At 69.4% G+C, this 51,501-nt stretch carries 55 protein-coding genes and 2 pseudogenes (1 of these 57 cut by a window edge); 38 read left to right on the top strand and 19 right to left on the bottom strand.

Going from position 1 to position 51,501, the window contains the following annotated elements:
- Positions 1-148, top strand: a pseudogene (locus ACWDNU_RS08510) (phosphoribosylaminoimidazolesuccinocarboxamide synthase); the annotation flags it as partial.
- Between the two features lie 39 nt (positions 149-187).
- Here the strand turns inward: ACWDNU_RS08510 and ACWDNU_RS08505 are convergent.
- The 3 genes from ACWDNU_RS08505 to ACWDNU_RS08495 all read right to left on the bottom strand — a co-directional run bounded on the left by ACWDNU_RS08505 (position 188) and on the right by ACWDNU_RS08495 (position 2,942).
- The gene (locus ACWDNU_RS08505) at positions 188-2,299 is read right to left on the bottom strand and encodes a WXG100 family type VII secretion target (RefSeq protein WP_449668309.1); all 2,112 of its coding nucleotides are present in this window, start codon (positions 2,297-2,299) and stop codon (positions 188-190) included.
- On the bottom strand, positions 2,296-2,628 hold the full coding sequence (locus ACWDNU_RS08500; protein ID WP_370939475.1) for a type VII secretion target: 333 nt from the start codon (positions 2,626-2,628) through the stop codon (positions 2,296-2,298). Before ACWDNU_RS08500 ends, ACWDNU_RS08505 begins: the two co-directional genes overlap by 4 nt.
- A 137-nt stretch (positions 2,629-2,765) precedes the next feature.
- Positions 2,766-2,942 carry a hypothetical protein gene (locus ACWDNU_RS08495; protein WP_167441866.1) on the bottom strand — a complete coding sequence of 59 codons (177 nt, stop codon included), beginning with the start codon at positions 2,940-2,942 and terminating at the stop codon, positions 2,766-2,768.
- Positions 2,943-3,012: 70 nt separating this feature from the next.
- On the opposite strand from ACWDNU_RS08495, the gene ACWDNU_RS08490 reads away from it, so the two are divergent.
- From ACWDNU_RS08490 to ACWDNU_RS08480, 3 genes are read left to right on the top strand one after another with little or no spacing between them, the layout of a single operon-like run.
- On the top strand, positions 3,013-3,177 hold the full coding sequence (locus ACWDNU_RS08490) for a ribbon-helix-helix protein, CopG family (protein ID WP_449668308.1): 165 nt from the start codon (positions 3,013-3,015) through the stop codon (positions 3,175-3,177).
- A 1-nt stretch (position 3,178) separates the two neighbouring features.
- Complete coding sequence (locus tag ACWDNU_RS08485) at positions 3,179-3,505, top strand: VOC family protein (RefSeq protein WP_370939473.1); 327 nt, start codon at positions 3,179-3,181, stop codon at positions 3,503-3,505.
- Complete coding sequence (locus ACWDNU_RS08480; protein WP_449668307.1) at positions 3,502-4,323, top strand: class I SAM-dependent methyltransferase; 822 nt, start codon at positions 3,502-3,504, stop codon at positions 4,321-4,323. Before ACWDNU_RS08485 ends, ACWDNU_RS08480 begins: the two co-directional genes overlap by 4 nt.
- On the opposite strand, the gene ACWDNU_RS08475 is transcribed toward ACWDNU_RS08480, so the two are convergent.
- Genes ACWDNU_RS08475 through ACWDNU_RS08460 form a run of 4 tightly spaced genes read right to left on the bottom strand, consistent with a single transcriptional unit; the run spans position 4,316 to position 7,484 of the window.
- Positions 4,316-4,810 carry a DUF6228 family protein gene (locus ACWDNU_RS08475; protein WP_449668306.1) on the bottom strand — a complete coding sequence of 165 codons (495 nt, stop codon included), beginning with the start codon at positions 4,808-4,810 and terminating at the stop codon, positions 4,316-4,318. The two genes, ACWDNU_RS08480 and ACWDNU_RS08475, sit on opposite strands and share 8 nt — an antisense overlap.
- Positions 4,811-4,840: 30 nt before the next feature.
- Positions 4,841-5,317 (bottom strand): CoA-binding protein, encoded by a 477-nt coding sequence (locus ACWDNU_RS08470; protein ID WP_344285995.1) that lies wholly within the window; start codon positions 5,315-5,317, stop codon positions 4,841-4,843.
- On the bottom strand, positions 5,314-6,600 hold the full coding sequence (locus ACWDNU_RS08465; RefSeq protein WP_449668305.1) for an O-acetylhomoserine aminocarboxypropyltransferase/cysteine synthase family protein: 1,287 nt from the start codon (positions 6,598-6,600) through the stop codon (positions 5,314-5,316). The genes ACWDNU_RS08470 and ACWDNU_RS08465 overlap by 4 nt, the downstream gene beginning before the upstream one ends.
- A gap of 11 nt (positions 6,601-6,611) precedes the next feature.
- Positions 6,612-7,484, bottom strand: a complete 873-nt coding sequence (locus ACWDNU_RS08460; protein ID WP_449668304.1) for a putative RNA methyltransferase — start codon at positions 7,482-7,484, stop codon at positions 6,612-6,614.
- A gap of 174 nt (positions 7,485-7,658) precedes the next feature.
- On the opposite strand from ACWDNU_RS08460, the gene ACWDNU_RS08455 reads away from it, so the two are divergent.
- The 4 genes from ACWDNU_RS08455 to ACWDNU_RS08440 all read left to right on the top strand — a co-directional run bounded on the left by ACWDNU_RS08455 (position 7,659) and on the right by ACWDNU_RS08440 (position 12,237).
- Positions 7,659-9,026 (top strand): ammonium transporter, encoded by a 1,368-nt coding sequence (locus ACWDNU_RS08455; RefSeq protein WP_370939466.1) that lies wholly within the window; start codon positions 7,659-7,661, stop codon positions 9,024-9,026.
- Positions 9,023-9,361, top strand: coding sequence for a P-II family nitrogen regulator (locus ACWDNU_RS08450; RefSeq protein WP_043827775.1), 339 nt, complete (start codon positions 9,023-9,025; stop codon positions 9,359-9,361). Before ACWDNU_RS08455 ends, ACWDNU_RS08450 begins: the two co-directional genes overlap by 4 nt.
- 3 nt (positions 9,362-9,364) lie before the next feature.
- Positions 9,365-11,674, top strand: coding sequence for a [protein-PII] uridylyltransferase (locus ACWDNU_RS08445; protein WP_449668303.1), 2,310 nt, complete (start codon positions 9,365-9,367; stop codon positions 11,672-11,674).
- A 185-nt stretch (positions 11,675-11,859) separates the two neighbouring features.
- Entirely contained in the window at positions 11,860-12,237 is a 378-nt protein-coding gene (locus tag ACWDNU_RS08440) for a hypothetical protein (RefSeq protein ID WP_378399112.1), read from the top strand.
- Between the two features lie 199 nt (positions 12,238-12,436).
- Here ACWDNU_RS08440 and ACWDNU_RS08435 read toward each other — a convergent pair whose 3' ends face one another.
- A complete protein-coding gene (locus tag ACWDNU_RS08435) occupies positions 12,437-12,889 on the bottom strand; it encodes a MarR family winged helix-turn-helix transcriptional regulator (protein WP_449668302.1) in 453 nt (150 codons plus the stop codon).
- Between the two features lie 9 nt (positions 12,890-12,898).
- Positions 12,899-14,692 carry an ABC transporter ATP-binding protein gene (locus ACWDNU_RS08430; RefSeq protein WP_449668301.1) on the bottom strand — a complete coding sequence of 598 codons (1,794 nt, stop codon included), beginning with the start codon at positions 14,690-14,692 and terminating at the stop codon, positions 12,899-12,901.
- Between the two features lie 208 nt (positions 14,693-14,900).
- Between ACWDNU_RS08430 and ffh the strand changes: the two genes are divergently transcribed.
- From ffh to ACWDNU_RS08335, 19 genes are all read left to right on the top strand, one after another.
- The gene (gene ffh, locus ACWDNU_RS08425) at positions 14,901-16,442 is read left to right on the top strand and encodes a signal recognition particle protein (protein ID WP_449668313.1); all 1,542 of its coding nucleotides are present in this window, start codon (positions 14,901-14,903) and stop codon (positions 16,440-16,442) included.
- Positions 16,439-17,512: an amidohydrolase family protein gene (locus ACWDNU_RS08420; RefSeq protein WP_449668300.1), complete on the top strand. Its 1,074-nt coding sequence runs from the start codon at positions 16,439-16,441 to the stop codon at positions 17,510-17,512. Before ffh ends, ACWDNU_RS08420 begins: the two co-directional genes overlap by 4 nt.
- A 97-nt stretch (positions 17,513-17,609) precedes the next feature.
- On the top strand, positions 17,610-18,332 hold the full coding sequence (locus ACWDNU_RS08415) for a CPBP family intramembrane glutamic endopeptidase (RefSeq protein WP_449668299.1): 723 nt from the start codon (positions 17,610-17,612) through the stop codon (positions 18,330-18,332).
- A gap of 104 nt (positions 18,333-18,436) precedes the next feature.
- Positions 18,437-19,228, top strand: coding sequence for a CPBP family intramembrane glutamic endopeptidase (locus ACWDNU_RS08410; RefSeq protein WP_449668298.1), 792 nt, complete (start codon positions 18,437-18,439; stop codon positions 19,226-19,228).
- A 190-nt stretch (positions 19,229-19,418) separates the two neighbouring features.
- Positions 19,419-19,862: a 30S ribosomal protein S16 gene (gene rpsP / locus ACWDNU_RS08405; RefSeq protein WP_116205654.1), complete on the top strand. Its 444-nt coding sequence runs from the start codon at positions 19,419-19,421 to the stop codon at positions 19,860-19,862.
- Positions 19,859-20,098: an RNA-binding protein gene (locus ACWDNU_RS08400; RefSeq protein WP_003103110.1), complete on the top strand. Its 240-nt coding sequence runs from the start codon at positions 19,859-19,861 to the stop codon at positions 20,096-20,098. The genes rpsP and ACWDNU_RS08400 overlap by 4 nt, the downstream gene beginning before the upstream one ends.
- A 27-nt stretch (positions 20,099-20,125) precedes the next feature.
- The gene (gene rimM, locus ACWDNU_RS08395; protein ID WP_344286008.1) at positions 20,126-20,641 is read left to right on the top strand and encodes a ribosome maturation factor RimM; all 516 of its coding nucleotides are present in this window, start codon (positions 20,126-20,128) and stop codon (positions 20,639-20,641) included.
- 10 nt (positions 20,642-20,651) lie between these two features.
- Positions 20,652-21,359, top strand: a complete 708-nt coding sequence (locus ACWDNU_RS08390; RefSeq protein ID WP_449668297.1) for a hypothetical protein — start codon at positions 20,652-20,654, stop codon at positions 21,357-21,359.
- A gap of 4 nt (positions 21,360-21,363) precedes the next feature.
- Positions 21,364-22,110, top strand: coding sequence for a tRNA (guanosine(37)-N1)-methyltransferase TrmD (gene trmD, locus ACWDNU_RS08385; RefSeq protein WP_370939452.1), 747 nt, complete (start codon positions 21,364-21,366; stop codon positions 22,108-22,110).
- Between the two features lie 195 nt (positions 22,111-22,305).
- Positions 22,306-22,674, top strand: a complete 369-nt coding sequence (gene rplS / locus ACWDNU_RS08380) for a 50S ribosomal protein L19 (RefSeq protein ID WP_370939451.1) — start codon at positions 22,306-22,308, stop codon at positions 22,672-22,674.
- Between the two features lie 31 nt (positions 22,675-22,705).
- A complete protein-coding gene (lepB, locus tag ACWDNU_RS08375) occupies positions 22,706-23,632 on the top strand; it encodes a signal peptidase I (protein ID WP_370939450.1) in 927 nt (308 codons plus the stop codon).
- Between the two features lie 92 nt (positions 23,633-23,724).
- A complete protein-coding gene (locus ACWDNU_RS08370) occupies positions 23,725-24,513 on the top strand; it encodes a ribonuclease HII (protein WP_116205648.1) in 789 nt (262 codons plus the stop codon).
- Entirely contained in the window at positions 24,510-24,833 is a 324-nt protein-coding gene (locus tag ACWDNU_RS08365) for a DUF2469 domain-containing protein (protein WP_003096226.1), read from the top strand. Before ACWDNU_RS08370 ends, ACWDNU_RS08365 begins: the two co-directional genes overlap by 4 nt.
- Positions 24,834-25,074: 241 nt before the next feature.
- On the top strand, positions 25,075-25,455 hold the full coding sequence (locus tag ACWDNU_RS08360) for a YraN family protein (protein ID WP_449668312.1): 381 nt from the start codon (positions 25,075-25,077) through the stop codon (positions 25,453-25,455).
- The gene (locus tag ACWDNU_RS08355) at positions 25,455-26,966 is read left to right on the top strand and encodes a YifB family Mg chelatase-like AAA ATPase (RefSeq protein ID WP_449668296.1); all 1,512 of its coding nucleotides are present in this window, start codon (positions 25,455-25,457) and stop codon (positions 26,964-26,966) included. Before ACWDNU_RS08360 ends, ACWDNU_RS08355 begins: the two co-directional genes overlap by 1 nt.
- Positions 26,967-27,313: 347 nt before the next feature.
- Entirely contained in the window at positions 27,314-27,529 is a 216-nt protein-coding gene (locus tag ACWDNU_RS08350) for a hypothetical protein (RefSeq protein ID WP_449668295.1), read from the top strand.
- On the top strand, positions 27,526-28,695 hold the full coding sequence (gene dprA / locus ACWDNU_RS08345) for a DNA-processing protein DprA (protein WP_449668294.1): 1,170 nt from the start codon (positions 27,526-27,528) through the stop codon (positions 28,693-28,695). The genes ACWDNU_RS08350 and dprA overlap by 4 nt, the downstream gene beginning before the upstream one ends.
- A gap of 51 nt (positions 28,696-28,746) precedes the next feature.
- Positions 28,747-29,766, top strand: coding sequence for a tyrosine recombinase XerC (locus ACWDNU_RS08340; RefSeq protein ID WP_449668293.1), 1,020 nt, complete (start codon positions 28,747-28,749; stop codon positions 29,764-29,766).
- Positions 29,741-30,724, top strand: coding sequence for a FliA/WhiG family RNA polymerase sigma factor (locus ACWDNU_RS08335; RefSeq protein ID WP_449668292.1), 984 nt, complete (start codon positions 29,741-29,743; stop codon positions 30,722-30,724). Before ACWDNU_RS08340 ends, ACWDNU_RS08335 begins: the two co-directional genes overlap by 26 nt.
- 665 nt (positions 30,725-31,389) lie before the next feature.
- On the opposite strand, the gene ACWDNU_RS08330 is transcribed toward ACWDNU_RS08335, so the two are convergent.
- Positions 31,390-32,481: a peptidoglycan DD-metalloendopeptidase family protein gene (locus ACWDNU_RS08330; RefSeq protein ID WP_449668291.1), complete on the bottom strand. Its 1,092-nt coding sequence runs from the start codon at positions 32,479-32,481 to the stop codon at positions 31,390-31,392.
- Positions 32,482-32,886: 405 nt separating this feature from the next.
- Here ACWDNU_RS08330 and rpsB point away from each other — a divergent pair, with 405 nt between their 5' ends.
- From rpsB to ACWDNU_RS08305, 5 genes and pseudogenes are all read left to right on the top strand, one after another.
- On the top strand, positions 32,887-33,768 hold the full coding sequence (gene rpsB / locus ACWDNU_RS08325; RefSeq protein ID WP_370939444.1) for a 30S ribosomal protein S2: 882 nt from the start codon (positions 32,887-32,889) through the stop codon (positions 33,766-33,768).
- 82 nt (positions 33,769-33,850) lie between these two features.
- A complete protein-coding gene (tsf, locus tag ACWDNU_RS08320; RefSeq protein ID WP_370939442.1) occupies positions 33,851-34,666 on the top strand; it encodes a translation elongation factor Ts in 816 nt (271 codons plus the stop codon).
- A gap of 96 nt (positions 34,667-34,762) precedes the next feature.
- Entirely contained in the window at positions 34,763-35,509 is a 747-nt protein-coding gene (gene pyrH, locus ACWDNU_RS08315; RefSeq protein ID WP_037810316.1) for a UMP kinase, read from the top strand.
- Between the two features lie 49 nt (positions 35,510-35,558).
- Positions 35,559-36,116 carry a ribosome recycling factor gene (frr, locus tag ACWDNU_RS08310; protein WP_370939441.1) on the top strand — a complete coding sequence of 186 codons (558 nt, stop codon included), beginning with the start codon at positions 35,559-35,561 and terminating at the stop codon, positions 36,114-36,116.
- Between the two features lie 365 nt (positions 36,117-36,481).
- Positions 36,482-37,315 (top strand): annotated as a pseudogene (locus ACWDNU_RS08305) (phosphatidate cytidylyltransferase); the annotation flags it as partial.
- Positions 37,316-37,319: 4 nt separating this feature from the next.
- Here ACWDNU_RS08305 and ACWDNU_RS08300 read toward each other — a convergent pair.
- On the bottom strand, positions 37,320-38,162 hold the full coding sequence (locus tag ACWDNU_RS08300) for a VOC family protein (RefSeq protein ID WP_370939439.1): 843 nt from the start codon (positions 38,160-38,162) through the stop codon (positions 37,320-37,322).
- A gap of 102 nt (positions 38,163-38,264) precedes the next feature.
- Here ACWDNU_RS08300 and ACWDNU_RS08295 point away from each other — a divergent pair, with 102 nt between their 5' ends.
- Entirely contained in the window at positions 38,265-39,089 is an 825-nt protein-coding gene (locus ACWDNU_RS08295; protein WP_449668290.1) for a class I SAM-dependent methyltransferase, read from the top strand.
- On the opposite strand, the gene ACWDNU_RS08290 is transcribed toward ACWDNU_RS08295, so the two are convergent.
- Positions 39,023-39,676, bottom strand: coding sequence for a PadR family transcriptional regulator (locus tag ACWDNU_RS08290; RefSeq protein ID WP_449668289.1), 654 nt, complete (start codon positions 39,674-39,676; stop codon positions 39,023-39,025). The two genes, ACWDNU_RS08295 and ACWDNU_RS08290, sit on opposite strands and share 67 nt — an antisense overlap.
- A gap of 171 nt (positions 39,677-39,847) precedes the next feature.
- On the opposite strand from ACWDNU_RS08290, the gene ACWDNU_RS08285 reads away from it, so the two are divergent.
- Positions 39,848-41,500, top strand: a complete 1,653-nt coding sequence (locus ACWDNU_RS08285; RefSeq protein ID WP_449668288.1) for a glutamate--tRNA ligase — start codon at positions 39,848-39,850, stop codon at positions 41,498-41,500.
- A 43-nt stretch (positions 41,501-41,543) separates the two neighbouring features.
- Here the strand turns inward: ACWDNU_RS08285 and ACWDNU_RS08280 are convergent, their stop codons facing one another.
- Positions 41,544-42,188 carry a response regulator transcription factor gene (locus tag ACWDNU_RS08280; RefSeq protein ID WP_344286024.1) on the bottom strand — a complete coding sequence of 215 codons (645 nt, stop codon included), beginning with the start codon at positions 42,186-42,188 and terminating at the stop codon, positions 41,544-41,546.
- Positions 42,173-43,417: a sensor histidine kinase gene (locus ACWDNU_RS08275; RefSeq protein WP_449668287.1), complete on the bottom strand. Its 1,245-nt coding sequence runs from the start codon at positions 43,415-43,417 to the stop codon at positions 42,173-42,175. The genes ACWDNU_RS08280 and ACWDNU_RS08275 overlap by 16 nt, the downstream gene beginning before the upstream one ends.
- Positions 43,418-43,599: 182 nt before the next feature.
- Here ACWDNU_RS08275 and ACWDNU_RS08270 point away from each other — a divergent pair, with 182 nt between their 5' ends.
- Positions 43,600-44,007 carry a hypothetical protein gene (locus ACWDNU_RS08270; protein WP_449668286.1) on the top strand — a complete coding sequence of 136 codons (408 nt, stop codon included), beginning with the start codon at positions 43,600-43,602 and terminating at the stop codon, positions 44,005-44,007.
- Here ACWDNU_RS08270 and ACWDNU_RS08265 read toward each other — a convergent pair.
- Positions 43,991-46,342 (bottom strand): penicillin acylase family protein, encoded by a 2,352-nt coding sequence (locus ACWDNU_RS08265; protein ID WP_449668285.1) that lies wholly within the window; start codon positions 46,340-46,342, stop codon positions 43,991-43,993. The genes ACWDNU_RS08270 and ACWDNU_RS08265 overlap by 17 nt on opposite strands.
- A gap of 144 nt (positions 46,343-46,486) precedes the next feature.
- Between ACWDNU_RS08265 and ACWDNU_RS08260 the strand changes: the two genes are divergently transcribed.
- Positions 46,487-46,984, top strand: coding sequence for a DUF3558 family protein (locus ACWDNU_RS08260; RefSeq protein WP_449668284.1), 498 nt, complete (start codon positions 46,487-46,489; stop codon positions 46,982-46,984).
- 1 nt (position 46,985) lies between these two features.
- Here the strand turns inward: ACWDNU_RS08260 and ACWDNU_RS08255 are convergent, their stop codons facing one another.
- The gene (locus ACWDNU_RS08255; protein ID WP_449668283.1) at positions 46,986-48,242 is read right to left on the bottom strand and encodes an aspartate aminotransferase family protein; all 1,257 of its coding nucleotides are present in this window, start codon (positions 48,240-48,242) and stop codon (positions 46,986-46,988) included.
- An 87-nt stretch (positions 48,243-48,329) separates the two neighbouring features.
- Here ACWDNU_RS08255 and ACWDNU_RS08250 point away from each other — a divergent pair, with 87 nt between their 5' ends.
- Positions 48,330-49,232, top strand: a complete 903-nt coding sequence (locus tag ACWDNU_RS08250) for a LysR family transcriptional regulator (protein WP_449668282.1) — start codon at positions 48,330-48,332, stop codon at positions 49,230-49,232.
- Here the strand turns inward: ACWDNU_RS08250 and ACWDNU_RS08245 are convergent.
- Positions 49,229-50,182 carry an NAD(P)H-dependent flavin oxidoreductase gene (locus tag ACWDNU_RS08245; RefSeq protein ID WP_449668281.1) on the bottom strand — a complete coding sequence of 318 codons (954 nt, stop codon included), beginning with the start codon at positions 50,180-50,182 and terminating at the stop codon, positions 49,229-49,231. The two genes, ACWDNU_RS08250 and ACWDNU_RS08245, sit on opposite strands and share 4 nt — an antisense overlap.
- 47 nt (positions 50,183-50,229) lie before the next feature.
- On the opposite strand from ACWDNU_RS08245, the gene ACWDNU_RS08240 reads away from it, so the two are divergent.
- On the top strand, positions 50,230-50,565 hold the full coding sequence (locus ACWDNU_RS08240; RefSeq protein WP_449668280.1) for a winged helix-turn-helix transcriptional regulator: 336 nt from the start codon (positions 50,230-50,232) through the stop codon (positions 50,563-50,565).
- A gap of 40 nt (positions 50,566-50,605) precedes the next feature.
- Here ACWDNU_RS08240 and ACWDNU_RS08235 read toward each other — a convergent pair whose 3' ends face one another.
- Both ACWDNU_RS08235 and ACWDNU_RS08230 read right to left on the bottom strand, forming a co-directional pair.
- Positions 50,606-51,373, bottom strand: coding sequence for an LPXTG cell wall anchor domain-containing protein (locus tag ACWDNU_RS08235; RefSeq protein WP_449668279.1), 768 nt, complete (start codon positions 51,371-51,373; stop codon positions 50,606-50,608).
- 4 nt (positions 51,374-51,377) lie between these two features.
- Positions 51,378-51,501: the 3' end of a papain-like cysteine protease family protein gene (locus ACWDNU_RS08230; protein ID WP_449668278.1), read on the bottom strand. 446 nt of this gene lie beyond the right edge of the window; only the last 124 of its 570 coding nucleotides appear in the window; the start codon falls outside the window, past its right edge; the stop codon is at positions 51,378-51,380.

Here is a 51,501-nt window from a genome sequence, read left to right as displayed (position 1 = left end):
GGACGGTGACGTGCTCACCCTCGGCGACGAGGTGCTGACCTCCGATTCCTCGCGCTTCTGGCCCGCCGACGAATGGGAGCCGGGCCGTGCCCAGCGCTCCTTCGACAAGCAGTTCGTGCGCGACTGGTCGACCTCCACCGGCTGGAACTGATTCCCTCAGGGTGGCCCTCACGGCTTTTGGCCGGGGTTACTCCGCGCCGCTGCCTTCAGCGGCGGGGTCCGGGTGCTCCTTGCGCCACTCCTCGTCGGAGGCCTTCCAGGATTCCTCGGCCTGCATGTGGATGTCGGTGATCGCCTTGTCGAAGTTGACGGCGTCCTTGCCCATCCAGCCTACGAAGTTCTTGCTGCTCTTCGCGTCGGCCAGCCCCTTCATGAAGGGGTATAGGTTCGGGTGCGTCTTGAAGTAGTCGTCCGGAGCCTTGACGATGTCTTTCCAGACGTTCTTGCCCCCGGTGTACTTCTGGACCTCGGGACGGTTGCACAGGTTTTCCAGCCAGCCTTCGTGCTTCTTCATCCAGCTGAAGTCGTGCACCTTGAACGGCGACTGCGGTCCGGAGGGCCGCCCGGTCCCGCCTTGGTTGCCCTGAGTGTTCCCGTGCTCGCCGCCGCCCTGGTTGCCTTCCTGGTGGTTGCCGCCCTGGTTGCCTTCTTGGTGGTTGCCGCCCGCGTTGTTGTCGTGGCCGGTGTTGCCCGCGTTGTCCTCGTGGTTCGTGTTGTTGCCCGGCTGGTCGTCGTGATGGTTGTTGCCGCCAGGCGTGTCTTCGTGCGGGGTGTTGTTGCCGCCGGGGGTGTCCTCGTGGTGGTTGTTGCCACCCGGGGTGTTGTCGTGGCCGGTGTTGCCCGGCGTGTTTTCGTGGTTGCCACTCCCGCCGGGGGCGTCCTCGTGGTTGTTCCCGCCGGGAGTGTTGTCGTGGCCGCTGCCGCCCGGCGTGTTCTCATGGTTGCCCCCGCCACCGGGGGTGTCCTCGTGATGATTGTTTCCGCCCGGGGTGTCGTGCGGGCGGTTGGGCGGCGGGTTGAAGTGCTGGTCCGCGGCCAGCCAGGTGTCGAACGGATCGTCCTCGTGCGGCTGGTTGTTCGGCCGCTCCTCGTGCGGGTTGTTGTTCCCGCCCGGCGCATCTTCGTGATGGTTGTTCCCGCCGGGAGTGTCTTCGTGGTGGTTGTTCCCGCCGGGGGTGTCTTCGTGCGGAGTGTTGCTGCCGCCGGGAGTGTCCTCGTGATGATTGTTCCCGCCCGGCGGATCCTCGTGGTGGTTGTTGCCACCCGGGGTGTCCTCGTGCGGGTTGTTGTTGCCTGGCGTGTCGTCATGCGGAGTGTTGTTCCCGCCGGCGTTGTCGTCGTGATGGTTGTTCCCGCCCGGCGCATCTTCGTGATGGTTGTTGCCGCCAGGCGTGTCCTCGTGCGGAGTGTTGTTCCCGCCGTGACCGCCCTGGCCGCCCTGCCCACCGCCGCCCCCGCCGCCGTGGCCTCCGGAACCGCCGGGGTTGAGGTCGGTCATCTCGTGGTTGTTGCCCCCGCCATGCGTACCGCCGCCGCCGCGCGAAGGCTTGACCTTCTCCGCCAGCTGGGCCAGCCTGCTCGCGGTCCGGCCGCCGAGCCCGACCACCCGGGCGATCTTGGACGCCATCGTCAGCGCCAGCGAGATCCCCGACCGGATCACGTTGCCCACCCCGACGACGATCGACGCGCCGAACGTGAACGCCGCCATCGCGAGCGCGATCAGCATCGTCGCGATGACGTCGCCGAGGAACGTCGTGATCAGGTCACGGATCAGCGACCGCACCACGGAGACCAGAGCCATCGTCGTCTTGACCACATAGCCCGCGGCGTCGACCGCCTCTCCGGCGCTGTCGATCTGGCCGCGCCGGTCGGCGATGTTCTTCTTGAACGCCTCGGCTCCGTCGCCCTGCCAGTTGGCGACCGTCTTCTGCAACGTGGCGTCCAGGTCCTTCGCCGCGTTGCGCAGGTTCTCGGCGGTCTTGTGCAGTTCCTCGGCCATCTTGTTGATCGCCGCGGGGTCGCCCGCCAGCTTGTCGAGGCCCTCCTTGAGGAACGAGATGTGCTCGATCAGCCAGCCGAGCCCGGCCGCGATCAGCTTGCCGAACGGGTCGAGGACGAACGCCGCGGTGTCCGCGACCGCGCCGACGATCGAAACGCCGATCTCGACCCCTACCGCGGCCGCGTCGCCGCCGTGCAGGTGCTGGATCTCCTGGATCGACGAGACGACGCTGTGCCAGCTGTCCGCGACACCCGCGCCGGTGGTGCTGTTCGAGTCGGTGATGGGAACGACCGCGCTCATTTCACCTGCTCCGGCTTGAACTTGTCGAACGCCTTCGCGAGGTCCTGGTCGCCCTTGCTGTACTGCTCGCTGGCCTGGCGGGTCTTGTCCGCGCTGTCGGTCACGTCTTTCGCGACGCCGTGCAGATTGTCGGAGACGACCTTCAGCGCGATCCGCGCGGGAATGGCGAGCACCTGTGCCAGCACGACGCCGAACGCGTCGATGTCCCCGCCGTTGGCGTCGTCGACCGCCTTCGCGGAGTCGTTCACCGTCGGCACGGTGGTCTTGTCCAGGTATTCGCTGAATTTGTGCAACTCGTCCGTGTGGACGGTGAAGCCGTTCCCTGCCACCAACACTCCTTCGCCTGCCGCGATCGGGCCGCGCCGAGTAGAGCAGCGGCGGCTGAACCGCAGGCGACGTCCGTGCGGAGGAAGGGTGAACGAGAGGGCTTCCTGCCCGAGCGTCCGGGCCGGATTGCCCCGGCGGGTCAGCCCCGGGCGCTCGGCCGGTTCAGGTAGGCGGAGAAGGAGGACAGCAGCGCCGCGACGCCGACGATCGCGGTGACCCACCACGGGCCGCCGGTCACCAGGTTGAACACGAACGCGGCAGCCATCAGGACGGCGGCGATGATGTTCCTGATCTGCAGCCCGGAGGGTTTCGCCATGCCTCCACCTTCTCATGGCGGCCGCGGCCGGGACTTGTCCGCCGCTGGCTAGATTGCTAGCATCCTAGACATGGCCGGTGAAGAGGTCAAACAATTCAACGTCTACCTGCCGGTCGAGCTGATCAAGCAGGTGAAGTACCGGGCGATCGAGAACGAGCAGTCGCTGTCCGCGCTGGTCACGGCGGCTTTGCGGGCTTACCTCGACACCCCTTCCGACGAGCGAGAGGACGGCTGACATGAGCGACGGCATCACCATGCTTTTCCTGGAGACGCACAACTGGGGCAAGACCGCGAAGTTCCTGCAGCGCGTGGGGTTCAGCCTCGACTTCGAGACCGACCACAACTCGGGCCAGCTGTCGAACGGCGACGGCGTGCCGGTGTTCGTCGCCGAGGTCCCGGAAAGCCAGGAGCCGCGCACGAGCGTGGTCGTGGCGGTGCCGGACGAGTCGGTCGACGCGGGGCTCGACGTCGTCACCCCCTTCGAGGACACCCACTACGGCACGCGCGAGATGACCGTGCGGGACCCGGACGGCCGAGCCTGGATCCTGCGAGCCCCCAAGTGAGCGAGCCGGACCACACCGCGGTGCGCGTCGCGTTGTGGCGCGCGCTGCACGTGCTTGCCGATCCGCCGCCGCACGCGCTCGTCGACGAGATCGGTCTCCGGCTGGCGGACCCCGGCCCGGACTGGCGGTCCCGGCCGGACATGGACCTGGACTTCACCCAGCGGTTCCGCGCGGGGATCGCGCTGCGCAGCCGATTCGTCGAGGATCTGGTGCGCGAACGCGGGGTCTCGCAGTACGTCCTGCTCGGCGCCGGGCTGGACACGTTCGCGCAGCGGGAGCCGGAGCTGGGCGTGCGGGTGTTCGAGATCGACCAGCCGGGCACACAGGAGTGGAAGCGGCAACGGCTGGCCGCGCTGGGCCTGCCCGCGCCGTACCGGTTCGTGCCGGTCGACTTCGAATCCGGCGAGCAATGGCCGGACCGCTTGGCCGCCAACGGTTTCGACCTTGCGAAGCCTGCCGTGGTGGCGTCCACGGGCGTCAGCATGTACCTGAGTCGCGAGGCCAACGCCGCGACGTTGCGCGCGCTCGCCGGGTTCGCGCCGGGCACCGCGGTGGCGATGACGTTCCAGATGCCGGAGGAGTACCTGGACGGGCCCGACCGCGCGGCCCGGGCAGCGGCGATGCAGGGCGCGAAGGCGGCCGGGACGCCCTTCGTGAGCTTCTTCGCGCCGGACGAGATGCTGGATTTCGCGCGGGAATGCGGTTTTCAGGACGTCCAGCACGTCAGTGCGGTTGCGCTGAACAAGCGGTATCTGTCGGGTCGGTCGGACGGGCTGGAGACGGCGGGGGAGGAGTTTCTGGTCGCGACGGTCAGCTGAACTCGGCTTCGCTGTATTCGACCGGAAACCCTTCGGCGGTAAGGAAAGCGTGCATCTGGGCGGCCAGGTCGTCCTTCTCCGCGCCAGCCTCCATCGAAGTCGTGACAGTGGCTTGCCACTGGCCGTAGACGGAGTGCCGCCAGGGCCGGATCGTCCACGCAAGTTCGACGCGGCCACCGGAGTGGTAGGTCGCGGAGACGAGCAGGTCCCGGTCGGCGTTGACCCAGCGTCGCTCGCCGTCCCAGCCGCGGAAGTCGAGACCGTCGAGGAAGCGGGCGAGGCCGCGGCCCGTCACGAAGTTGGTGACGCCCTCCAGTCGGGCGTCGAGCCCAGGCGCCTGGACGCGCACGCTGAAGAACAGCCGCCGGTCGAGATGGTGGGTCGCCGCATGCCGTTCGCCGAAGCGCACCGAGACCGACTCACCGGCGAATACGACCTCGAGGTCGTCCAGACGGGTCATCTCGACCTCGGGGCGGTTCACGTTCACTCGCCAACCGTACCCAGGTCAGCACCCGGTTTACGGTGCCGTTTGCCGCCGGGAACTGATCACCCCGGTGTTGAACCCAGCCAGATGCAACCCGCCGGCGAACCGCGCGTGCTCGATCTTCACGCAACGGTTCATCACCACGTCCAGCCCAGCCTCGCGCGCCCGATCCGCAGCTGGTTCGTGCCACAACCCGAGCTGAAGCCACAACGTCCGCGCTCCGGCGTCGATGACCTCCTCGGCCACCCCGGGGAGGTCATCGTGCTTGCGGAACACGCTCACCAGATCCAGCTCGCCCGGCACGTCCGCCAGCGACGGATACACCGGCCGCCCCAGCAACGTGTCGAGCCGCGGGTTCACGAAGTTGACCTCGTACCGCGTCGAAGACAGCAGATACGTCGCCACGAAGTAGCTCGGCCGCGCGGGATTCGCCGACGCGCCCACGACCGTCACCGATTTCGTGCGCCCGAGAAGCCGCCGCCGTTCGACCGCTCCGACGTCGTAGCTCATGCGGTCACCGCCTTGTCGAGGGCCTGGTCGAGGTCCCACAGCAGATCCTCGACGTCCTCCAGCCCGACCGACAGCCGGATCAAGTCCGCGCCGACGCCAGCCGCGGCGAGCTGGTCCTCGGACAGTTGCGCGTGCGTCGTCGAGGCGGGATGGATCACCAACGTCCGCGCGTCGCCGACGTTCGCCAGATGCGACAACAGTTCCACCGACTCCACGAACTTCTCGCCCGCCGCGCGTCCGCCCTTCACGCCGAACGAAAACACCGCCCCCGGCCCGGCAGGCAAGTACCGCGCGGCCCGCTCGTGATCCGGATGATCCGGCAATCCCGCGTAGGACACCCACGCGACTCGCGGGTCCGCGTTCAGGTACTCGGCGATCGCCCGCGCGTTGACGACGTGCGCGTCCATCCGCTGCGGCAACGTTTCCACGCCCTGCAGCAGCAAAAACGCCGAATGCGGCGACAACACCGCGCCGATGTCGCGCAACTGCTCCGCGCGCAGCCGCGTGCAAAACGCGTACTCGCCGAAGTTCTCCCAGTACTTGAGCCCGCCGTAACTGTCGACGGTCTCGGTCATCCGGGGGAAGTTTCCGTTGCCCCAGTTGAAAGTCCCGGCCTCGACGACGACTCCGCCGAGCGTCGTGCCGTGCCCGCCGAGGAACTTCGTGGCCGAGTGCAGGACGATGTCCGCGCCGTGCTCGATCGGGCGGCAGAGGTACGGCGTGGCGAGCGTCGCGTCGACCACGAGCGGGATGTCGTGCGCATGCGCGAGATCGGCCAGCCCGGCGAGGTCCGCGATCGCGCCGCTCGGATTGCCGATCACCTCGGTGTAGATCAGTTTCGTGCGGTCGGTGACCGCTTTGGCGTACTCCTCGGTGTCGCCGTGCACGAACGTCGTCTCGACGCCGAACCGCGCGAGCGTCCCGGTGAGCTGCGTGACCGTCCCGCCGTACAGCCCGGCGGCCGACACGATGTGGTCACCGGACTCCGCGAGCGCCGAGAAGGTGAGGAACTCCGCCGCCTGCCCGCTGGCCGTCGCGACCCCGCCGATGGCCCCTTCGAGACTCGCGATGCGCTCCTCGAACGCCGCGACGGTCGGGTTGCCGATCCGGCTGTAGACGTTCCCGTACTTCTGCAGCGCGAACAGATTGGCGGCGTCGGCCGCGTCCTCGAACACGAAGCTGGTCGTCTGGTAGATCGGCACCGCGCGGGCCCCGGTGGTGGGGTCGGGAGTGCCGCCGGCGTGCAGGGCGCGGGTGCGGAAGCCCCAGGTACGTTCGCTCATCGACCGCCACGCTACCCAGCACCTCCGCCGCTGACCAAGCCTCCCGAGGAGTGGTCCGGCCCTTCGGCACGCCGCCACACGCTTACCGAGACTGCCAGCGTCACGTCTCGCCCTGACGCAGCGTCGAGCCGCTCGCGCCGCCCGTCCCGGTCCAGATGGAACCCCGCGGGCCCCATCGCCACGACATCCCGCACCTGCTCCGCGCTGAACGGCTGAGTCCGCACCACCTCGACCCCGGACTCCCGCACGAACAACCCGCCCAGCGCCGCTTCGAGCCGTTCTTCCTTCCGGGCGTCCACCGCGAGCACCAGATCGCCCAGCTCCGCGAGATGTCCCGGCAACGGCGACGCCACCACGAGCTTCCCGCCCGGCGCGAGCACCCGGTGGAACTCGGCGGCATTCCGCGGCGAGAACACGTCCAGCACCACCGACGCCACCCCGTCGCCCACCGGCCACGGCTCCCACAGATTCCACACCGCCGCGCCGAGCCGCGCATGCGCCCGCGCGGCCCGCCGCAACGCGATCGCCGACACGTCCAGCGCGAGCCCGACCGCGTCCGGCGCGGCGTCCAGCACTCGCGAGAGGTAATAGCCGGGCCCGGCTCCGGCGTCGATGATCAATCCAGGAGCAGCACCAGCGGCAGCGACCGCGTCGGCCAGCGATGCGTAAGCCCCGGAAGACAAGAACGCCGCCCGCGCGTCCACCATCGGCGCGGTGTCGGCTGTCCCCGCCGGGATGCGCGCGTGCAGGAGGTTGACGTACCCCTGCCGGGCCAAATCGAACGAATGCCGCCGCTCGCAGCGCAGCGTCCGGCCGGTCAGCGAGACCGGCTCCGCGCACACCGAACAGCGCAGCGCTTCGATCACCCGGTTAGGTAATGACATAGCGTAATTCGACCATGACGTTGCCTAACCGGACACTTCGCCCCCGCTCCCCGGAAACGTCCCCGTAACAACCACCACGCCGGAGTTCACGAGGGGGAAACGTGAATCGAAGGCCGGCGAAACACCCGGGGCCAACACTTCCTCTGCAGTTGCCCACGGCACGGGAGGACGATTGTGCTGAACGCCGGAGACACCGCCTGGGTGCTGATCAGCGCCGCGCTGGTCATGCTCATGACCCCGGGCCTCGCGTTCTTTTACGGCGGCATGGTCCGCGCGAAGAGCGTTTTGAACATGTTGATGATGAACTTCATCGCACTCGCGATAGTCGGAGTCCTGTGGGTGCTCTTCGGGTTCTCGCTGTCCTTCGGCAACGACGCTTTCGGCGGCCTGGTCGGGAACTTCGACTACGCCGGCCTGTCGGACGCGTTCGGCAAGCTCGTCGGCCTGGCAAGCGTTGGCCCGCCCGCGGTTCCGTGGCCGGGTCCCGACGCATTGCCCTTGCTCGCGTTCTGCATGTTCCAATTGATGTTCGCGATCATCACCCCGGCACTGATTTCCGGTGCCATCGCTGATCGCGCGAAGTTCTGGGGCTGGACGCTTTTCGTGACAATCTGGGTGATTGTCGTGTATTTCCCGGTCGCGCACTGGGTGTTCTCGTTCGACGGTTTCACCGGCAAGGACGCGGTGGGCGGCTGGATCGCCAACCAGCTCAAGGCGCTCGACTTCGCGGGCGGCACGGCGGTGCACATCAACGCGGGCGCCGCGGGTCTCGCCCTCGCGCTGGTGCTCGGCAAGCGCAAGGGCTGGCCGAAGGACACCGGCCGTCCGCACAACGTCCCGTTCGTCCTGCTCGGCGCGTCGCTGCTGTGGTTCGGCTGGTACGGCTTCAACGCCGGTTCGGCCCTCGGCGCGAACGACCTCGCGGGCGTCGCGTTCACCAACACCACCGTCGCGACCGCGGCCGCCGTGCTCGGCTGGCTGGTCGTGGAACAGCTGAAGTTCGGCAAGCCGACCACGCTCGGCGCGGCTTCCGGCGCGGTCGCGGGTCTGGTCGCCATCACCCCCGCCTGCGGTTTCGTGAGCCCGCTCGGCTCGATCGCGATCGGCCTGATCGCCGGGGTGCTGTGCGCGCTGGCCATCTCGCTGAAGTTCCGCTTCGGCTTCGACGACTCCCTCGACGTCGTCGGCGTGCACCTCGTCGGCGGTCTCGTCGGCACCATCCTGATCGGGTTCTTCGCCACCAAGAGCGTGAACTCGGCCGGCGCGGACGGCCTGTTCTACGGCGGCGGCTTCAAGCAGCTGGGCATCCAGGTGGTCGCCGCGCTTGCGGTATTGGGCTACTCGTTCATCATGACCTTGATCATCGGCTTCGCGATCAAGAAGGCGGGCGGGTTCCGCGTCAGCACCGAGCACGAGGTCAGCGGCATCGACGAGGGCCAGCACGCGGAGAGCGCCTACGACTTCACCGGCATGGGCGGCCTCGGCCACTCGGCGACGTTCCCGGTCAAGCCCGTCACGAAACTCGAGGAGACCAAGGCATGAAGCTCATCACCGCGATCGTCAAGCCGTTCACGCTCGACGACGTCCGCTCCTCGCTGGAGCAGCTGGGCGTGCTCGGGATGACGGTGAGCGAGGTCCAGGGCTACGGCAGGCAGAAGGGCCACACGGAGGTCTACCGGGGGGCCGAGTACTCGGTGGATTTCGTGGCCAAGCTGAAGATCGAGGTCGTGGTGGACGACGTCGTCGTCGAGAAGGTCCTCGACGCGGTCACCACCGCCGCGCACACCGGCAAAATCGGCGACGGGAAGGTCTGGGTGACGCCGGTGGAGACGGTGATCCGCGTCCGCACCGGTGAACGCGGCACGGACGCGCTGTAGCCGATGACCGACGGGGGAGAACTCGCCCGAGCCACTGCGCTGCTGCTCGAAGGACGGCACGGAGCACCCGCACTGCGGGCGTCACTGGTCGATCTCTACGAGTTCTGGCTCGGGAAAGGAGCGACGGCGGCCGGCGTCGACACCGCGGACCCAGGTGTCGCGCTGGTCGCCGTAGGGGGTTTGGGACGGCGCGAACTGGTGCCGTACTCCGATCTCGATCTACTGTTGCTGCACAACGGAAACGCTGAGATCGGAAAGATCGCCGACGCCTTGTGGTACCCGCTGTGGGACGCACGGGTCGGCCTCGACCACTCCGTCCGAACCCCAGGCGAGGCCCTCAAAGTCGCCGCCGAAGACCTGCGCACCGCGCTAGGCCTCCTCGATGCCCGGCACCTGGCAGGCGACCCGGGTCTCACCGAACGCCTGGCTTCCGCCGCCCGCGACCAGTGGCGGCGCACCGCCCGCAAACGCTTGCCCGACCTCGCCGAATCCGTCCACACCCGGTGGCGGCGCAGCGGCGAGATCGCCCAATCCGCCGAGCCAGACCTGAAACACGGCCGCGGCGGACTGCGCGACTTCGGCGTCCTGGAAGCCCTCGCCGCCGGACAGCTCACCGCCCGCCCCGGAGAGGAACTGTTGGCAGCCAAGCAACTTCTGCTGGACGTCCGCACCGAACTCCGCCGCGAGTCACGTCGCGAACGAGACATCCTCGGTGCCGCCGATGCCGACGTCGTCGCACACGAACTGGAACTCGGCGACCGATTCACCCTGGCCCGCAAGCTTTCCGGCGCGGGACGGACCATCGCCTACGCCGTCGACGTCGCCCTACGGTCCACTGTGGAACAACCACGCCCACGTTTCGGCCGACGCCCAGTCCGCCGCCCGCTGGCCGAGGGCGTCGTGCTGCACGGCGACGAGGTCGCACTGGCCCGAGACGCGCTCCCGGCCCGAGACCCAGCCCTCCTGCTTCGCGCCGCGGCCGCCTCTGCCCGCACCCGAAAACCCATCTCGCCAGGCACTTTGCGCACCCTCGCCGAATCGGCACCCGAACTGCGCGAACCCTGGCCAGACGACGCCCGCAACGCGCTCGTCGAGTTGCTGGGTGCGGGGGAGGGCCTGGTCGACGCGGTCGAAGCCCTAGACCGCACCGGCTTATGGTCCCGGCTGTTCCCCGAATGGGGTGCCGTACGCGACCTGCCGCCGCGCTCGCCGGTACACCAGTGGACAGTCGACCGGCACCTAGTCCAAGCGTGCGTCGAAGCAGCGAAACTGACCACCACCGTGTCGCGACCAGACCTGCTCCTGATCGGCGCGCTGCTCCACGACATCGGCAAGGGCCGCGACGCCGACCACTCGGAACTGGGCGCGAAAATCTCCGCCTCAGTAGCGCAACGACTGGGCCTGCCGCCCGCAGACGTCGCGACGGTCTCTGCCATGGTCCGCCACCACCTGCTGCTCCCGCACACCGCGACGAGACGCGACATCGGCGACCCCGCGACCATCTCGCGCGTGGTGAAAACCCTGGACCGCGACGTCGTCCTGCTGGAACTCCTGCACGCCCTGACCCGCGCCGACTCGCTCGCCACCGGCCCCGGCGTCTGGACCGACTGGAAGGACCGCCTGCTGGCCGAACTGGTCAGCGGCTGCGAGGAAGCCGTGCACGGCAAGGGTTTCACGCCGCCCGAGCCGTTGGACGACGACCAACGCGAACTAGTCGCCGAGGCCGCTCGCACGGGTGTCGGCCAAATCCGGATCTCCGCACACGGCAAGGTCGTCACCGTGCTACTGGCTGTGCCCGCGGACCGCGAACTGCTGGCCCCCGCAGCCGGAGTCCTGGCCCTGAACTCGTTGGAGGTCCACTCCGCCGTCCTGCGCGAACATTCCGGCCGCGGCCGAGCAGGCGTCTTCACCGCGTCACCGAAGTTCGGCTCCCTGCCAGATCCCGCACTGCTGCGGGAACAGTTCGCTCGCGCAGTCGCCGGAACGATGCCTTTGACCCAACGCTTGGCCGCGAAGGAACGCGACTACGCCACCTCGTCCCCCGTCGTGGTCAAGCCAGTAGTCAGATGGTTCGACGACGAAACAAGCGGCCCCGACGCGGTCGTACTGGAACTACGCGCCGCCGACCGCATCGGCCTGCTGTTCCGCGTAGCCAGTGCTCTGCGCCGTGCCGAAGCCGACGTCCACTGGGCAAAAGCCGCCACCCTAGGCGGCGCAGTAGTGGACTCTTTCGCCCTCTCGCCCCGTTCCGGTCACGTCACTCCACAGTGGCGAACCACCATCACCGACGCCGTCCTCGCCGCCGTCTCCTGAACGTACGTGAGGGGAACCCTGAGGGAATCAGATTCCCTCAGGGTTCCCCTCACGTACAACTGGCCAGGGCAAGCAGACCCGGCCGGATTGCGCCATCCGGGCTCACCCATCCGGGGTGTCGGAAGCGACAAAGCCGATTCCGGTGGCAGGATGGCAGGTCCGACCGAGGGGGCGAGGTGAGCGCGGTGCGAGGTCACGAGAACCTGCCCGAGCTTTCGCTGCCCCCGACAGTCGTGGCCGGACACCTCCGCACCTGCGCCGAAGAACTCTCCGCCCTCCTCCGCGGCGACGGATCCGCAGCCACCCTCGGCGAACTCTCCGAAGTGGTCACCCAGCTGGTCGCAGGCCAGCACGCCCTCTCCCACGCCCTGGCCGGTCTCGCCGGACGCATGGACGTCCGCAACCCCGCGCTAGCGACCGTCTCGCCGTCCGAAGTAGAGGTCCTCACCGAGGTCCTCCAAGCCGCCGCCTGCGCGGTCAGCTGCTCCGCCGAGGAACTCGCCGACGCCGAACCGCTTTTCGAGTTCACGAGCGACTCCGCGGGACCCGACACCCGCGTTTGAGTAGGACTACTCAGCCCGGATTGAGGGACTTCACGCTGCCGCGCGCCCGCCCCCGGACGGCAGACTTCTCCTCAACGCCGGGTGGTCGAGGGGGAACCGCTCCGCGTGCCTGCGGCGGAAGGCCTCCTGGGGAGGTGAGCTCTTCCGCCACAGTTCCGGGGACGGCCGTGGGGAGCGGCCGCCCCGGAACTCCCAGGCCTCAGGAATCCGCGATCCGCGCCAGCAGCCCGGCCGCGAGCCGGAGCAGCTCCTGTTCGGTGGGGCTCAGCGTCCGTTCGAGGGCCGCGGCCAGCCACGTCTCGCGCGCGATCGAGTAGTCGCGCAGCTCCCGCAGCCCGGCCGGGGTGAGGTCGATCAGCGACCGCCGCCCGTCCGCCGGATCCGGGGTGCGCGTGATCAGCTCGCGTTCGGCCAGCGAGGCCAGGATCCGCGTCAGCGACTGCGGATGGATCCGCTCGGCCTCGGCCAGCTCGCCCGGCGTGTGCGTGCCGCCCCGGTACAGCCGCGAAAGCACCGCCAGCACGGCCGGTCCCGGAGCGGGCGAACCCGCCTCGGAGCGCATCCGCCAGTTCAGCCGCCCGACGCCCTCGCGCACCGACCGGGCCAGCGTCGCCAGCTCGTCGGCTCGGTGCGTGTCGGGTTCGGTCTCCATAGGCCCAGATTAGGCGGTTTCCCCGCGCACCAACGCGGCATACCTCCCGTCCGCGGCCAGCAACTCCGCGTGCGTCCCCCGCTCGACGATCCGCCCCGCGTCCAGCACCGCGATCTGATCCGCATGCTCCACAGTGGACAGCCGATGCGCGATCGCGATCGTCGTGCGCCCGGCGGCGAGCCGGTCCAGCTCCGCCTGCACCGCCCGCTCCGTGCGGTTGTCCAGCGAACTCGTCGCCTCGTCCAGGATCAGCACGGGCGGATTGCGCAACAGGATCCGCGCGATCGCCATCCGCTGCTTCTCCCCGCCGGAAAACCGGTACCCGCGTTCCCCGACCACGGTGTCGTACCCCTCCGGCAGCGCGGCCAGCGTGTCGTGAATGTGCGCGGCCTTCGCGGCGTTCTCCAGCTCCTCGTCGGTAGCGTCCGGCTTCGCGAACCGCAGGTTCTCCCGCACCGACGCGTGGAACAGATACGTCTCCTGCGACACCAGCCCGACCCCGGCGGCCAGCGACGCGAGCGTCACGTCCCGGACATCTGTCCCGTCCACGCACACCTTCCCCTCGGTCACCTCATACAACCGAGCGACCAGATAGGCGAGCGTGGTCTTCCCCGAACCCGTCGACCCGACCAACGCCGTCGTGGTCCCGGCAGGCACGTCGAGATCGATGTCGCGCAACGTCCACGGACCCTCGTCGTCGTAGCGGAACGAGACCCCGCGCATCGAAACCGCTCCGCCGCTCAGGGCCAGCTCACGCGCGCCCGGCCGGTCGCCGATCTCCACCGGCAGGTCGAGCACCTCGAAGATCCGCCCGAACAACGCCTTCGCTGACGCGACGTTCTGGCCCACGGTCTGCATCGCCGTCGCAGGCGCGAGCAGCCGGTTCAACATGCTGGTGAACGCGACGACCGTGCCCAGCGAGATCGGCGCCGCCCCGCCCGCGAGTTCGAGCCCGGCCGCCCAGTAGACCAGCGCCGGGACGATCGTCAGGCTCATCGACCGCGCCGCCCGCTGCCACCGTCCGGCCAGCGCGGCACTGCGCTCCAGCGCCGCGACCTCGCGCGATTCCTCGGCGAACCGGTCGCGCATGAGCTTCGCGTTGCCCATCGTCTTGGCCAGCAGCACGCCGGTGACCGACAGCGATTCCTCGACGATCGTGGTCAGCCGAGCCATCCGCCGGGTCCGGCCGCGGGCGAGCTTCCGCTGCTTGCCGCCGAGCCGCAGGGTGAACAGCAGGAACAACGGCACGACGACCAGTGACAGCAGCGCCAGCTGCCAGTCCATGATCAGAATCGCCACCGCGATCGCCAGCGCGGTGGTGCCGTTCTGCACGATCGACGCGGCGGTCCCGGTCACGACGTTGTCCACGCCGCCGATGTCGTTGAAGACCCGCGACAGCACCTCGCCGGTCTTGGTCCGGGTGTAGAAGCCCAGCGACATCCGCTGCAGATGGCTGTACACGGACACCCGCAGCTCGTTCATCACCCGCTGGCCGATGGTGTTGGACAGCCCGGTGGTCCGCACGCTCAGCGCCCCGGACCCGAGCGCGGCGGCGATCATCCCCATCGCCAGCAGGCTCACCAGCAGGGCGTCGCGGTGCGGCAGCGCGGTGTCCAGCATCTCCCGCAGCAGGAACGGCGAGGCGACGCCCAGCCCGGCCTGCACGACCAGCAGCACGCACAGCCCGGCCAGCGCCCGCCAGTGCGGCCGGAACAGGCCCGCGATGCGGCGGAACGGCACCTGTTCTTCCTCGTCCCCTGCCGGTTCGGCGAGCGTCGGACGCCGGGCAGTAGCTGATGTCATACGCCTATGTTTACTTAATTCCCGAGCCAGAGCGAGCGATTTTCGCGTGGTTGAGCTGTTGTCACCCGGCCAGTTAATACGCAAGTGCGTAGTACCCTTCCCGTACCCGTGAAGGCTGGGCGGCCGGGGCGGCTACCCTCGGAAGATGCCGGGGGTGCCGAGCACGCCCGGCACGCGAACTTTCGACCCAGCTGGAGCGTGCACCCCCGTGTTCGACACCCTCTCCGATCGGCTCACCTCGGCCCTGCAGTCGCTCTCGCGCAAGGGCCGGCTGTCCGACGCCGACATCGACGCCACCGCGCGCGAGATCCGCATCGCGCTGCTGGAAGCGGACGTCGCGCTCCCGGTGGTCAAGGCGTTCATCGCGAAGATCAAGGACCGCGCGAAGGGCGCCGAGGTCTCCCAGGCGCTGAACCCGGCGCAGCAGGTCGTCAAGATCGTCAACGAGGAGCTCGTCGGCATCCTCGGCGGCGAGACGCGGCGGCTGAACCTGGCCAAGAACCCGCCGTCGGTGATCATGCTCGCCGGTCTCCAGGGTGCTGGCAAGACGACGCTGGCGGGCAAGCTGGCGATGTGGCTGAAGAAGCAGGGCCACGCGCCGATGCTGGTCGCCTGCGACCTCCAGCGGCCGAACGCGGTCAACCAGCTGCAGATCGTCGGCGAGCGCGCGGGCGTCACCACGTTCGCGCCGGAGCCGGGCAACGGCGTCGGCGACCCGGTCGACGTCGCCCGCCGCGCGATCGAAGAGGCCAAGCACGCGCAGTACGACATCGTCGTGGTCGACACCGCGGGCCGCCTGGGTGTCGACGAAGAGCTGATGAAGCAGGCCGCGGACATCCGTGAAGCCGTGCAGCCGGACGAAGTCCTGTTCGTGGTCGACGCCATGATCGGTCAGGACGCGGTCACCACGGCCGAGGCGTTCCGCGACGGCGTCGGCTTCACCGGCGTGGTGCTCACGAAGCTCGACGGCGACGCCCGCGGTGGTGCCGCGCTGTCCGTCCGCGAGGTCACCGGCCAGCCGATCCTCTTCGCGTCCAACGGCGAAAAGCTCGAGGACTTCGACACGTTCCACCCGGACCGGATGGCCTCGCGCATCCTGGGCATGGGCGACGTGCTGACCCTGATCGAGCAGGCCGAACAGCACTTCGACCAGGAGCAGGCCGAACAGGCCGCGCAGAAGCTCACCAGCGGGCAGCTCACGCTGGAGGACTTCCTCGAGCAGATGCTCGCCGTGCGCAAGATGGGCCCGATCGGCAACCTGCTCGGCATGCTGCCCGGCGCGGGCCAGATGAAAGACCAGCTCGCCTCGGTCGACGACAAGCAGCTCGACCGGCTGCAGGCGATCATCCGCGGCATGACGCCCGCCGAGCGCGCCGACCCGAAGATCATCAACGGCTCGCGCAGGCTGCGCATCGCGAACGGCTCCGGCGTGACCGTCCGCGAGGTCAACGACCTGGTCAACCGCTTCTTCGAGGCGCGCAAAATGATGGCGCAGATGGCGGGCCGGTTCGGCTTCGGCGGCGGAGGCGGCGGAAGCAAGAACCGCAAGGGCAAGAAGGGGAAGAAGGGCAAAAAGGGCCCCACGCAGCCCAGGATGCGCGGCGGGATGCCCGGCGGCATGCCGATGCTTCCGCCCGGCGGCGGCATGCCCGGCGGAATGCCGGACCTGTCCCAGCTCGGCGGCATGAACGACGTGCCCGGCTTCGACCCGTCCAAGTTCAAGCTGCCGAAGGACCCGAAGAACAATTGAGCCCGCTGCACCTTTCCGGCACCGTCCTGCCCGACGGCGAACCGCGTGACCTCTGGATCCAGGACGGAAAGCTGTCGTTCGAGCCGGTTCCCGGCGCGGAAACGCTGTCCGCCGGCGGATTCGTGGTCCCGGGGCTCGTCGACGCGCATTGCCACCCGGGTCTCGGCCCGAGCGGCGGACTGTCGGTGGAGGAGGCGGCGGACCAGGCCGCGACCGACCGCGACGCGGGCACCCTGCTGATCCGCGACTGCGGCCTGCCGCTCGACGTCCGGCCGCTGCAATCGCGCGCGGACCTGCCCACGATCATCCGCTGCGGACGCCACCTGGCGCTGCCCAAGCGGTACATCCCCGGGTTCGCGATCGAGTTGGACGACCCGGCGCTGCTGCCCGAAGCGGTCGCCGAACAGGCCCGAGACGGCGACGGCTGGGTCAAACTCGTCGGCGACTGGATCGACCGCGGCGAAGGCGACCTCGCCCCACTGTGGCCGGACGATGTACTCACTGAAGCCATCCGCGTCGCCCACGACCTCGGCGCGCGCGTCACCGCGCACGTGTTCGGCGAAGCCGCGTTGCCAGGCCTGATCGGCGCGGGCATCGACTGTCTCGAACACGGCACCGCGCTGTCGCCAGACCAGTTAGCCGAACTCGCGCGCCGCGACGTCGCGTTGGTGCCCACGCTCATCAACATCGAGAACTTCCCAGGCATCGCGGACAAGGCAGGCAAGTACCCGACGTACGCGGCCCACATGCGCGCGCTGCACGCCGGCGTCGGCGAGATGGTGTCCTCGGCGGTTGAAGCAGGCGTACGCGTCTTCGCGGGCACGGACGCGGGCGGAATGGTCGCGCACGGCCGTATCGCCGACGAGGTCGAAGCGCTTCACCGCGCTGGGATGTCGCGTACGCAGGCACTCGCGAGCGCGTCCTGGGAAGCGCGCGAATGGCTGGGCCACCCCGGTATCGAGCACGGCGCCCCGGCGGACCTGATCGTTTACGCCGACGACCCGCGCGAGGATCTCGCCGCCCTGCACCACCCGACCCACATCGTCTTGGGCGGCACGGTCTTCCACTGACCGCCCAATGCGGACGCGAGCAGCGAGCAACGGCTACGGGCGAGTGCGACGCGACCCCGCCTCGATGCGCCACAGCACAGGCACATAGCGTGAACCCGTGGCCGAAGACGGTGGGGGAAAGCGAATTCTGGGCGCCCATTGGGCCTTTGCCGCGTTCTTCTTCGGAGTCGCCGGCTACTACCTCGTCACCCTCCTCACAGCGGCCGCGTTCAACCGCCACGTCCGCGACGACGACCCGATCGAGGCGTACGCGGGACCGTTGCTGCTGCTGGCCTTCCTGCCGAACCTGATCCTCGGCCTGGGCCCGGTGATCGCGTCCCTGCGCTACGGCTCCGGACTCGAACGCGACTTCGGACTCCGCACGAGAGGACGCGATCTCCGCATCGGCCTGGCCTGCGGCCTGCTCGCCCTCATCGTCGGCTTCGTGCTGAACGCCGCGGAGATCGCCGTTTTCGGCGGCGACGAGGTGTCCGACAGCCCGCTCACCGACCTGCCCGACGTGTCCGGCGGCAGCCCGGTCTGGCTCGTCGCGACCGCGCTCGTGCTGGTGATCGCCGTCCCGCTCACCGAGGAACTGCTGCTGCGCGGCGCACTCTGGAACGCGCTGGCGCACTACAAGATCCCGCCGTGGGTGGTCCTCGTGCTCACCTCGCTGGTATTCGCCCTGCTGCACGGCGAGACCACGCGCACGATCGCGCTGTTCGGCCAGGGTCTCGTCCTCGGGCTGGCGCGGCATTACTCCGGCCGGACCTCGGCGAGCGTCCTCGCGCACGCGGCCAACAACCTGCCGCCCGCCGTCCTGCTCTTCATCGGGCACTGAGCACGGGCGGAAAATGCGGAAACCGGTGACCGGTCGAGTACTGTGCGAAACCATTTCGGCCGCTAGGCTCGACCGGTGAGCAGAGCGAGCACGGGGAGGCGGGCGTGACCACATCACAGCCCGGTGAACCCCTCTCCAGCGCGCTCTCCCCGGAGGACTTCGTGGCCGAACCGACCGCGTTCCCGCCGCATCGCTGGGGATTCGGGGCTTTCCTGCTGGTCGAGGCCGTTCTGCTGGCGTCGGCCGCGTTCATCGGCGCGCTCGCCGGGTCGACCGCTCCGGGCAGGCCGCTGCCGATCAGCACGGTGCTGCTCGGCACGATGCTGCCCACCATGATCGCCGCGGGCGCCGCGGTGCTGATCACCGTCGTCCGCGGCAACGGCCCGAAGCTCGACTTGCGGCTCGAATGGCGCTGGGCGGACGTCTGGACCGGGCTCAAATTCGGCATGCTCGGCCTCGTGCTCACCTCGCTGAGCGCCTACGTGTGGACCCAGCTGGTCGGCTCGGCGGACGCGACGTCGGCGATCAGCGCGCTGGTCGACGACCGCAAGATGTCCGTGCCCGCCGCCGCGGTGATGTTCGGCTACCTGTGGCTGCTCGGGCCGATCTGCGAGGAGATCATCTACCGCGGCCTGCTCTGGGGCGCGGTGGAACGGCTGCAGTGGCGCAGCGAGCGGTGGGGGCGCTTCGCCGCGTTCCTGCTCTCGACCGCGGTGTTCGCGGCCAGCCACCTGGAACCGCTGCGCACCACCCTGCTGCTGGTGATCTCCATCCCGATCGGGCTCGCCCGGCTGTCCACCGGAAGGCTGGCGGGCAGCATCGTCGCGCACGCGGTCAACAACTTCCTGCCCGCGGTCGCGATCCTGCTCGGAGCGCTCGGGCTCGCGTCGTTCTGACGCTGGTCGCGCACGCGTAACCGGGGCCTTGTGCGGGCTCGGCGCAGGGCGTCTGGCAGAATGTTTGCTTGCCCGCTTCCGCCGGACCCTCTCGCCGTGTGGAAGCTCCTGACCTCCGGGCGCCGCGAGCCTGTCCCCACGGGTTCCGCGCGCGCCCTGCACCACACAGCACTGAGGAGTACCCACACCCGTGGCCGTCAAGATCAAGCTGCAGCGCCTCGGCAAGATCCGTGCGCCGTACTACCGCATCATCATCGCCGACGCGCGCACCCGCCGGGACGGCAAGGCCATCGAGACGATCGGCAAGTACCACCCGAAGGAAGAGCCGAGCTTCATCGAGGTCGACACCGAGCGGGCGCAGTACTGGCTGGGCGTCGGCGCGCAGCCGACCGAGCCGGTCCAGCGCATCCTCGAGATCACCGGCGACTGGCAGAAGTTCAAGGGCCTGCCGGGCGCCGAGGGCACCCTGAAGGTGGCCGAGCCGAAGCCGTCCAAGCAGGACCTGTTCAACGCGGCGCTGGCCGCGGCCGGCGAGGAGCCCTCCACCGAGGCCACCACGCCGAAGAAGAAGTCGGCCCCGAAGAAGGCCGAGGCCGAGAAGGCAGAAGCCGCTGAGGGCGAGAAGTCCGAGTGAGCTTCCTCGCCGACTCCCTCGAGCACCTGGTGCGCGGGATCGTCGACAACCCGGACGAGGTCCGGGTCGAGCTGCTGACCACGCGTCGTGGCCGCACGCTCGAGGTGCACGTCCACCCCGACGATCTCGGCAAGGTGATCGGCCGGGGCGGGCGCACCGCGACCGCTCTGCGCACCGTGATGGGCGGCATCGGCGGCCGCGGCGTCCGCGTGGACGTCGTCGACACCGATCGCTGACCCCGAGATTCTCGGAAACGGTCAGGTATGGACGTCGTAGTCGGCCGCATCGCGAAAGCGCACGGCATCCGCGGCGAACTCGCGGTCGACGTGCGCACCGATTCGCCGCAGCAGCGGTTCGCGATCGGTGCGGTCGTCACGACGAAGCTGCGCGACGGCAGCACGAGAGAACTCACCATCGCAGCCGCCCGCGAACACAGCGGGCGGCTGCTGGTGCGTTTCGAGCAGGTGCTCACCCGCGATGTCGCGGAAACCCTGCGCGGAGCCCTGCTTCTGGCGGACACGGACACGCTGCCGCCCACCGGCGACCCGGACGAGTTCTACGACCACGAGCTGGCCGGCCTGAGCGCTGAGCTGGCCGACGGGACGGTTGTCGGCAAGGTCGTCGAGGTGGTCCATTCGCCGGCCGGCGAACTGCTCGAACTCGATCACGACGGGCGCTCGGTCTTGGTACCTTTCGTCCGCGCCATCGTCCCGGTGGTGGATGTCGCTGGGGGCCGGGTCGTGCTCGATCCGCCCGAAGGCCTCCTCGACGCTGACTGAGGGGGAGTTCGTGAAGTTCTGGACGAAGGCTGTCTTCGCAGCCGTTCTGGCCACCGCTTTCGCCGCGCCGCCCGCGCAGGCCGCTTCGCCGGTGTACGGCGATTTTTCGCTGATGTTCCAGCGCAGCGCCGGCCAGTACGCCCCGCCGGGGGAGAAGGCGTTCCAGTGGGCGTGGTCGCCGCAGTCGGCCACCGAATCGCAGATCACCTGGGGCGACCCGGTCACGTGGCCGCCGGCGACCGCTGAGCACTTCGTCCGCTCGGGCGACTGGGTGCTGCTCGACGGCTGGGACGGCAACGGCACGTACTACACGGAGCGAGTCACCGAAGAGTCCGCGTGCACTGGCTCGACCTGCACGCCGATCCCGTCCGACGGCGGCCGCCAGCACTACGTGCGCTGGACCGTGCCGTCCACGGACTACCGGCTCATCGCACGCGGCACGATCACCGAGAAGAGCTCGGGCAAGGTCGTCCACTTCGAACATCTGCAGACCTGGGGCGCGCCCGCCCCGTGCTCGAACGCCCGCTTCGGCGCGCGGACCTGCGTCACGCAGACCGAGACGTGGTCGGACGACAACGGGCTGCCCGCCGGGTCGCCGATCCGCAAGACCCTGCACCGCAGCATCAAGATCGCGAAGGGACTCGGCATGGCCTTCGCGATCGACCAGGACGTCCCGAGCCCTTGGCACGCCCAGGCCACCGAGTACTGGAACTGGTAACCGCTTGCGCATCGACGTCGTCACCATTTTCCCCGAGTACCTGGATCCGCTGCGCGCCGCGCTGCTGGGCCGGGCGATCGACCGCGGCCTCATCGAGGTCGGCGTGCACGACCTGCGCGACTGGACCCACGACGTCCACCGCGCGGTCGACGACGCGCCGTACGGCGGCGGTCCCGGCATGGTCATGAAGCCGCAGATCTGGGGACCGGCGCTGGACGACGTGTGCGGGGAAGGGACCCGGCTCGTGGTCCCGACCCCGGCGGGCAAGCCGTTCACCCAGGAGCTGGCGCATTCCTACGCCGAGGAAAAGCACCTGGTGTTCGCCTGCGGCCGCTACGAGGGCATCGACCAGCGGGTGGTCGACGACGCGGCCCGCCGGATGCCGGTCGACGAGGTCTCGATCGGCGACTACGTGCTGGTCGGCGGCGAGGCCGCGGTGCTGGTGATCGTCGAGGCCGTGGTCCGGCTGCTGCCGGGCGTGCTCGGCAACGCCCGGTCGGCGGCCGAGGACTCGTTCTCCGACGGCCTGCTCGAAGGCCCCAGCTACACCCGCCCGGAGGTGTGGCGCGACCTGGCGGTGCCGGACGTGCTGCGCTCGGGCAACCACGCGCTCATCGACCGCTGGCGGCGCGACCAGGCGCTCGAACGCACGGCGCTGCGGCGGCCGGATCTGCTCGCCCAGCTGCCCGAGGGGAGCCTGGACAAGCGGGACCGGCAGGTGCTCGACGGGCTGGACGACCAGCCCGGATAGGCCCCGTGCGAGGTCGCCGGGGGCCTCTGCCATAATGGATTAGTTGGCGTGACGCGTAGTGCTTTACATCTGCCTAGGGCAGTTGTAAAGACGCGACGCCAGCCGTGAATGCCATCAGCCCCGGGCTAGTCGCAGTGAACTCCACTGCGCGCTCAAGCTGTACGTAAGCCACACGAATACGAGGACGGACCACCGATGAACACCCTGGACGCGCTGGACGCGCAGTCACTGCGTTCCGACATCCCGGCCTTCCGCCCCGGCGACACGCTCAAGGTGCACGTCCGCGTCATCGAGGGCAACCGCGAGCGCAACCAGGTCTTCCAGGGCGTCGTGATCCGCCGGCACGGCGGCGGCGTCCGGGAGACCTTCACCGTCCGCAAGGTCTCGTTCGGCGTCGGCGTCGAGCGCACCTTCCCGGTGCACTCGCCGAACGTGGCCGAGATCGAGGTCTTCAAGCGCGGCGACGTGCGCCGGGCGAAGCTGTACTACCTGCGCGAGCTGCGCGGCAAGAAGGCCAAGATCAAGGAGCGCCGCGAGAACCGCGAGACCGCTGCTGCCCGCTGAGTGGCGAGTCGGTTACCGGTAGCCTGGCGACGTGGTCGAACCTGTGTCGCGGAACGCCGATGAGGACGGCCCCGAACGCCCGGAGGAGGACCAGGAACGGTCCGGCGGGCGTCGGGGGTCGCACCGGCGAGGCAAGTCCTCGAAAAAGCGGTCGTTCTGGAAGGAACTGCCGATCCTGATCGTGATCGCCCTGGTGCTCACGATCGTGATCCAGGCGTTCCTGGCGAAGGTCTACATGATCCCCTCGGGGTCGATGGAGGCCACGCTGCACGGCTGCCCCGGCTGCACCGGCGACCGGATCCTGGTCGACCGCGTCACCTACGACTTCACCGACCCCTCCCCGGGGGACGTGATCGTGTTCAAGGGCCCGCCCGCGTGGACCGAGAACGAGATCGCGCCGCAGGAGTCGAGCAACATCGTCGTGCGCGCGCTGCGCGGTCTCGGCTCGCTGGTCGGCTTCGCGCCGCCGGACGAGCGGGACTTCGTCAAGCGCGTCATCGCCACCGGCGGCCAGACCGTCCAGTGCTGCGACGACCGCAACCGGGTGATAGTCGACGGCAAGGCCCTCGACGAGCCCTACATCCACTGGGAAGACAAGAACCACCCCGTTCAGGAGTCGTTCGCCCCGGTGAAGGTCCCGCAGGGCGCGCTCTGGGTGATGGGCGACAACCGCAACAACTCCGCCGACTCGCGCTACCAGGGCGGCGGCGGACCCAACGGTGCCGTTCCGGTCGACGACGTCATCGGCAAGGCCCGCGTCATCGTGCTGCCGCCGAGCCGCTGGGGCGGGATCTCGGACCACAATCCGCAGCAGAACGCCCAGCCGGTCGCGCTCGGCGCTCCCGCGTGGCAGCAAGGGCTGCCGCTCGGCATCGGCTTCGCCACCGCGGTGCCGACGCTCTTCGTCGGACGCCGGTTGAAAGCAGGCCTCCGCAAGGCGGCCGGCCGGAGACGGTAAGCGGTGCGCTCCGTCCGCGACTTCCGGGTGGTGCTTCGGTGACTCTCCCTCCTCCCCGCACACCGGCGGAACCGCTGCGTCCGCCGCGCGCTGTGGTGCGCGGCGAGCTGTTCTGGGGCCTGCAAGGCGCTCTCGAACGACGCGGCCTCGGTCCAGTCGCTGGCGTCGATGAAGCTGGTGCCGGAGCCTGTGCGGGCCCGCTCGTGGTGGCTTCTTGCGTGCTCCGTCCAGGCGACGGCGCGCGACTGCCCGAGCTGACCGATTCGAAGATGCTCACCGCGAAGGCCCGGGACCGGGTTTACGACCGGGTCCTGCAGCGCGCGCTCGACTACTCGGTGATCGTCATCCCCTCCGAGCAGGTGGATCTGCTCGGCATCCGGGTGATGAACCTGGAAGGCATGCGCCGCGCCGTCGCCGGCCTGCGTACCCATCCCGGGTACGTCCTCACCGACGGCTTCCCGGTTCCCGGCATCCCCGCGCCGAATGTCGCGGTGATCAAGGGCGACCGCAGCGTCGCGAGCATCGCGGCGGCGTCGGTCCTGGCGAAGGTGACGAGGGACCGGATCATGGCCGGCCTGCACGAAGAGTTGCCGGCGTACGGCTTCGACGTGCACAAGGGCTACAGCACCTCGGACCATCTGGCTGCGCTGAGTGAGCACGGTCCGAGCCCGGCGCACCGCTGGTCTTACACGAATGTCGCCACCGTTGCCCTCGCGCACGGACTCACTGCCCCGCATCCGGTCGTGCTCACCTACGCTGCACTGGAGAATGCCCTGGAAAAAGCGGGCGGGCCGGTCCGTGCCCCGGGCCGCTCGGTGGGTAAGAATGAACGCTCCGCCGCCGGAGCAGGACGAACGCGAGGAGGGGCGCGGATTTCATGAGCGCAGAGGATCTCGAGAAGTACGAGACCGAGATGGAGCTCTCGCTGTACCGCGAGTACCGCGACATAGTGGGCCAGTTCTCGTACGTGGTGGAGACCGAGCGGCGGTTCTACCTGGCCAACGCAGTGGACGTGCAGGTGCGCGACGGCGGCGGCGAGGTGTACTTCGAGGTGCGCATGTCGGACGCCTGGGTGTGGGACATGTACCGCCCCGCCCGGTTCGTGAAGCACGTCCGGGTCATCACCTTCAAGGACGTCAACGTCGAGGAACTCGACAAACCCGACCTGCGGCTCCCCGAGGACGGCCCGTTCTCAGGCTGACCGCGCCGCTTTCGCTACGAGGCCACCCGGCATTTGCCCGGGTGGCCTTCGTCGTCTCTGCCCCCTGCACACCGCCCCGACAATTCCGCCGCGGTTCGCCTCTGTGGACCGGCCTCGATCCACAACCCCCCGGTTATCCACAGCCGACTTGATTCCCCCTGGCGCGGCTTCCGATCACGTTGCGATGGTGAAAGCACACGCACCGTGACCGACGGTGCTCACGCTGTCCGAGGGGGACACCATGAACGACGGCCCGCACCCCGGCGCGGCCTGGCGCCGGACGTTCGGCCGCTGGGGCGAGGACCTCGCGGCTCGGCACCTGCAGGCCGCCGGCATGGTCCTGCTCAGCCGGAATTGGCATTGCCGCGAAGGCGAACTGGACCTCGTCCTGTCCGAAGGCGACCGGGTGATCTTCTGCGAGGTCAAAACCCGCTCCAGCACCGAATACGGCACCCCAGCCGAGTCGGTGACGCCGGAGAAGATCGACCGCGTCCACCGAGCCGCCATGCGCTGGCTCAAGGAACATCGAGTCGGCTGGTGCCGCATCCGCTACGACGTGGTGACCGTCTACGCCCCAGACGGCGAAGAGCCAGTCGTGCGCCACCTGGCGGGAGCTTTCTGATGCCCCACGCCAAAACCTGGTCCGTCGCATTGCTGGGCATCGAAGGCCGAGTAGTAGAAATCGAAGCCGACTTAGGCGGCGGCCTGAGCCGAGTCACCCTGGTAGGCCTGCCCGATGCTGGCCTGCGCGAGGCCAAAGACCGAGTCCGCTCCGCCGTCCGCAACTCCGGCCAATCCTGGCCAGACGGCAAAATCACGCTGGCTCTGTCGCCCGCCAACCTGCCCAAAATGGGCTCGGGTTACGACCTGGGCATCGCCGCCGCAGTGCTGGCCGCCATCGGTGCCGTCCCAGCCCGAAAACTCCTGCACACCATCCTCCTGGGAGAACTGGCCCTAGACGGCCGAATCCGCCCCGTACGCGGCGTCCTCCCCGGCCTGCTAGCCGCCAAAGCCGCAGGCCACGAACGTGCCGTAGTCCCCACCGAGTCTCTGGTCGAAGCCGCCCTAGTAGACGGCCTGGAAGTCTCCGGCGTAACCCGCCTAGCCGAACTGATCGCCTGGCTGAAAGACGAAGCCGACCTAGAACCACCCGCCGCGCGTGTTGCCGCTGCCCCGATGGCAATCCCCGACCTGGCCGACGTAGTAGGCCAACCAGAAGCCCGCTGGGCCCTGGAAGTAGCCGCAGCAGGCGGCCACCACCTCCTGCTCACCGGCCCACCCGGAGTCGGCAAAAGCATGCTGGCCAGACGCCTCCCCGGCCTGCTCCCAGATCTGTCCCCGGCCGAATCCCTGGAAGTAACCGCCATCCACTCGGTAGACGGCTCCCTGTCAAAGTCATCGCCCCTGGTCACCGTCCCGCCGTTCGTCGCCCCACACCACTCGATCAGCCCACCAGCCCTCATCGGCGGCGGCACCGGCCTGGCCGCGCCCGGTGCCATCAGCCGAGCCCACCGAGGCGTGCTTTTCCTGGACGAGGCCTGCGAATTCGGCAACCAGCGCCTCGACTCGCTCCGCACCGTCATGGAAGAAGGCGAAGTCCGCATCGCCCGCGCCAAAGGCGTCGTGCGCTATCCAGCCCAGTTCCAGCTAGTCCTGGCCACGAACCCGTGCCCCTGCGCCCCGCCCCGAGAAACCGACTGCACCTGCTCGGCAACCACCCGCCGCCGCTACCTGTCGCGGTTGTCGGGCCCTCTCCTGGACCGAGTAGACCTCCGAGTCCGCCTACGCCCCCTGACGGCGATCTCCACCCACCAATCGACCACCCCCGAACCGACCTCGGCAGTCCGAGCCCGAGTGCAAGCCGCCCGAGACCGCGCCAAACACCGCTGGCACCAACACGGCTGGCAATCCAACACGGAGGTCCCAGGGCCCGTCCTGCGCCGAGATTTCGCCCTGCCGCCACCGGCAACCACAGTCCTGGACCGAGCCCTCGACCGAGGCCTCCTGACCGCGCGAGGAGCCGACCGATGCCTGCGCATCGCCTGGACCCTGGCCGACCTGGCCGCCCTGCCCCAACCAGACACTGACCACGTCACCGCGGCCCTGGACTTCCGAGAACGCAAAACCGGCTAGCCCCGGTGCCAGCCCGCCGACCCGAACCCGAGGGGATTCCTCACCGCGGCAGTTGCCCGTTCGCCAGAACCGCGGCAAACGGCACCGGCACCGGGCAAATCCCGACCTCGCAAATGGTCAGGTTCCGGACCGCGTGGTCGCCCGTTCGCGAGGGCCGTGGCAAACGGCACTGGCGCCGGGCGAATCCCGACCTCGCGGACGAGCCAGCTCCGGCTGTCGCCCGTTCAGCTGGGCCACGGCCAACGGTCTTTCGCCTGACTGGTGTTCCGTCGCCTGAGCCCAGCGATGAGTTCCCACCCCGGACAGGCAAACCCGCCCGTCCGAACCTTCAACGAAAGGAACCACCCATGTCCAACCGAGCCATCCCGTCGTCCACCCCGCGCACCCGGCACCGCAGGCCGAAGACGCCGCAGCACAAGATCGTCCGGCATCTGCATCCCGTCCGGCGCAGGGAAATCCGCCCCGAACACGATCCCGTCCGGGTTCGCGAACGGTTGGCGCTGCACCGGCATCTCGCCGTCGTCCGGTCCGAGAACCCCGGTGGGCGAAGAGGTGCGGCGTGAGCGTCGCCGTCGAGGATCAGACTGCGGCGACCGACTCCGAGCGGCTCGCTCGCGCGTATCTGCTGGGCGTCGCTGAACCACCGGCACCGCATCTGCTGGAGTTCGTCGGCGAACACGGCCCGATCGTGGCGGCCGAGCGGGTCAAGGCCGGAGACTGTCCCGAGCGGGTTCTCCGCGAAACGGCCGCGCGGAGGGAATCCACGATCGCGGACCAAGATCTCGAGGCAGCCGCCAAAGCCGGTGCCCGCCTGGTGATTCCCGAAGACCACGAATGGCCGGCGTGGCCGTTGCTCTCGCTAGCTGTAGCAACCGGCAACGGCGTGAAGAACGTCGCCGCTCCGCTCGGGTTGTGGGTCCGTGGCAGTGCGAACCTGGCCGAAGCGGCTGACCGTGCGGTGGCGGTCGTCGGCGCTCGGGTGGCCACGGACTACGGCGTGCACAACGCACTTGAGATCGGCCACGCGTTGGCAACTCGACAAGTACCGGTCTTCTCCGGTGCCGCCCTGGGCATCGACGCCGCCGCTCATCGCGGTGCGCTCAGCGGTGGCGGGGTCACGGTCGCGCTGCTCGGATGCGCAGTCGACTATTCCTATCCCGCCGGAAACGTCGACCTGTTGAACCGCATCGCCGACGGCGGCGCGCTTGTCAGCGAGTACGCGCCGAAGACTCCGCCCGCGCGCCATCGATTTCTGGTGCGCAACCGCCTTATCGCGGGTCTCACCGACGGCACAGTCGTTGTGGAAGCCGGAATCCGCAGCGGCGCGCGCAACACCGCCACCATCGCGGGCGCGCTCGGCAAGGTCGTGATGGCGTTGCCGGGATCAGTGCATTCGGGCAGTTCAGCGGGTTGTCATGCGTTGATCCGGGACTGCAAGGCCACGTTGGTCACCTCGGTCGACGAGGTGCTCGAAACCGTGGGGCGATTCGGCACCGCAGCCCCCGCAGCCGAGACAAGCCGACGGCCCACCGACAGTCTCGGTCCGGAGGCGTCGCGGGTTTACGACGCGCTGCTTCCGCGAGCCGGCCGGGCTCCGGAGGAGGTCGCGGAAAGCGCTGGAGTGCCGGTTTCCCGAGTTCGCGCCTTGTTGCCGGCACTGGAAATCGACGGCTTCGCGATGCGCGGCGACACCGGCTGGCGGCAGATCGTCCGAACGGCCAACCAATGATGGGCGTGGCGATGCTTGACCAATGGCGATGGTTCGCGCAGCGTAATCGCCATGCCGTCAGCGAGTGCACGCAAGGACGCGGTCCCGCGTCCCGGTGGACACCGGAAACGCCCGCCACGACCCGATCTTCGTGCTCTTCGATCCGAATTGCCGGAGTCAGCCGAGTCGGTGGTGGCCGGTTACGAACGGCATCTGTCGCTGGAGCGTGGGCTGTCGCCGCACACCGTGCGCGCGTACGTCGGCGACGTCGTTTCGCTGTTGGCGTTCGTGACCGTGGGGGAGGGTGACCGTCCCGCGCGGAGCTTTGAGGACTTGGACGTCACGCAGCTGCGCGCGTGGCTCGCGGGGCAGCGCTCGGACGGCGCCGGGCGGACCACCCTCGCGCGCCGCGCCGCGGCCGCGCGCACGTTCACCGCTTGGGCGCACCGCACCGGTTTGCTGAAGTCGGACCCGGGCGGCCGGCTGGCCGCGCCGCGCGCGCACCGGACCTTGCCCGGCGTGCTCCGCGCCGAACAGGCCGACGCGCTCATGGACGCCTCCGCGAAAGGGGCAGCCGAACGGGATCCGGTCGCTCTGCGTGACCGCGCGTTGGTCGAATTGCTGTACGCAACCGGCATTCGGGTGTCGGAGCTGTGCGGTCTGGACGTCGGCAGCGCGGACTTTTCCCGCCGCGTGGTTTCGGTGGTGGGCAAGGGAGACAAGGAGCGGACAGTTCCGTTCGGCGTCCCGGCGGCGGAGGCGCTGACCGCGTGGCTGGAGGACGGACGGCCTGCGCTGGCTGGGGAAACGCCGGGCCCGGCGCTTTTCCTGGGCGTTCGCGGCAAGCGCCTGGACCCGCGCGCGGCGCGCCGGGTGGTGCACGAGGCGGTGGCCGCGGTGCCGGGCGCAACGGACATGGGGCCGCACGGGCTAAGGCATTCCGCCGCGACGCATCTGCTCGAAGGAGGTGCCGATCTCAGGAGCGTTCAGGAACTGCTTGGTCACGCTACGCTGGCCACGACCCAGCTCTACACTCATGTGACCGTCGATCGGCTGAAGGCGATCCATGACCGAGCACACCCGCGGGCCTGAAGAGGCCGGCGGTGGCTCGGCCGGGGACGGCAGGGCCGAACCGCCGGCGCACGCGCATCCGCACGAGCACGGAGACCACACTGAGCAGCACGCCGAGAACGACCGTGCGATGACTTCCACGTCGCAGGTCACGGAAGCCGGGGCGGAACGCCCCGGGGTGCAGGACGCCGTCACTGGGGACGGTCGTCCTGGTCAGGATGTCGACGCGGGGATTCAGGCGCTGTGGCAGCAGTTCGCCGACAAACCGGACCAGACGTCGCGCGACCGGCTGGTGCTGCACTACGCGCCGCTGGTGAAGTACGTCGCGGGCCGGGTCGGCACCGGCCTGCCGACGCACGTGGATGTCGGCGATCTCGTGCAGTCTGGAATATTCGGATTGGTCGACGCGATCGAGAAGTTCGATCCGGAACGCGGCCTGCGCTTCGAGACGTACGCGATGCAACGCATCCGCGGCGCCATCCTGGACGACCTGCGCTCCCAGGACTGGGTCCCGCGCGCGGTGCGCAGCAAGGCAAAGGAAACGGCCCGCGCCCTGGAACGCCTCGGCGCCCGCCTGCACCGAACCCCGACCGACGCCGAACTCGCCGGCGAAATGGGCATCAGCCTCGACGACCTGCGCGATTTCTACGGCCAGCTCCGCCTGACCAGCGTGGTGGCCCTGGAAGACCTCGTCGCCGCGGGCAAAGACGCCGGCTCGCTGGTCGACACCCTCCCCGACGACGGCGCGGTCGACCCGGTGGCCGTCCTCGTGGACCAGGACAACCGCCGCCAGCTGGCGGAAGCCATCGCGCAGCTCACCGACCGGGACAAGATCGTGGTCAGCCTCTACTACTTCGAAAGCCTGACCCTGGCGGAAATCGGCAAGGTCCTGGGCGTCACGGAGTCCCGCGTGAGCCAGCTCCACACCCGCGCGGTGATGCGGCTGCGCGCCAAGCTGATGGAGCAACCCAGCGGCTGACCCCTGACCTCTGACCCCTGGCCCTGGCTACGGATTGGCCGGGCTGCGACGGCCTGGTTGCCGGGACGTCGCTGGCGTTGCCCGCGCCCACCCCCACGCCCACGGCCACGGTGGGGGAGGGCGGGCCAGGACGGGCGCAGCGGCCCACGGTGAGCGGCGACGGGCCACGGCGGGCCACAGCGGGCGGCGGCGGACCGGGACGGGCCACGCACGCTCCGCCCGCATGCGAGAGGTGGGTGGCGACGGGCCTCGGTAGGCCACTGCGAGCCGGGGCGGGGCACACTGGGTGGCGACGGGCCACGGCAAGCCTCAGCGGGCCGGGCCGGGTCACGGTGGGCGGCGACGGGCCACGGCAGGCCGCAGCGGGCCGCGGTGGGCGGCGACGGGCCTCGGCAGGCCACTGCGGGCCGGGGCGGGTCACACTGGGTGGCGACGGGCCGGGGCGGGCCGCGGTGGGTGGCGACGGTGGTTTGGTCTTTGTTCTCCTCTCGGGTTGCCGCTTGCTGGCGGGACGGTTTGGTGTGCAGGGCCGTTTGGCCGGTGGGTTGACTGCGGGGTCGCTCGTCGCGGTCATGCCGGGGTCGTGCTGGGCGGTCGCGGTGACCTGGGCTGTTGCCCCATGAGTTCCGTGGCTCTTGTCGCGGTTGGCCGGGATTGCCTTGGTGTCACGGGCCTTCTGCCCAAGGTTTGAGGCGGACTCGGCTCGGGTCGCCGACCAAGGCGAGGGGGTCGATGTATTCCGTGCCGCGGCGGGCGCCCCAGTGCAGGCAGGCTGCCGTCGGGCAGCCGGGGTGGCCTGGCATGGCCGTTCCTAAGGGCTGGCCGCGGTAGATCTGGTCTCCGGGGGCGACTGTCGGGGTGATGGGGAGGTACGTCGTGTGCAGGGCGCCGTCGTGGTCTAGGGCGACTACTCCTTGACCTGCTACTTGACCGGCGAAGATCACTACGCCCATGTCTGCCGCCAATACCTGTTGTCCGGCTGCGGCTTCCAGGTCTACGCCTCGGTGGCCTGGGCCGAACGGGGTCGCGGGTGGTTCGAAGTTGCGGGTGACGTGGGGGCGGGGCGTCAGGGGCCAGGCCAGGCGGCCGGGTTGTTCTGGGGTGGGCTGGGCGTCGGCTCGGTTGTCGAGCAGGGCTGCTGAGGCTGCGGACAGGGTCAAGACTGTCGCCAGGATTAGCCACGTACGGGTGGTGTTTCTGTGGCTGCGCAGGCCAAGCAGCGGGAGATTGCCCACCGCTCCGGCCAGACGCAGCGGTGGGTGGCCCCAGCTGAAATCGCACGGCAGGGAGATCCTCGGCAGGAGGGGTGCTGGCGTTCGGTGTCGGCGGAGGAGTCTTCGGGTGGCGAACAAGGCGTAGCGGGTGACTGCGCTTGCGGCGGACTTCGCGCGAGTCCAGGCACGGCGGATTCTGGGCGGTCGGACCGGCGTTCTGCGGTGACGGCCGCTCCTCGGGGGTGAGGCAGCGGGCGGGAGTGTGTCGTCTGGGGCCAGCAGAGTGGCTGCTGTGGGCGGGTGCCGGGCGAGCAGGGCAGCCGTCGCCAGGACTACTGGGTGAGGGGTCTCCGGCGACGGTGCGGACGGGGGGTCGGCTTGGCTGCTCGCCTCTCGGTCCGGGCGGGGAGAAGGCGAAGGCGTTGAGCTGGGAGTACGGCGGGCGGCAAGGGAATCGGCGAGGGAATCGGCAGGGGAACCAGCAGGGGAATCGGCAGGTCGGGCAGAAGGGGCGACAGCGGGAAAAGATCGCGTAGTGGTCATGTCTCCATCGTCATCCACCGGCCGACCGGAACCGGGCGTTCAGCGGCAGTTGTCCACAGGCGGGCACAGTTGTGGACAACCCAGGGGCGGGCGAAGGCTGCCCGCAGGGGCGGGGCTGGTGGCGGGGAGTAGAATCAATCCCGCAGCCCACTCGCTGGGCTGACTTCGCGTGCACGTGCGCGCGTCCCCGGACGGGCCGCTTCGGCGGGAACCCGGACGGAGGGGCGCACGGTGTCCGGCGGTCCCTGGGGTTTCGCACTGCCGAACCCGCGGGTCCGGGCATCGGCTACGGCACCAGGGCCCACGACCTCCCGGTCGCGGGCGACTAACCGGAACAGCGCCTCCGCGGGCGGATCGAAACCGACAGCGGGAGCGCGCGAGTACAGAGAAGGTGTGATTCCGGCAATGGCCGTCGTCACCATGAAGCAGCTGCTCGACAGCGGCGTGCACTTCGGGCACCAGACCCGTCGGTGGAACCCGAAGATGAAGCGCTACATCTTCACCGAGCGCAACGGCATCTACATCATCGACCTGCAGCAGACGCTGACGTACATCGACCGTGCGTTCGAGTTCATCAAGGAAACCGTCGCGCACGGCGGCACCATCATGTTCGTCGGCACGAAGAAGCAGGCGCAGGAAGCGATCGCCAACGAGGCCGCGCGCGTGGGCATGCCCTACGTGAACCAGCGCTGGCTCGGCGGCATGCTGACCAACTTCCAGACCGTCCACAAGCGCCTTCTCCGCCTGAAGGAGCTCGAGGCCCAGGAGCAGACCGGCGGCTTCACCGGTCTCACCAAGCGCGAGATCCTCACGCTGACCCGCGAGAAGGACAAGCTCGAGAAGACCCTGGGCGGCATCCGGGACATGGCCAAGGTGCCGTCCGCGGTGTGGATCGTCGACACCAAGAAGGAGCACATCGCCGTCGGCGAGGCTCGCAAGCTCAACATCCCGGTCGTCGCGATCCTCGACACCAACTGCGACCCGGACGAGGTCGACTACCCGATCCCGGGCAACGACGACGCGATCCGTTCCGCCGCGCTGCTGACGAAGGTCGTCGCCGAAGCCGCCGCCGCGGGCCTGATGGCCCGCTCCGGCCGCAACGGCGCTTCGGCCGACGCGAAGCCGGAGACCGGTGCTTCGGACGAGCCGCTGGCCGAGTGGGAGAAGGAGCTCCTCGCGGGCTCGGAGACCGCCGCCGCCGACGCGACCGAGGCCGCCGCCGCCACCGAGACGGCCGCGACCGAGACCGCGGAAGCGACCGGCGAGCAGGCTCCGGCCAACTCCTGATCCACCCCGTCCGGGCGGTCCGCGCAGGGCCGCCCGGACGGCGCTCCCCGCACACGTACCTGAAACGGACGGATTCAACACGATGGCGAACTACACCGCCGCTGACGTGAAGCGCCTGCGCGAGATGACCGGCGCGGGCATGATGGACTGCAAGAAGGCCCTCGAGGAGAACGACGGCGACTTCGAGAAGGCTGTCGAGTTCCTGCGCATCAAGGGCGCCAAGGACGTCGGCAAGCGCGCCGAGCGCGCCACCGCCGAGGGCCTGGTCGCCGGCGACGGCGGCGTCATGATCGAGCTCGACTCGGAGACCGACTTCGTCGCCAAGAACGACGACTTCCAGCAGCTCGCGGCGAAGATCGTCGAGGCCGCGAAGGCGCTGAAGTCCAGCGACGTCGAGGCTCTCAAGGCCGCCGACCTGGACGGCAAGCCGGTCAACGAGGTCGTGCAGGAGCTGTCGGCCCGCATCGGCGAGAAGCTCGAGCTGCGCCGCGTGGTGTCGTTCGAGGGCAAGACCGCGACCTACCTGCACCGCCGCGGCTCCGACCTCCCGCCGGCCGTCGGCGTGCTGGTCGAGTTCACCGGCGACGACGTCGACGCCGCCCGCGGCGCCGCCATGCAGGTCGCCGCGCTGCGCGCGAAGTACCTGACCCGCGAGGAGGTGCCGGCCGAGATCATCGAGAACGAGCGCCGCATCGCCGAGCAGACGGCCCGCGAGGAAGGCAAGCCCGAGCAGGCGCTGCCGAAGATCATCGAGGGCAAGGTCAACGCGTACTACAAGGACAACGTGCTGCTCGAGCAGCCGTCGGTCAAGGACAACAAGAAGACCGTCAAGGCCCTGCTCGACGAGGCGGGCGTGACCCTGACCCGGTTCGCCCGGTTCGAGGTCGGCCAGGCCTGAGCGAGGCACTGGGACTAGGTTCTGGCACTGTGCCCCGTCTCCGCGCATCGGGGACGGGGCACAGTCGGGTCTACCGAGGGGCAGGAGGCGACAGACATGGGTGAGGACCGGGTCGAGGGCGGGTACCGCCGGGTGCTGCTGAAACTGGGCGGCGAGATGTTCGGCGGCGGCGCGGTGGGCGTCGACCCCGACGTCGTGCACTCCGTCGCCCAGCAGATCGCCGACGTCGCGCGCACGGGAGTGCAGATCGCGGTGGTGATCGGCGGCGGCAACTATTTCCGCGGCGCGGAGCTCTCCCAGCGCGGCATGGACCGCGACCGCGCCGACTACATGGCGATGCTCGGCACCGTGATGAACTGCCTGGCGCTGCAGGACTTCCTCGAAAAGGAAGGCCTGCCGACCCGCGTGCAGACCGCGATCACGATGGGCCAGGTCGCCGAGCCCTACATCCCGCGCCGCGCGGAACGGCACCTCGAGAAGGGCCGCGTCGTGATCTTCGGCGCCGGCGTCGGCATGCCGTACTTCTCCACCGACACCGCCGCGGCGCAGCGCGCGCTCGAACTCGGCTGCGAAGCCGTGCTGATGGCGAAGGCCGTGGACGGCGTCTACACCGCGGATCCGAAGACCGACCCGGACGCGAAGATGTTCACCGACATCACCCACCGAGAGGTGCTCGAGCGCGGCCTCAAGGTCGCCGACGCCACCGCGTTCAGCCTCTGCATGGACAACAAGATGCCGATCATCGTGTTCAACCTGCTCACCGAGGGCAACATCGCCCGCGCGGTGGGCGGTGAGAGGATCGGCACGCTGGTCTCGACCCCCGCCGACGAGGCGTCCGCCTAGACCTGCTGGGATCAAGCTCAGGTCCGACAACACAACACCGGGAGTAGCCGTGATCGACGAGACCCTCCTCGACGCCGAGGAGAAGATGGAAAAAGCGGTGTCCGTCGCGAAGGAAGACCTCACGTCGGTGCGCACCGGGCGGGCCAACCCGTCGATGTTCTCCCGCATCGTCGTCGAGTACTACGGTGCGCCGACCCCGCTGAACCAGCTGGCCAGCGTCAATGTGCCGGAAGCCCGGATGGCGTTGATCAAGCCTTACGACCAGACGCAGCTCGCCGCCATCGAGAAGGCGATCCGCGAGTCCGACCTCGGGGTCAACCCGAGCAACGACGGCAACGTCATCCGCATCGTCATCCCGCAGCTCACCGAGGAGCGGCGCAAGGAGATGGTGAAGGTCGCGAAGGGCAAGGGCGAGGACGCCCGCGTCTCGATCCGCAGCGTCCGCCGCAAGGCCAAGGAAGAACTCGACCGCATCGCCAAGGACGGCGAAGCGGGCGAGGACGAGGTCGCGCGCGCGGAGAAGGAGCTGCAGAACCTCACCGACACCTACGTGCACCAGGTCGACGAGCTGGTGAAACACAAGGAAGCAGAGCTGCTCGAGGTCTGATGAGCCAGGTGAGCGAGGAACGCGACGAGCGGGTGAGCGACATCCCGCCACCGGACCCGGCCGCCGAGCCGGACCCGGTGTCGCGGCCGGAACCGGCTACGGAAAACCCTGCCATGCAACGGAAAACGGACTCCGCAGCGGCTGCGCGCGCGGAATTCGGTGCTGCGGCGGGGAATCACGCGGAATCCGAGGGTGAGTCAGCGAAAGGCGTTCCCGCGGGCGGGCCGGGCCAGGGCGGGAAAGGCGTTTCCGCGGGCAGGCCGGGCAAGGGCGCGAAAGCCGCGAGCGAGCCGGGCCAGGGCGGGAAGGCTGCGGCCGAACCGGGCCAAGGCGCGAAAGCCGAAGGCGGTCCCGCGAACGACGCGAAAGCCGAACCGGAGAAGAAGGCGTCCCGGGCAGGGCGCAACCTTCCCGCGGCGATCGGTGTCGGGCTGCTGCTCGGGGCCGCGATCATCGTTTCCCTGGTCACCGTCCGGTTCCTCTTCATCGGGGTCATCGCCGCCGCGATCGCGGTCGGCACGTTCGAGTTCTCCGGCGTGCTGCGCCGCGTCGCGGACACCAAGGTCGCGCTGATCCCGGTGCTCGTCGGCGGGCAGGCGATGATCTGGCTGGCCTGGCCGTTCGGCCGGGAGGGCGCGCTCACCGCGTTCGTGCTTACCGTCCTCGCTTGCCTGCTGTGGCGCTTGCCCGGCGGCGCGAAGGGTTACGTGCGCGACGTCAGCGCTTCGGTTTTCGCCGCCGCGTACCTGCCGTTGTTCGGCGCGTTCGCGGCCATGCTCGTGCCGCCGCACGACGGTGTCGGCCGCGTGCTCACCTTCCTGATCGCCGTGGTCGCTTCCGACACCGGCGGCTACATCGCCGGCGTGCTCGGCGGCAAACACCCGATGGCACCCACGATCAGCCCGAAGAAGTCCTGGGAGGGCTTCGCCGGTTCGATGATCGCGGGCATCGCCGCGGGTGTGCTCACGATCAGCCTGATGCTGGACGGCCACGCCTGGCAGGGCGTGATCTTCGGCGCGGCGATCGTGCTCACCGCGACGCTCGGCGACCTCGTCGAGTCGCTCATCAAACGCGATCTCGGCATCAAGGACATGGGCACGCTGCTGCCCGGTCACGGCGGCATCATGGACCGCCTCGACTCGCTGCTGCCCTCGGCCGTCGTGTCGTGGCTGCTGCTGTCGGCCTTCGTTCCCGCCTGAGTTTTCAGTCGTCGTACGGGTCGTCGACTTCGGCGCGGCCCACGTCTTCCAGCACCCGCGAGTGGTCGATCACCGCGAACACCGCGCCGTCCGGATCGGCGAGGATCGCGGTGCGGCCGAACGGCGTGTCGTACGGCTCGATCACCACCGAGCCGCCCAGCATCAGCGCCTCGCCGGCCGCCGCGTCCGCTCCGCGCGCGGGGTCGATCTCGAAGTACACGAGCCAGTGCGGGGGAGTGTCCCGGCGGTACTCGGGACCCATCACGTAGCGGTACAGCACCGCCGTGTGCTCAATGGAATATTCGACATAGTCGACGCTTTCCCCGTCGCCGACCTGACGGCTCGAGTAGTTGAACAGCTTGGTGTAGAAGTGGTCCGCGGCCACGCCGTCGTGCGTGTTGAGGTCCGCGCCGCTGAACGCGTTGGGCACGCCGCCCGCGAACTGCCAGTCCGGCGGCGCTTCCCAGAACACCACCGGCGCGCCGCACGCGTCGATCGCGTGCAGGATGCTGCCGCGTTCGGGAATCGCGATCGGCCCGAGCGTCACCTGTCCGCCGAGGTGCTCGACCCATTCGGCCGCGCTCGCCGTGTGCGGCACCGCGAGCTGCATAGTCCAGCCGGGCGCGCTGCGGGCGCCTGCTTGGTACAGACCACCGGCGGCGACCCCGTCGCACGAGGCGATGGAGTACCGGCCGGTCGGCGACGCGGGATCGCGCCGGGTTTCGTATTCCCAGCCGAAAAGGCGGGAGTAGAAGTCTTGGGTCCGGGCTTCGTCGTGGCACGCCACCTCGACCCAGCAGGGCAATCCTGCCGGGATCGTCCGGGCGCCTGGCCAGCCGATCGACATTGCGTGTCTCCTCCCCGATGAGGGAGAAGTGTATTCGGCGGGACGGGGTTCTACGCTCTGAGCGGGAAAGCCGCAGGCGTCCCGTGACCGGAGAGGAGTGTTGTGCGCTGGTTCTTCCGCGGTCCGGCGGCGTCCGGAGAAGTCGTTCCCAGCCCGAACATTTGGTACTACCAGGACGTCTACGACGTCGAAAACCGGGCGCAGGACGCGGACGGCGAGATCTGGCGCGTACTGCGCGAAGAGTGCGATTGGACCGGCCGCGACGTTCTCGATCTCGGCTGCGGTGACGGATACCACTTGCCGGTCTTCGCCGCCGACGCGCGTTCGGTGCTCGGAATCGAACCGCACCCGCCGCTCGCGCGGGACGCGGAGCGACGGGTGCGGGATCTGGAGAACGTGCGGGTTCGCGTGGGACGGGCGCAGCGATTGCCGGTGGACGACGCCAGCGTGGACGTCGTGCACGCGCGCACTGCGTATTTCTTCGGCCCTGGCTGCGAACCCGGATTGCGCGAAGCGGAACGGGTGCTGCGGCCCGGAGGATCGATCGTGATCGTCGACCTCGACGTGACCAGTGAGCCGTACGGCGGGTGGATGCGGGCAGACTTGCCGCACTACGACCCGCCTGCGGTGGAACGGTTCTTCGCCGCGCACGGCTTCAACTGTCGGCGCGTACGCACGCGTTGGCGCTTCGCGGACTTCGCCGCGGCGGAATCAGTGTTGAAGATCGAGTTCAGCGCTAAGGTCGCGCAGCGGGCGATCGCCGACACGCGGCAGCTGAACCCTGGGCCGGGCGAGGTGACGCTGCCGGTGGGTTATCGCGTGCATTGCCGCGTCAAACCCACCGGCCTCGTCCTGCCCGGTCACTCGGCTGCCTCTCCGGACTCGGCCGAATCGTCCGAGTCTTCGACCTCGCCGAGGATCGAGTAGATCGACCGGCGTGCCTCGTTGAGCACGTCCACCGCGCGGGCCTGCTGGTTCTCGCTGCCCGCGCGCATCACCTGCACGACAGCCGCGGCGAGCGTGGCGCCTGCCTTGCGCAGGTCGTGCTCGACCGGTTCGACGTCGTCGGTGAAGTGCTCCCACGGCGGCGTGCCGGTCTGCTGCTCGGCGGTGGCGCGACCCTCGTCGGTGAGCTCGAAGAGCTTCTTGCCGCTCTCGTCGCGGCTCACGACCAGGCCTTCGTCGGCCAGCATCTGCAGGGTCGGGTAGATCGAGCCGGGGCTGGGCTTCCAAAGCCCGCCGCTGCGCTCGCCGATCTCGCGGATGATCTCGTACCCGTGCCGCGGCTGTTCCGCGAGCAGGGTGAGGATCGCCGCCCGCACGTCGCCGCGCCGGCCGCGCCGGGAGCCCCGGCGTTCGCCGCCCGGACCGTGGCCGCGTCGTCCGCGACCGCCCGGCCCGAACCCGAACTCGCCGAATTCCCGGCCCCAGGGGCCGAACGAGGACCGTCCGTGCTGTTCGTGTTCTCCGTGTTCGTGATGTCCGCCGGGGAACGGGTGTCGTCGTCGGTTCATGGTCTTGATTTCCTTTCTCGAACTGTTGCGACACGTTCACGATATATCGAAAACGGTCGGTTGGCAACCGTGCCGACAACCCGGGGACCTGAGCGACCGGCGGAGACGGCGGTCGGCGATACTCGAAGCACTAGCGAAAACACCCGAACGACCTGGGAGACCCGACCTCCGATGCTGGACCGTGCGGTCATCGACGCCCTGTTCCCCGCGGATCTGCCCGAGCCTGAGCACTGGGAACAGCGCTATCCGGCCCGGCAGCTGCCCGACGGCGCGAAGGTGACCCGGTTCGGCCCGTCGCCGACCGGCTTCGTGCACATCGGCGGCATCTACGTCGCGACGATCGACCAGGACGTCGCGCGCCGTTCCGAGGGCCGCTACCTGGTGCGCGTCGAGGACACCGACCAGTCGCGCGAAGTCGAGGGCGCGCTGGAGCAGTTCGAGCGCGGCTTCGCGTACTTCGGGCTGCAGGCCGACGAGGACGCGGTGCGCGGCGGCGAGTACGGCCCGTACCGGCAGTCCGAGCGCGAGCAGATCTACCTCACCTACGTACGGCACCTTCTGCGCGAAGGCCGTGCGTACATCGACTTCGCGACAAAGGACGAACTGGCGTCCATCACTGCGCGACAGCAGGCGACGAAGCTCCCGACGGGCTACTACGGCTCCTGGGCGATCTGGCGCGACGCTGACGCGGCCGACGTACAGGCGAAGCTCGACGCGGGTGAGCCGTGGGTGGTCCGCTTCCGCGCGCCGGACGACACCGGGCAGCGCGTGCGCTTCACCGATGCGATCCGCGGCACCATCGAGGCCGAGGCGAACCGCAACGACGTGGTGATCCTCAAGAGCTCCGACCAGAGCCCGCGGCTGCCGACCTACCACTTCGCGCACGCGGTCGACGACCACCTGATGCGGGTCAACCTGGTGATCCGCGGCGACGAGTGGATCTCGTCGGTGCCGACGCACCAGCAGCTCTTCGAAGCGCTCGGGTTCGAGCCGATCCAGTACGCGCACATCGCGCCGCTGATGAAGCAGGAGGGCGGCAGCAAGCGGAAGCTGTCCAAGCGCAAGGACCCGGAAGCCTCCGTCGACTTCTACCTGGAAGCCGGCTACCCGGTCCCGGCGGTGCTGTACTACCTGCGCGGCCTGGCGAACGGACGGCTCGCCGAGATGCCGCTCGCCGAAGCGCTCGACGCGCCGATCAACCTCGACGAGTGCGGCGTCGCCGGTCCGCTGGTGGACCTGGTGAAGCTGGACGACCTCGCCGCCGACTATGTCGCGACGCTGTCCGGCGAGGAGATCCTCGCGTCGGTGCTGGAGTGGGCCGAGCGCTTCGATCCGGAGCTGAAGGCGGTTCTGGAGTCTTCGCGGGAGCTGGCGTTGCGCGCGCTGGCGGTGGAGCGCGAGGGCGTCGAGAACCCGCGCAAGGACCTGAAGAAGTGGAGCGAATTCCGCGCCGTCTACGGGTTCTTCTTCCCGCAGCTGCACCAGGCGGCGACCGGTCCCGAGGACGAGCGGATCGCGGCGCTGGGCGTTCCGGCGGATGTGGTGCGTGCGGTGGCCTCGGACTTCGTGTCGGCGTATCAGCAGCTCGACGACGGGCAGGAGTGGTTCCAGCAGATCCGCGAGGTCGCGGCGAAGCACGGGTTCGCGAAGAACGCCAAGGAATACAAGAAGGATCCGGAGGCTTATCCGGGTTCGATTCGCGAGGCGTCGCAGATCATCCGGATCGCGATCACCGGGTCGACCCGCAGCCCGGATCTGCACTCGATCACGCAGGCGCTGGGCGCGGAGGAAACGTTGCGGCGCTTCGATAATCTGGTCGGCTGACGCCCTCGTGAGTGCTGATCACGGTTAGAACCGTGATCAGCACTCACGAGTTCAGGTAGGTCAGCACTGCCAGGACACGACGGTTGCCGGTTTCGTCGTCGGTGATGCCGAGCTTGCCGAACAGCGACGTCGTGTACTTGCTGATCGCGCTTTCACTTAGGAACAGCCGCCCGGCGATCGCCGTGTTCGACAGGCCTTCCGCCATCAGCTCCAGCACCGAACGCTCGCGGTCGGTCAGCGTGCCGAGCCGTTGATCCGGCGATCCGCTCGTGAGCAGTTTCGAGATCACCGCCGGATCCATCGCGGTGCCGCCAGCGGCGACGCGTTCGAGGGCGTCGATGAACTGTTCGGCCTCGAAAACGCTGTCCTTCAACAGATATCCGACGCCACTCGCCCCGCCGACCAGGAGTTCGCGGGCATAAAGCTGTTCGACGTGCTGCGACAGGATCAGCACCGGCAACCCGGGCGTCTCGCGGCGCGCGGCGAGGACCGCGCGCAGGCCTTCGTCGGTTTGTGTCGGCGGCATCCGGACGTCGACCACGGCCACGTCCGGCCGGTGTTCCCGCAGTACGGCGACGGTTTCCGGGCCGGTCGTCGCGGTCGCCACCACCTCGTGGCCGTAGGCCTGCAGGAGCCGGACCAATCCGTCCCGCAGCAGGTAGAGGTCCTCGGCTACGACGATGCGCATGGCACCATCATCCACGCTCGCGTCGGCCCGCCGGATGGGCTGGTGATCTCCAGCGTGCCGTCGAAGACCGCGAGGCGGCGGCGCAGTCCGCCGAGCCCGCCGTCCGGGTGGATTTCGGCCCCGCCGCGGCCGTCGTCCTCGACCTCGGCGCACAGCTGATTCCCCTCCTGCAGCAGGGAAATCCGGACTTGGGACGCGTGCGCGTGCTTCACCGCGTTGGCGAGCAGTTCGGCGATCCCGAAGTACAGCGCGGATTCGATCGGCGGATCGAGCGGCTGCGGCAGGTCGGTTTCGACGGTCACGTCCACCGGCATGTCCATCGCCATCGCGCGGACCGCGTCGGCGAGGCCGCGTTCGTTCAGCACCGGCGGGCTAATGCCTCGCACGAGTTCGCGCAATTCGGTGAGCGACGTGGCCGCGCCGGCGCGGGCGTCGCGCAGCAACTCCTTGGCCTGCTCGGGATTGGTCTCCATCAGCTTCTCCGCCGTCGCCAGCGCGAGGCCGAGGGCGACCAGCCGGGCTTGCGCACCGTCATGCAGATCCCGTTCGATGCGGCGGATTTCCGCGGCCTGCGCGATGGTCGTGTCCGCGCGCAGGGCGGTCAGCGTGTCGACCCGGTCAGCCAGCTCCATCGTGGCGGACGCGCCCAGGAACCGCGTGGCCACCGGGATCACGCTTCGCCACGCGTACGGCGCGGTCGCGACCGTGACCAGGAGACCGGCCAGGTATCCGGCGGGGAAGGCCGTCAGCGCCAGGACCGCCGCGACGACGCCGAGCAGCGGCACGAGCGCGACCAGGCCGAACGAGACCGGCGCGAGGAGCGCGAACCGCAGGTCCCGCCAGGTCGCCGGGTCGTAGCGCCAGTTCTTGAGCCGCTGCTCGCGCCGGGCTTCTTCGCGAGTGCGGGCGTAGGAGTGGCCGTTCCACCAGTATCCGGTCGAGAGCTGGGTGATCGGCGCCAGCTCGCGGTATCCGGGCGGCAGGACGATGCCAGTCCAGTTCGCGACCATGATCCGCGTCATCCGGCACACCGGCTTCGCCAGCGCGAGTGTCCCGATCGCCGCCCAGATGAACGGCGCGATCCACGACCACGGGCTGCCGCCCCACAACTGCCACAGGCCCACCGCGGCGGCCCACACCACCGGGATCAGCAAGGCCACGCCCGCGGCTTGGGCGGCGCGGACGAATCCCACCCCGCAGTCGCGCATCCAGGACCGTAGCTGTCGCATCGTTTCTTCCCCCTGTCCATCCGGCTTCGGGGTCCACTGTGCACCACGAAACGCCGGATTCCCGCCGTCGCGGGACAGGAGTGGGTCCAGGCCCACCCCCTCGTGCGGCCAGACCCATACCGGGCCGGGCCGCGGCTTTCTAGCGTTGCTGGCACAACGGAAAACCACAAGGGAGAACAGCAATGCAGACCATCGAACGCCCCGCCGCCACCGCCGCCCAGCGTCCGTTCGGCCTCGTGAAGGGGTTCGTCGCGGCTTACGGAGCGGCAGGCGTCGCCGTCTTCGGGACGATCGTCGTGCTGGCGGCCACCGAGGGGACGGCGACCAGCTTCATGTGGACGCGGTCCGCTCTGGTGCCGGTCAGCGCCGTGATCATGTACTGGCTGGTCTCGCTCGCGGCGAAGGGGTCGAACCGGGCTTATCAGCGGGCGCGGTTCATCTCGATCGTCGCTCCGGTCGCTCTCGTCGGCGTCGACCTGATCCCGGGCGCGTGCCCGTTCTGGTTCCTGCTGCTGCAGACGGCCTGCGCCGTGCTGCTGGCCTGCGCGGCGGTCCCGCTCGTCCGGCTGCGGGCTAGCTTCCCGAAGTGAGCCTCGGGACCAGCCGGATCCGGGCGTCGAGGTTCCGTTCGACCGCTGCGCGGCTCGAGAGCAGGGGGAACGAGCCGCCGGACGCCCACAGGTCGTTCAGGTCGCGGTAGTGCGGGCTGCGCGGATCGCCGGACTGGCCAGGCGCGTTGATCGCCCGCGACGCGTCCCAGTCGCCGACGTCGAGCGCCATCTTGAAGGTCGCGCCGATGATCTGCTGGTAGGTGAGCGGATGGAAGAACGACGGGTGGACGGTCTGGTAGTCGCCGCCGACCGGGGTCGGGCCGACATTCGGGCCGCCCGCCGGGTGCACGAACTCCTGGTACTGCAGCGAGCCCCAGCGCCATTTCGCCGGATCGCCGCCGAGTTTCCCGGCGACGTCGTGGAAAGCGAGCGGGAGCGTGTCGAGGATCAGCTTGTCGCGCTTGGCCGCGCCGCCCGGGCCGAACCACGCGTCGGGGTCGGCGAAGGACGCGAGCACGAGGCTGAAATCCGGATTGATGGTGCGGGACAGGACATCCGCGGCGGCTTGCGGGAGCATCGTGTGCGCCCAGCCGCCGTGGAGGTACTTCAGCAGCCACGTTTCGTACAGCGCAGCCGGGGCGGAATCCACCGAGGCGACGCCGTCGAAACCGCGCATCAGTTCGAGCGCCTTCGCGGTGTCCGGATCGGTGGACGACAGGTTCCGCAGGTAGGGGGTGATGCGGGTGGCGAGCAAGGACTTTTCGTCGCGCTGGATGGCGAGCGAGTCGGCGACGCGGGCGCGCGGCGTGGACTTGATCAGCTCGTCGATCCGCTCCTTGCGGTACGGCAGCTGCCATTCGTAGTTGGACACCACCGGGAAACCCGGCGGAAGGTTGTAATCGTTGGCGGAGGCGAAGAATCCGGCCGGCGGGTTGTGCTGCCACGGAAGTTCGGAGTTGGCGTAGAAGCCGCTCCATTCGTAGCGGCCGTCTCCGGGGACGGGCAGCAGGCCGTCGTATCCGGCCCCGGTGCGGCGCGGGGTCAGCGCACCGGGGACGTAGCCGATGTCGCCGTGGACGTCGGCGTAGACGAGGTTCGATCCGGGCGCGCCCCACTTGCGCATTCCGGCGGTGAATTCGGTGAAGTCGCGGGCGCGCTGGTAGTTCAGGCTGCCGAGGTAGGCGGCGCTGCCCGGTTCGGTCCACGCGGTGCGGACGGCGAACGCCCGGTTCGCCGCTTCGTCGACCTTCACGATCGGGCCGTGCCGGGTGAACGACAGTTCGCGGGTGACCGGCTGGCCGCCGAGCACCGGGATGGTTTCGGTGACCTTCGTGATCGGTTCCCAGCCGCCGCGGTAGCGGTACCGGCTGTGGTCGGCGGGGTCGAGGTCGTAGACGTAGAGGTCGGTCTGGTCGACCGGCAGGTTCGTCAGCCCGAACGCGACGGAATCGTTGTGCCCGATGGCGATGCCCGGGTTCCACGGCTCACCCGCACCGGTGAGGTTCAGGCCGGGCGCGGAAAGCTGCGCGACGTAACGACCGGACGGCAGCGCGTCGGCGCCTCGGTGCGGGTCGTTGGCGAGGATCGGCCGTCCGGTTGCCGTGCGGTTCGGGCCGATCGCCCACGAGTTGCTGCCGCTGGTGGCGTCGGCGATGTTCTTCGGCCCGGCGACGCCCTTCGGGAACGTGACGGCCGCGGTTGCCTTGTTGTACACGGAAAGCACGTCACCGGGGACTGAACACGGATCCAGGCCTTCGGGCACCGCGGCCTCGTGGTCGGGGTGCAGGCTGCGGAGGTACTTGCTCGCGTTCGGCCCGGCCTGGCACACCATCTGCGCGCGGGCGACCTCCCACATCAGGTTCTCGCCGATCGCGTGCGTCCGGATGCGGACGACGTCCTCGGGCTGCCAGTGCGACGGCTGGTAGCCGAGCTTGCCGAACTCCGGCGGGGCCGCTTCGGGATGCTTGGCGAGCCAGTCGACGTAGGAGTTGATCCCCTCGGCGAACCGGGTGGCGGCGAGTTTGGCTTCAGGACCGTAGGCGGCCCATTCCTTCTTCATGTCGCCGCGGTAGAGGAACAGCCGGGCGGCGCGGTCCTGGTCCACATAGGACTCGCCGAGGACCTCGCTGAGCAACCCGAGCCCCCGGCGGCGCCAGGTGTCGAGCTGGAAGAGCCGGTCGCGGGCGACGGTGAATCCCTGTGCGTAGAACAGGTCTGAGGTGTTGGCGGCGTAGATGTGCGGGACGCCCCACTTGTCGACGAGCAGGTCGACCGGGCGGGAAAGACCGTCGAGCGCGATGGCCGGGCTCGCGGAGGCTGGGGTGGTGCCGAGCAACGTCAGAACGAGTATCAGGACGGTAGCTTTGGACCGCATTTCCCCACCCCCGGCAGCAGCGTTGACCCCGCGGACGCTAATCGCGGCGAGGGCGGGGACCCACCCCTGAACCGGGACGAGTAGGGGGAACCGGACGCCGGGTGCCGTACTGTCCCTGCTCAGACCAAACTCCTGGGGGAATCGATGCGCAGTGTGGCGGTGACGGCCGCTGTGGTCCTGGCCGGTGTGCTGGGACTCGCGGCCTGCGGCAGCACCGAGGGCGTCGAGCAGAATGTCCGGACCGCCGACCGCGGTGCCGCGCCGGACGGCAAGACCGACGCACCGCTCGCGAACACCGACCCGTGCAGCCTGCTCAAGCCCTCTGACGTGCCCGAACTCAGTCAGAAGAGCGGTGCCGCGCCCAAGACCGTCGGCCGCTGGTGCCAAGGCAGCGGATACGGCGTCATCATCTCCGAGGTCGATCTCAAAGGCTACTTCGGCATGTTCAAGAACCCGTCAGTCAAGCCGATCCCCGACATCACCGGGTATCCGGCGGGCACGATCGAGAACACCGACCCGGGGACCAGGACCTGCGCGGTCATCCTCGCGGTGACGACCCACGAGCTGGTGACCGTGGCCGTGGACACTTGCGAGATCGGCAGGAAGGCGGCGACCGCGATCGCCGGCCGCATTCCGCGCTGAGCTACGAGACGTCCCCGATCGCCTCGTCCAGAATGGACAGTCCGAGGTCGATCTCGCTGTCGGAGGCCGTCAGCGGCGGCGCGATCCGGAACACCCCGCCCATCCCGGGCAGTTGCACGATGTTCATGTGCAGCCCGAGTTCGAGGCACCGCTGCGTCACGCGGGCGCCGAGCTTGTCCGCGTCCGGGCCGCCGCCGCTCAGTTCCAGTCCGGCGAGCAGTCCACGGCCGCGGATTTCGCCGACCGACTCGTGCCGTGCCGCGATTTCGTCCAGGCCGGTGCGCAGCCGGGTGCCGAGGTCGCGGGCGCGTTCGTCGAGACGGTCGCGGATCAGGACGTCCAGCACCGTATTTCCGACTGCGGCGGGGAGCGGGTCCGAGACGTGCGTGGTGAAGAACAGGTACCCGCGTTCGTGGGCTTCCTGCTCGATTTCCGCGCTCGTCAGCACGGCGGCGAGCGGCAGCCCGGCGCCGAGAGTTTTGGACACGGTGAGGATGTCCGGGACGACGCCGTCGTGTTCGAAGGCGTACCAGGTTCCGGTGCGGCACAACCCGGTCTGGGCCTCGTCGAGGATCAGCAGCATGCCGCGTTCCCGGCATTTCCGTTGCAGTGCCTGGAAATACCCTGGCGGCGGCACGAGGATCCCGCCGGAGCTGAGGATCGGCTCCACCAGGCACGCGGCGAGGCTGCCGACGGACTGCGCGTCGATCAGGTCGAACGCGAGGTCCAGCTGGTGCTCCCAGTCCGCGCCGGGCACCGGGATGGCGAAGTTGCCGGGTGCGCCGGGGCCGTAACCCTTGCGTCCGGCGCTGTAGGTGGCGCTCGCGGCGGCCTGCGTCATCCCATGCCAGGACCGGGCGAACGAGACGACCTCGTGCTTGCCGGTCACCAGCTTGGCCATCCGCAGCGCGGCCTCGTTGGACTCGGCTCCGGTCGTGAGCAGCAGCGCCTTCTCCAGCGGGTCCGGGAGCGTTTCGGCGAGCCGCCGCGCGAGGTCGACGACCGGGCGGCTCAGCATCCCGCTGAACAGGTGGTCAAGCTTCGCGGCCTGCTTCCGGACGGTCTCGACGATCTCCGGATGCGCGTGCCCGAGGATCGCGCTCATCTGCCCGGATGTGAAGTCGAGGATCCGCCGTCCGTCCTCGGTGAAGACGAAGCTGCCCTCGGCACGGTCGATGATCTCGCCGGTGAACGAGCCAGGGCCGGCGTAGCGGACGAGGTGCCGGTCAACGTCGGACCAAAAGGTGTCGGTGCCCATGGCTTCGACGGTAGAGCTGGGTCGAGCGCCGCGTCCATCTCACAGTTTCCGCTTGCCTGTGCGATGGCATCGAACAACGATGAGGACATGCTGAACCCGTGGCGGCTGCGCCTCCTGAGTCGCCTTGCCGTGCTCGGCACCGTTCGCGCGGTCGCGCAGGACGTGAATCTCAGCGCCTCCACGGTGTCGCATCAGCTCGCGGTGCTGGAAACCGAAACGCGCACCCGGCTGCTGGAACGCACTGGCCGGCGCGTCCGGCTGACGCCCGCCGGGGAGAAACTGGCCCGGCAGGCGCGCGCGATCCTCGACCACCTCGACGCGGTCGAGGCCGAACTGCGCGGCGACGAACCGGCCGGGCTGGTGCGGATCGGCGCGTTCCAGAGCGCGATCCACACCTTCGCCGTGCCCGCCGCGACCCGGCTCGCGCAGGCCTATCCGCGGCTGGAAACCGAAGTGGCGGAACGGGAACCGCACGAAAGCGTGCCCGCGCTCCGGGCCGGCGACAGCGACATCGTCATCACCACCACCGATTTCGCCGACCTGCCGCTCGGTCCCGACCTGGAGATCATCCGGCTGGCGACCGACCCGATCGTGCTGGTCACCGCGCTCGACCGGCCGGAGCCGCGCGGTCCCGCCGTGCTCGCGGACTACGCGAGCGAACCGTGGGCGCTCGACATTCCCCCGTCCTACATGGCGAATCTGACGCTGCGGCTCTGTCGCGAATCGGGGTTCGAGCCGCGGGTGGTGTGCCGGTTCAGCAATTACCTGATGACGTTGCAGCACGTCGAGGCCGGGCTGTCCATCGCGTTGCTGCCCGGGCTGGCGGTGGACCCGCGGTACCGGGTCGCGACGAAATCGCTGGCGACGCCGGTGACGCGCACGATCGTCGCGGTCACCCGGCGAGGTTCGCCGCGCCGGGCGGCGGTGAACGCGGTGCTGGACGCGCTGCGGCAACCGGTCGAGCTTCCGGCGGCGGTGGAGCAGGCTTAGCCGACGAGGTCCGCGACGATCTCCGCTGCTGGAGCGACGTTTCGGACCAATCCCGCGGCTTGACCGGCGTAGTGCGCCAGAGCTTCGAGATCGCCGGTCATGCCCGGCACGGGAACCATGTCGTCGTAGCGATGCCACGGCTTCCCGGCCGCGTCCGTTGCCACGACGTCGCCTTCGCCGGGGCGTTCCGTACGCGGTTCGCCCGCCGCTTCCCATTGCGTGAGCGTCGAATTGCGCAAGACGCGGTGCGGAGCGTCGGGCCAGCCGCCGTCGAAACAGCGGGTGTGGACGGCGTCCTCGAGTTCGGCGGCGAGCACGGCTTCGCGGTAGGAATCGTGGGTCGCCGCTTCGGTCGCGGTCAGGAATCGGGTGCCCAGCCAGCCGCCTTGTGCGCCGAGAGCGAGCACTGCGGCGAGTCCGCGGCGGTCGGCGATTCCGCCCGCGGCGAGGACGGGAATCGGCGCGACCGCGTCCACGACGGCGGGCACCAGCACGAGCGTCGAGGCCTGGCCGCGCACGTGTCCACCCGCTTCCCAGCCTTGCGCGACAACGACATCGACGCCTGCCTCCGCCGCTTGCCGGGCTTCGGCGACTGAGCCCGCGGTGTGGATCAGCCGCGCGTCCTTGACCCGCGCGGCGATCTTGCCGGGGTCGCCCCAGAACGTGGAGATGATCGGGACGTCCTCGGCGAGGCAGGCGTCGAGGACGTCGTCGATCGGGAAGTCGAGCACGAGGTTGACCGCGAACGGCCGGTCCGTGCGGCGGCGCACCTCGCGGATCCGGCGGATCGCCTCGTCCGGGTCGGTCCAGGTGAGGGCGAGCGTCCCGAGGCCGCCCGCGTTCGAGACCGCCGCGGCGAGCGCGGGGGTGGCCGCTGAGCCGATCGGGGCCTGCACGATCGGCACGTCGACGCCGAGCGTGTCGCAGACCTGCTTCGGAAATCGAATCATGGCGGCCGATGTTAGTGTTTCGGAAATCGAAGCACAAGGAGATTCCGATGGCGACGCCGAAGCCGGGGCAGCCGGTCCGGGGCTCCACGACCGGCCGTCCGCTGATGGCCGCGCTCGATCTCTTCGGGCGGCGGTGGTGCCTGCGGATCGTCTGGGAACTGCAGGTCGACACTCTCGGTTTTCGCGCGCTGCAGCAACGGTGCGACGGGATGTCTTCGAGCGTGCTGCGGCAACGCCTGGTCGAACTCGCCGAGGCCGGGTTGGTGCGGCAGACCGGCGAATCGCACTACGCGTTGACGACGCTGGGCCGGGAGGCGTTCGAGGCGTTGCGGCCGCTCGTTTCGTGGGCGGGCCGGTGGGCCGCGGCTCTCGGCGACGAGTGATCGCGGCAGGGGCGCGGCGGGCGCGCCCCTGCCGGGGTGATCACTTGCTGTGCTGGGAACGGCGGCGCAGGAAGAACGCGCCGCCCGCGGCTGCCGCGGCCGCCCCGCCGATGGCGAGTGCGGTGGCCGGGTTGCCGTCCGAGCCGGTGTTCGGGGCCGGAACGGCGTATCCGCCGCCCGCGCCGGTCTTGTCGTAGGTCGAGCCGGGCAGCTTGTCGCCGTAGCGTTTCTGCAGCTCGGCCCGGTAGGCAGCCAGGGTGACCCGGGTGCCCGCGGGAACGCCGGAGACGGCGCCGTCGAGGACGGTCACGCTGTCGCCGTTGACCGAGTACCAGGCGTTGACCTGCGGTTCGTGCAGCAGGTAGCCGCCGTGCGCGGCAGCCGCGTGGGCCTGCTCGTCGTTGCCCGAGGCGACGTTGATGACCTGCCACCCGGCCTTGCTCGGCTGCGCCCAGACGGTCGCTTCCCGGCCGTCGGCGAGGCGGGCCGGAGACGCGACGTAGGCGAGTGCGGCGGGAACGTCGGACTCGCCGTTGATGAAGGCCGCGGTCGGTTCGTAGACCGGGATCTGGGTCTGGGCGTCCGCGGCGGCGCGGCTGGCGTGCGCTGCTGCTGGCGCCGCGCCGGGGAACTTCGTGTGCGCGAGGCGGGCGGCGGTGCCGGGGCTGGCGAGCAGCCCGGAGATCGCGGCGGTGTCCGAAGGCGACGGACCGGTCGGCGACTCCGCGGCGAACGCGGGGTTCGCGGCGAACGCGGCGGCGGCGATGGCTCCGGAAAGGACTGTGGTGCGGAGGATGGTTCGCAGCATTGTCTCAGCCCACCATTCCGTAGACGGTGTGGGTCCAGTCGAATTGGTTGTTGGACACGTAGGAGCTGTAGTTCATCGAGTTGTAGCGGTTGTTCGACGGCCACGGATCGCCGTATTCGACGATGCTG

It is taken from the genome of Amycolatopsis sp. NPDC003676 (genome assembly GCF_053587275.1).
The sequence above is the reverse complement of the archived record's forward strand: the minus strand, read 5'-3'. Positions and strand labels throughout refer to the sequence as shown.

Excerpts from the sequence above, each read along its gene's own strand:
- ACWDNU_RS08340 (WP_449668293.1), top strand. The coding sequence starts at position 28,747 with ATGCCGTCAGCGAGTGCACGCAAGGACGCGGTCCCGCGTCCCGGTGGA.
- ACWDNU_RS08255 (WP_449668283.1), bottom strand. The coding sequence starts at position 48,242 with ATGGGCACCGACACCTTTTGGTCCGACGTTGACCGGCACCTCGTCCGC.
- tsf (WP_370939442.1), top strand. The coding sequence starts at position 33,851 with ATGGCGAACTACACCGCCGCTGACGTGAAGCGCCTGCGCGAGATGACC.
- rimM (WP_344286008.1), top strand. The coding sequence starts at position 20,126 with ATGGACGTCGTAGTCGGCCGCATCGCGAAAGCGCACGGCATCCGCGGC.
- ACWDNU_RS08465 (WP_449668305.1), bottom strand. The coding sequence starts at position 6,600 with ATGAGCGAACGTACCTGGGGCTTCCGCACCCGCGCCCTGCACGCCGGC.
- ACWDNU_RS08245 (WP_449668281.1), bottom strand. The coding sequence starts at position 50,182 with ATGATTCGATTTCCGAAGCAGGTCTGCGACACGCTCGGCGTCGACGTG.
- ACWDNU_RS08470 (WP_344285995.1), bottom strand. The coding sequence starts at position 5,317 with ATGAGCTACGACGTCGGAGCGGTCGAACGGCGGCGGCTTCTCGGGCGC.
- ACWDNU_RS08460 (WP_449668304.1), bottom strand. The coding sequence starts at position 7,484 with ATGTCATTACCTAACCGGGTGATCGAAGCGCTGCGCTGTTCGGTGTGC.
- ACWDNU_RS08355 (WP_449668296.1), top strand. The coding sequence starts at position 25,455 with ATGCCCCACGCCAAAACCTGGTCCGTCGCATTGCTGGGCATCGAAGGC.
- ACWDNU_RS08300 (WP_370939439.1), bottom strand. The coding sequence starts at position 38,162 with ATGTCGATCGGCTGGCCAGGCGCCCGGACGATCCCGGCAGGATTGCCC.
- rpsB (WP_370939444.1), top strand. The coding sequence starts at position 32,887 with ATGGCCGTCGTCACCATGAAGCAGCTGCTCGACAGCGGCGTGCACTTC.
- ACWDNU_RS08365 (WP_003096226.1), top strand. The coding sequence starts at position 24,510 with ATGAGCGCAGAGGATCTCGAGAAGTACGAGACCGAGATGGAGCTCTCG.
- ACWDNU_RS08485 (WP_370939473.1), top strand. The coding sequence starts at position 3,179 with ATGAGCGACGGCATCACCATGCTTTTCCTGGAGACGCACAACTGGGGC.
- ACWDNU_RS08270 (WP_449668286.1), top strand. The coding sequence starts at position 43,600 with ATGCAGACCATCGAACGCCCCGCCGCCACCGCCGCCCAGCGTCCGTTC.
- ACWDNU_RS08290 (WP_449668289.1), bottom strand. The coding sequence starts at position 39,676 with ATGAACCGACGACGACACCCGTTCCCCGGCGGACATCACGAACACGGA.
- ACWDNU_RS08490 (WP_449668308.1), top strand. The coding sequence starts at position 3,013 with ATGGCCGGTGAAGAGGTCAAACAATTCAACGTCTACCTGCCGGTCGAG.
- ACWDNU_RS08445 (WP_449668303.1), top strand. The coding sequence starts at position 9,365 with ATGACCGACGGGGGAGAACTCGCCCGAGCCACTGCGCTGCTGCTCGAA.
- pyrH (WP_037810316.1), top strand. The coding sequence starts at position 34,763 with ATGGGTGAGGACCGGGTCGAGGGCGGGTACCGCCGGGTGCTGCTGAAA.
- ACWDNU_RS08505 (WP_449668309.1), bottom strand. The coding sequence starts at position 2,299 with ATGAGCGCGGTCGTTCCCATCACCGACTCGAACAGCACCACCGGCGCG.
- ACWDNU_RS08260 (WP_449668284.1), top strand. The coding sequence starts at position 46,487 with ATGCGCAGTGTGGCGGTGACGGCCGCTGTGGTCCTGGCCGGTGTGCTG.
- ACWDNU_RS08275 (WP_449668287.1), bottom strand. The coding sequence starts at position 43,417 with ATGCGACAGCTACGGTCCTGGATGCGCGACTGCGGGGTGGGATTCGTC.
- ACWDNU_RS08360 (WP_449668312.1), top strand. The coding sequence starts at position 25,075 with ATGAACGACGGCCCGCACCCCGGCGCGGCCTGGCGCCGGACGTTCGGC.
- ACWDNU_RS08330 (WP_449668291.1), bottom strand. The coding sequence starts at position 32,481 with ATGACCACTACGCGATCTTTTCCCGCTGTCGCCCCTTCTGCCCGACCT.
- ACWDNU_RS08250 (WP_449668282.1), top strand. The coding sequence starts at position 48,330 with ATGCTGAACCCGTGGCGGCTGCGCCTCCTGAGTCGCCTTGCCGTGCTC.
- rplS (WP_370939451.1), top strand. The coding sequence starts at position 22,306 with ATGAACACCCTGGACGCGCTGGACGCGCAGTCACTGCGTTCCGACATC.
- ACWDNU_RS08450 (WP_043827775.1), top strand. The coding sequence starts at position 9,023 with ATGAAGCTCATCACCGCGATCGTCAAGCCGTTCACGCTCGACGACGTC.
- ACWDNU_RS08285 (WP_449668288.1), top strand. The coding sequence starts at position 39,848 with ATGCTGGACCGTGCGGTCATCGACGCCCTGTTCCCCGCGGATCTGCCC.
- ACWDNU_RS08265 (WP_449668285.1), bottom strand. The coding sequence starts at position 46,342 with ATGCGGTCCAAAGCTACCGTCCTGATACTCGTTCTGACGTTGCTCGGC.
- ACWDNU_RS08235 (WP_449668279.1), bottom strand. The coding sequence starts at position 51,373 with ATGCTGCGAACCATCCTCCGCACCACAGTCCTTTCCGGAGCCATCGCC.
- ACWDNU_RS08495 (WP_167441866.1), bottom strand. The coding sequence starts at position 2,942 with ATGGCGAAACCCTCCGGGCTGCAGATCAGGAACATCATCGCCGCCGTC.
- ACWDNU_RS08350 (WP_449668295.1), top strand. The coding sequence starts at position 27,314 with ATGTCCAACCGAGCCATCCCGTCGTCCACCCCGCGCACCCGGCACCGC.
- ACWDNU_RS08430 (WP_449668301.1), bottom strand. The coding sequence starts at position 14,692 with ATGACATCAGCTACTGCCCGGCGTCCGACGCTCGCCGAACCGGCAGGG.
- ACWDNU_RS08435 (WP_449668302.1), bottom strand. The coding sequence starts at position 12,889 with ATGGAGACCGAACCCGACACGCACCGAGCCGACGAGCTGGCGACGCTG.
- ACWDNU_RS08280 (WP_344286024.1), bottom strand. The coding sequence starts at position 42,188 with ATGCGCATCGTCGTAGCCGAGGACCTCTACCTGCTGCGGGACGGATTG.
- ACWDNU_RS08240 (WP_449668280.1), top strand. The coding sequence starts at position 50,230 with ATGGCGACGCCGAAGCCGGGGCAGCCGGTCCGGGGCTCCACGACCGGC.
- ACWDNU_RS08335 (WP_449668292.1), top strand. The coding sequence starts at position 29,741 with ATGACCGAGCACACCCGCGGGCCTGAAGAGGCCGGCGGTGGCTCGGCC.